Annotated in this window: 49 protein-coding genes, 1 tRNA gene, 3 pseudogenes and 1 riboswitch (1 of these 54 cut by a window edge); of the genes and pseudogenes, 18 read left to right on the top strand and 35 right to left on the bottom strand. The window is 37.3% G+C overall.

Annotated features, from left to right (window positions below; genetic code table 11):
• Positions 1-93: 93 nt before the first annotated feature.
• From AC0IWE_RS18135 to AC0IWE_RS18115, 5 genes and pseudogenes are all read left to right on the top strand, one after another.
• The gene (locus tag AC0IWE_RS18135; protein WP_055906864.1) at positions 94-858 is read left to right on the top strand and encodes an SDR family NAD(P)-dependent oxidoreductase; all 765 of its coding nucleotides are present in this window, start codon (positions 94-96) and stop codon (positions 856-858) included.
• 32 nt (positions 859-890) lie between these two features.
• A pseudogene (locus AC0IWE_RS18130) lies at positions 891-1,746 on the top strand (fumarylacetoacetate hydrolase family protein).
• Position 1,747: 1 nt separating this feature from the next.
• Positions 1,748-2,077, top strand: a complete 330-nt coding sequence (locus AC0IWE_RS18125; protein WP_471794159.1) for an L-rhamnose mutarotase — start codon at positions 1,748-1,750, stop codon at positions 2,075-2,077.
• Positions 2,078-2,088: 11 nt separating this feature from the next.
• Positions 2,089-2,910: an amidohydrolase family protein gene (locus AC0IWE_RS18120; protein ID WP_471794158.1), complete on the top strand. Its 822-nt coding sequence runs from the start codon at positions 2,089-2,091 to the stop codon at positions 2,908-2,910.
• Between the two features lie 406 nt (positions 2,911-3,316).
• Complete coding sequence (locus tag AC0IWE_RS18115) at positions 3,317-4,486, top strand: alpha-hydroxy acid oxidase (RefSeq protein ID WP_471794157.1); 1,170 nt, start codon at positions 3,317-3,319, stop codon at positions 4,484-4,486.
• Positions 4,487-4,564: 78 nt separating this feature from the next.
• On the opposite strand, the gene AC0IWE_RS18110 is transcribed toward AC0IWE_RS18115, so the two are convergent.
• Positions 4,565-5,728 carry an aldose epimerase family protein gene (locus tag AC0IWE_RS18110; RefSeq protein WP_471794156.1) on the bottom strand — a complete coding sequence of 388 codons (1,164 nt, stop codon included), beginning with the start codon at positions 5,726-5,728 and terminating at the stop codon, positions 4,565-4,567.
• Positions 5,729-5,922: 194 nt separating this feature from the next.
• Between AC0IWE_RS18110 and AC0IWE_RS18105 the strand changes: the two genes are divergently transcribed.
• The 8 genes from AC0IWE_RS18105 (at position 5,923) to AC0IWE_RS18070 (ending at position 13,109) form a co-directional block, all read left to right on the top strand.
• On the top strand, positions 5,923-6,594 hold the full coding sequence (locus tag AC0IWE_RS18105) for an HAD family hydrolase (RefSeq protein WP_471794155.1): 672 nt from the start codon (positions 5,923-5,925) through the stop codon (positions 6,592-6,594).
• Between the two features lies 1 nt (position 6,595).
• Positions 6,596-7,294 carry an NUDIX hydrolase gene (locus tag AC0IWE_RS18100; RefSeq protein WP_055906887.1) on the top strand — a complete coding sequence of 233 codons (699 nt, stop codon included), beginning with the start codon at positions 6,596-6,598 and terminating at the stop codon, positions 7,292-7,294.
• Positions 7,295-7,485: 191 nt separating this feature from the next.
• Positions 7,486-7,561, top strand: a tRNA-Lys gene (locus AC0IWE_RS18095).
• A gap of 117 nt (positions 7,562-7,678) precedes the next feature.
• Entirely contained in the window at positions 7,679-10,471 is a 2,793-nt protein-coding gene (locus AC0IWE_RS18090; protein WP_471794154.1) for an N-6 DNA methylase, read from the top strand.
• Positions 10,472-10,504: 33 nt separating this feature from the next.
• A complete protein-coding gene (locus AC0IWE_RS18085; protein ID WP_471794153.1) occupies positions 10,505-10,795 on the top strand; it encodes a hypothetical protein in 291 nt (96 codons plus the stop codon).
• 43 nt (positions 10,796-10,838) lie between these two features.
• The gene (locus tag AC0IWE_RS18080; protein ID WP_471794152.1) at positions 10,839-11,894 is read left to right on the top strand and encodes a restriction endonuclease subunit S domain-containing protein; all 1,056 of its coding nucleotides are present in this window, start codon (positions 10,839-10,841) and stop codon (positions 11,892-11,894) included.
• A 195-nt stretch (positions 11,895-12,089) separates the two neighbouring features.
• A complete protein-coding gene (locus AC0IWE_RS18075; protein ID WP_471794151.1) occupies positions 12,090-12,431 on the top strand; it encodes a hypothetical protein in 342 nt (113 codons plus the stop codon).
• 522 nt (positions 12,432-12,953) lie between these two features.
• A complete protein-coding gene (locus tag AC0IWE_RS18070; RefSeq protein ID WP_471794150.1) occupies positions 12,954-13,109 on the top strand; it encodes a hypothetical protein in 156 nt (51 codons plus the stop codon).
• Between the two features lie 347 nt (positions 13,110-13,456).
• Here the strand turns inward: AC0IWE_RS18070 and AC0IWE_RS18065 are convergent, their stop codons facing one another.
• The 13 genes and pseudogenes from AC0IWE_RS18065 to AC0IWE_RS18005 all read right to left on the bottom strand — a co-directional run bounded on the left by AC0IWE_RS18065 (position 13,457) and on the right by AC0IWE_RS18005 (position 31,057).
• Entirely contained in the window at positions 13,457-13,894 is a 438-nt protein-coding gene (locus AC0IWE_RS18065) for a GH36 C-terminal domain-containing protein (RefSeq protein WP_471794149.1), read from the bottom strand.
• Positions 13,872-15,668: an alpha-galactosidase gene (locus tag AC0IWE_RS18060; RefSeq protein ID WP_471794148.1), complete on the bottom strand. Its 1,797-nt coding sequence runs from the start codon at positions 15,666-15,668 to the stop codon at positions 13,872-13,874. The genes AC0IWE_RS18065 and AC0IWE_RS18060 overlap by 23 nt, the downstream gene beginning before the upstream one ends.
• Positions 15,669-15,715: 47 nt before the next feature.
• A complete protein-coding gene (locus tag AC0IWE_RS18055; protein ID WP_471794147.1) occupies positions 15,716-17,758 on the bottom strand; it encodes an alpha-amylase family protein in 2,043 nt (680 codons plus the stop codon).
• Positions 17,759-17,766: 8 nt separating this feature from the next.
• Positions 17,767-20,100: a glycoside hydrolase family 95 protein gene (locus AC0IWE_RS18050; RefSeq protein ID WP_471794146.1), complete on the bottom strand. Its 2,334-nt coding sequence runs from the start codon at positions 20,098-20,100 to the stop codon at positions 17,767-17,769.
• 255 nt (positions 20,101-20,355) lie between these two features.
• Positions 20,356-21,576, bottom strand: coding sequence for a DUF4998 domain-containing protein (locus tag AC0IWE_RS18045; protein WP_471794145.1), 1,221 nt, complete (start codon positions 21,574-21,576; stop codon positions 20,356-20,358).
• A 28-nt stretch (positions 21,577-21,604) separates the two neighbouring features.
• Positions 21,605-21,706: pseudogene (locus AC0IWE_RS18040) on the bottom strand (DUF5000 domain-containing lipoprotein); the annotation flags it as partial.
• A 43-nt stretch (positions 21,707-21,749) separates the two neighbouring features.
• A complete protein-coding gene (locus AC0IWE_RS18035; protein WP_471794144.1) occupies positions 21,750-22,841 on the bottom strand; it encodes a DUF4959 domain-containing protein in 1,092 nt (363 codons plus the stop codon).
• 18 nt (positions 22,842-22,859) lie between these two features.
• Complete coding sequence (locus AC0IWE_RS18030; protein ID WP_471794143.1) at positions 22,860-24,791, bottom strand: RagB/SusD family nutrient uptake outer membrane protein; 1,932 nt, start codon at positions 24,789-24,791, stop codon at positions 22,860-22,862.
• Positions 24,791-26,839 carry a SusC/RagA family TonB-linked outer membrane protein gene (locus AC0IWE_RS18025; RefSeq protein WP_471794142.1) on the bottom strand — a complete coding sequence of 683 codons (2,049 nt, stop codon included), beginning with the start codon at positions 26,837-26,839 and terminating at the stop codon, positions 24,791-24,793. Before AC0IWE_RS18025 ends, AC0IWE_RS18030 begins: the two co-directional genes overlap by 1 nt.
• Positions 26,840-26,870: 31 nt before the next feature.
• A complete protein-coding gene (locus AC0IWE_RS18020) occupies positions 26,871-27,065 on the bottom strand; it encodes a hypothetical protein (protein WP_471794141.1) in 195 nt (64 codons plus the stop codon).
• Complete coding sequence (locus AC0IWE_RS18015; protein ID WP_471794140.1) at positions 27,040-27,984, bottom strand: TonB-dependent receptor plug domain-containing protein; 945 nt, start codon at positions 27,982-27,984, stop codon at positions 27,040-27,042. Before AC0IWE_RS18015 ends, AC0IWE_RS18020 begins: the two co-directional genes overlap by 26 nt.
• 449 nt (positions 27,985-28,433) lie before the next feature.
• A complete protein-coding gene (locus AC0IWE_RS18010; RefSeq protein ID WP_471794233.1) occupies positions 28,434-29,819 on the bottom strand; it encodes a solute:sodium symporter family transporter in 1,386 nt (461 codons plus the stop codon).
• A gap of 215 nt (positions 29,820-30,034) precedes the next feature.
• Positions 30,035-31,057 (bottom strand): GntR family transcriptional regulator, encoded by a 1,023-nt coding sequence (locus AC0IWE_RS18005; RefSeq protein WP_471794139.1) that lies wholly within the window; start codon positions 31,055-31,057, stop codon positions 30,035-30,037.
• A gap of 333 nt (positions 31,058-31,390) precedes the next feature.
• On the opposite strand from AC0IWE_RS18005, the gene AC0IWE_RS18000 reads away from it, so the two are divergent.
• Complete coding sequence (locus AC0IWE_RS18000) at positions 31,391-31,591, top strand: hypothetical protein (RefSeq protein WP_055909822.1); 201 nt, start codon at positions 31,391-31,393, stop codon at positions 31,589-31,591.
• A gap of 361 nt (positions 31,592-31,952) precedes the next feature.
• On the opposite strand, the gene AC0IWE_RS17995 is transcribed toward AC0IWE_RS18000, so the two are convergent.
• The 6 genes and pseudogenes from AC0IWE_RS17995 to AC0IWE_RS17970 all read right to left on the bottom strand — a co-directional run.
• A complete protein-coding gene (locus AC0IWE_RS17995) occupies positions 31,953-33,389 on the bottom strand; it encodes a SusD/RagB family nutrient-binding outer membrane lipoprotein (protein WP_055909825.1) in 1,437 nt (478 codons plus the stop codon).
• 11 nt (positions 33,390-33,400) lie between these two features.
• On the bottom strand, positions 33,401-35,176 hold the full coding sequence (locus AC0IWE_RS17990) for a TonB-dependent receptor domain-containing protein (RefSeq protein ID WP_471794138.1): 1,776 nt from the start codon (positions 35,174-35,176) through the stop codon (positions 33,401-33,403).
• On the bottom strand, positions 35,121-35,324 hold the full coding sequence (locus tag AC0IWE_RS17985) for a hypothetical protein (RefSeq protein ID WP_471794137.1): 204 nt from the start codon (positions 35,322-35,324) through the stop codon (positions 35,121-35,123). The genes AC0IWE_RS17990 and AC0IWE_RS17985 overlap by 56 nt, the downstream gene beginning before the upstream one ends.
• On the bottom strand, positions 35,321-35,704 hold the full coding sequence (locus AC0IWE_RS17980) for a hypothetical protein (protein ID WP_471794136.1): 384 nt from the start codon (positions 35,702-35,704) through the stop codon (positions 35,321-35,323). The genes AC0IWE_RS17985 and AC0IWE_RS17980 overlap by 4 nt, the downstream gene beginning before the upstream one ends.
• Positions 35,705-35,771: 67 nt before the next feature.
• The gene (locus AC0IWE_RS17975) at positions 35,772-36,326 is read right to left on the bottom strand and encodes a TonB-dependent receptor plug domain-containing protein (protein ID WP_471794135.1); all 555 of its coding nucleotides are present in this window, start codon (positions 36,324-36,326) and stop codon (positions 35,772-35,774) included.
• Between the two features lie 21 nt (positions 36,327-36,347).
• Positions 36,348-36,479, bottom strand: a pseudogene (locus tag AC0IWE_RS17970) (carboxypeptidase-like regulatory domain-containing protein); the annotation flags it as partial.
• 450 nt (positions 36,480-36,929) lie between these two features.
• Positions 36,930-37,036: riboswitch (SAM riboswitch) on the bottom strand.
• A gap of 136 nt (positions 37,037-37,172) precedes the next feature.
• On the opposite strand from AC0IWE_RS17970, the gene AC0IWE_RS17965 reads away from it, so the two are divergent.
• Entirely contained in the window at positions 37,173-38,444 is a 1,272-nt protein-coding gene (locus tag AC0IWE_RS17965; protein WP_471794134.1) for a peroxiredoxin family protein, read from the top strand.
• Positions 38,445-39,128: 684 nt separating this feature from the next.
• Here AC0IWE_RS17965 and AC0IWE_RS17960 read toward each other — a convergent pair.
• The 12 genes from AC0IWE_RS17960 to AC0IWE_RS17905 form a co-directional block, all read right to left on the bottom strand.
• Positions 39,129-39,950: a PDZ domain-containing protein gene (locus AC0IWE_RS17960; RefSeq protein ID WP_471794133.1), complete on the bottom strand. Its 822-nt coding sequence runs from the start codon at positions 39,948-39,950 to the stop codon at positions 39,129-39,131.
• A complete protein-coding gene (locus AC0IWE_RS17955; protein ID WP_471794132.1) occupies positions 39,916-40,797 on the bottom strand; it encodes a S1C family serine protease in 882 nt (293 codons plus the stop codon). Before AC0IWE_RS17955 ends, AC0IWE_RS17960 begins: the two co-directional genes overlap by 35 nt.
• Position 40,798: 1 nt before the next feature.
• The gene (locus tag AC0IWE_RS17950) at positions 40,799-41,386 is read right to left on the bottom strand and encodes a TlpA family protein disulfide reductase (RefSeq protein ID WP_471794131.1); all 588 of its coding nucleotides are present in this window, start codon (positions 41,384-41,386) and stop codon (positions 40,799-40,801) included.
• 64 nt (positions 41,387-41,450) lie between these two features.
• Complete coding sequence (locus tag AC0IWE_RS17945) at positions 41,451-43,319, bottom strand: protein-disulfide reductase DsbD domain-containing protein (protein ID WP_471794130.1); 1,869 nt, start codon at positions 43,317-43,319, stop codon at positions 41,451-41,453.
• Positions 43,320-43,340: 21 nt separating this feature from the next.
• The gene (locus AC0IWE_RS17940; protein ID WP_471794129.1) at positions 43,341-44,474 is read right to left on the bottom strand and encodes a redoxin domain-containing protein; all 1,134 of its coding nucleotides are present in this window, start codon (positions 44,472-44,474) and stop codon (positions 43,341-43,343) included.
• Positions 44,475-44,538: 64 nt separating this feature from the next.
• Complete coding sequence (locus AC0IWE_RS17935; protein WP_471794128.1) at positions 44,539-45,960, bottom strand: PKD-like family lipoprotein; 1,422 nt, start codon at positions 45,958-45,960, stop codon at positions 44,539-44,541.
• A gap of 10 nt (positions 45,961-45,970) precedes the next feature.
• Positions 45,971-46,780 (bottom strand): DUF4843 domain-containing protein, encoded by an 810-nt coding sequence (locus tag AC0IWE_RS17930; protein ID WP_471794127.1) that lies wholly within the window; start codon positions 46,778-46,780, stop codon positions 45,971-45,973.
• Positions 46,781-46,808: 28 nt separating this feature from the next.
• Complete coding sequence (locus AC0IWE_RS17925; RefSeq protein ID WP_471794126.1) at positions 46,809-48,299, bottom strand: RagB/SusD family nutrient uptake outer membrane protein; 1,491 nt, start codon at positions 48,297-48,299, stop codon at positions 46,809-46,811.
• Between the two features lie 32 nt (positions 48,300-48,331).
• On the bottom strand, positions 48,332-51,664 hold the full coding sequence (locus tag AC0IWE_RS17920; protein WP_471794125.1) for a SusC/RagA family TonB-linked outer membrane protein: 3,333 nt from the start codon (positions 51,662-51,664) through the stop codon (positions 48,332-48,334).
• A 275-nt stretch (positions 51,665-51,939) separates the two neighbouring features.
• Positions 51,940-53,058 carry a FecR family protein gene (locus AC0IWE_RS17915; RefSeq protein ID WP_471794124.1) on the bottom strand — a complete coding sequence of 373 codons (1,119 nt, stop codon included), beginning with the start codon at positions 53,056-53,058 and terminating at the stop codon, positions 51,940-51,942.
• A gap of 147 nt (positions 53,059-53,205) precedes the next feature.
• The gene (locus AC0IWE_RS17910; protein WP_471794123.1) at positions 53,206-53,790 is read right to left on the bottom strand and encodes an RNA polymerase sigma-70 factor; all 585 of its coding nucleotides are present in this window, start codon (positions 53,788-53,790) and stop codon (positions 53,206-53,208) included.
• A gap of 640 nt (positions 53,791-54,430) precedes the next feature.
• Positions 54,431-54,640: a cold-shock protein gene (locus AC0IWE_RS17905; protein WP_471794122.1), complete on the bottom strand. Its 210-nt coding sequence runs from the start codon at positions 54,638-54,640 to the stop codon at positions 54,431-54,433.
• Positions 54,641-54,763: 123 nt separating this feature from the next.
• Between AC0IWE_RS17905 and AC0IWE_RS17900 the strand changes: the two genes are divergently transcribed.
• From AC0IWE_RS17900 to AC0IWE_RS17890, 3 genes are all read left to right on the top strand, one after another.
• Positions 54,764-55,489, top strand: coding sequence for a LytR/AlgR family response regulator transcription factor (locus AC0IWE_RS17900; protein WP_471794121.1), 726 nt, complete (start codon positions 54,764-54,766; stop codon positions 55,487-55,489).
• Between the two features lie 243 nt (positions 55,490-55,732).
• Positions 55,733-56,521, top strand: coding sequence for a histidine kinase (locus AC0IWE_RS17895; RefSeq protein ID WP_471794120.1), 789 nt, complete (start codon positions 55,733-55,735; stop codon positions 56,519-56,521).
• Positions 56,505-56,867 (top strand): hypothetical protein, encoded by a 363-nt coding sequence (locus AC0IWE_RS17890; RefSeq protein ID WP_471794119.1) that lies wholly within the window; start codon positions 56,505-56,507, stop codon positions 56,865-56,867. Before AC0IWE_RS17895 ends, AC0IWE_RS17890 begins: the two co-directional genes overlap by 17 nt.
• A 16-nt stretch (positions 56,868-56,883) precedes the next feature.
• Here AC0IWE_RS17890 and AC0IWE_RS17885 read toward each other — a convergent pair whose 3' ends face one another.
• The 3 genes from AC0IWE_RS17885 to AC0IWE_RS17875 all read right to left on the bottom strand — a co-directional run.
• Positions 56,884-57,162: a hypothetical protein gene (locus AC0IWE_RS17885; RefSeq protein WP_471794118.1), complete on the bottom strand. Its 279-nt coding sequence runs from the start codon at positions 57,160-57,162 to the stop codon at positions 56,884-56,886.
• Positions 57,163-57,178: 16 nt separating this feature from the next.
• Complete coding sequence (locus AC0IWE_RS17880) at positions 57,179-57,355, bottom strand: hypothetical protein (RefSeq protein ID WP_471794117.1); 177 nt, start codon at positions 57,353-57,355, stop codon at positions 57,179-57,181.
• A gap of 73 nt (positions 57,356-57,428) precedes the next feature.
• Positions 57,429-57,671 carry the 3' portion of a LytR/AlgR family response regulator transcription factor gene (locus tag AC0IWE_RS17875; protein WP_471794116.1) on the bottom strand. Its footprint extends 75 nt past the window's final position, so only the last 243 of its 318 coding nucleotides appear in the window; its start codon lies beyond the right edge, outside the window; it ends in the stop codon at positions 57,429-57,431.

Genomic DNA, 57,671 nt, shown 5'->3' with positions numbered 1-57,671 from the left:
TTAATATTTAGGCAAGAAGATAAAATTTTTAATCAACATTATTTATTTTATTTGTATCCTATTCTAATCAATTATAATTTTATAAGCATATACATGTTTTCACTAAAAAACAAAAAAGCCGTTGTTACCGGTGGCGGCAGCGGCATTGGAAAAGCCATAGCAACCATTTTAGCCAAACAAGGTGCTGAGGTTCACATTATAGAGCTGGGTACTGAACATGCGCAGGCTACCATCGATGAAATTAAAACCAATGGTGGCGAAGCCTTTAGTTACGGTTGTGATGTTGCTGATCACAATGCTGTACATGAAGTTTTTAAACAAATTGGCCAGATTAATATCCTGATTAACAATGCAGGTATTGCACATATCGGCAAGGCAGATACTACTGATGAAGCTGATTTTGACCGGGTAATGCGTGTTAATGTAAAAGGCGTTTACAATTGCCTGCATGCAGCCATTCCGCAGATCCGTTTAGCTGGTGGAGGTGTAATTATCAATATGGCATCAATTGCTGCGTTAATTGGCTTGCCAGATCGTTTTGTTTATAGTGCTGCAAAAGGTGCGGTAAAAGCAATTACGATGAGTGTGGCTAAAGATTATATTGGCGAAAACATCAGGTGTAACTCCATTTCACCAGCACGGGTTCATACGCCTTTTGTGGATGGATTTTTACAGAAAAACTATCCGGATAATATCCCCGAAATGTTCGAAAAACTTTCTAAAACACAACCTATTGGCAGAATGGCAAAACCAGAAGAAGTTGGTGCCCTTGCTTTATACCTATGCAGCGATGAAGCCTCTTTTATTACAGGCTGCGATTACCCGATTGACGGTGGATTTACTACCTTAAACAATTAATAATATTTTCAAATACAATAAAGCATTTTACAATGAAATTAATACGATTTGGCGAAGCCGGAGCTGAAAAACCTGGAGTAATTATTAATGATAACTATTTTGATGTTTCTGCTTTGGTTAATGATTATAACGAAGAATTTTTTGGTGGTGATGGCTTGGAGAAATTAAAGACCGCTATCCAAACCGCTGATTTACCTCAGGTTGATAAAGGTGTGCGCCTTGGTCCGGCTTTGGCCCGTCCTTCAAAAATTATTTGTGTGGGCTTAAACTATAAAGATCACGCAGCAGAAACCAATGCCTCCTATCCCATCAGAACCAATTTTGTTCTTTAAAGCTACTTCAGCTATTGTTGGGCCAAATGATGACTTAATTATCCCAAAAAATAGTAAAAAAACCGACTGGGAAGTAGAATTGGCAATTGTGATTGGCAAAAAAGCGAGTTATGTTGCTGAAGAAAATGCATTAGATCATATTGCGGGTTATGTTTTGCATAATGATTATAGTGAGCGCGAGTTCCAGATTGAAAGGAACGGACAATGGGTTAAAGGAAAAAGCTGCGATACTTTTGCTCCTATCGGACCATTTATTGCTACCCAGGATGAAATTGCCGATGTACACAATCTTCGCCTTTGGTTAACTGTAAATGGCAAGACTTTGCAGGATGGCAATACCTCGAACCTGATTTTCAATGTGCCATTTATGATTTCTTACATCAGTCAGTTTATGACACTTTTACCTGGCGATGTAATTACCACAGGAACACCGGCTGGTGTAGGTTTAGGTCAGAAACCCGAGCCATGGTATTTAAAAGCTGGTGATGTGGTTGAATTGGGTATAGACGGTTTAGGCTCTAGTAAGCAAAACGTTAAAGCTTATAGTGAAAACTAAAATGGAAAGATACTGCTTAACACTCGATCTTGTAAATGATGAAAAGCTTATAGAAGAGTATAAGCAGTATCATAAAGCGGTTTGGCCTGAAATTAAAGAAAGCATCAGCTCATCGGGTATTGAAAACTTAGAAATATATCTGCTTGGCAATCGGCTGTTTATGATTATGGAGGTGAATGAAAGCTTTTCTTTTGAACAAAAATCGAAAGCAGACTTAGCTAACCCAAAAGTGCTGGAATGGGAAAATTTAATGTGGAAATACCAGCAGGCATTACCTGGTTCGAAGCCTGGAGAAAAATGGATTTTAATGGATCAGATATTTAAACTTTAACCTCTTTATATATGATTGATACACACGTACATTTCTGGAATTTTGATCCCGTTAGAGACAGCTGGATAAGCGAGGAAATGATGGCCATCCGCAAGGATTTTTCTCCAAAAAACCTATTGAGGACGTTTAACGAACTTCAAATTACAGGTTGTATTGCTGTGCAGGCCAATCAATCCGAAGAAGAAAATCAGTTTTTACTCCGACTGGCTGAGCAAAATGAAATTATAAAGGGCATTGTGGGCTGGATAGATCTGCTTAATCCTGATTTGGAAGAACGTTTAACTTATTGGGGTAATTTTAAAACCATTAAAGGCTGGCGACATGTTCTGCAAGCTGAAAACAGTGATTTTATCCTGAACAAAAAGTTCATTGCAGGCATTAATTTGCTGAAAAAATACAATTACACCTACGATTTATTGTGTTACCACGATCAATTGACAGATATTATTAAAATGGTTGATCAAATCCCTGATCAGCCATTTGTACTGGATCACTGCGGTAAACCTGATGTTAAAAATCAGGATTTACAAACCTGGTCGGCAAATATTAAAACCTTGGCTTCAAACCCAAATGTAAGCTGCAAAGTTTCTGGCTTACTAGCAGAAGCAGACTGGAAAAATTGGAAAGAAAAAGAACTTTTTAATTGTTTCGACTCAATTTTTGAGCATTTCGGTGTTGAAAGAGTAATGTATGGCAGCGATTGGCCGGTAATGTTAATCAGCCGCCCATATGAAGATTGGTTTAATTTAGTTACTAAATACGCAGCACAGTTTTCTGCAGTTGAAAGGAAATTAATTTTCACTGATAATGCTAAAGCTTTTTATCAGGTTTAATACGCTTGATTCTTATAATTGCCGTTATCCTGAACTTGTTTCAGGATCTGTTATTTTTAGTAAATAGGAATAGCATGAAAGATGTTAAAAAAAGTTCTGCATGACGAACCTCACCTGCTTGGACGCTTTAGAAAAAGCGTGTAAGCAATGAAATAAGTATGAGGAACGCAAGAAACTAATGCCCTGTGAGCCGTATGTAACCAGAATTAAACTGGAAATAACATCGTTAGCATATCGTATTTTACGATTTGTAAGCACAATTATTCCTAGCGAGGGTAAGAATGATTAATGATAGCCAACATAAAACGATAATTGCAAAATAGCAGATAGAGCAGGATGGAAAACATAATATAAAACATTAGTTTTCGCTTTTTAAAATAGAATCTGACCAATACAATATTTAAATATGAGTAAAAAGATTACATTCCCTTACAACCCTCAATTTCCTTCTGTAGCCGACTTAAGAAGCAAAGCAAAATCGAGAATTCCAAAATTTGCTTTTGATTACCTGGAGGGCGGTTGTAATGAGGGACTTAATTTATCGCGGAACGAGAGCGATTTCGATAATATTTACCTTAAACCGAATTACTTACGCGTTGGTGGAGATATTGATATGTCGGTCGAGTTGTTTGGCCGTCGTTACAGTGCTCCGTTTGGGATATCTCCTATCGGCTTGCAGGGTTTGATGTGGCCTAATGCACCCGAAATTTTAGCAAAAGCTGCCGCTAAAGCCGATGTTCCTTATACTTTAAGCACCGTATCTACCAGTAGTATCGAACGAATTGCCGAAGTATCCGAAGGGAAAGCATGGTTTCAATTGTACCATCCTACTGAAAATAGTTTGAGAGATGATATTTTAAATCGCTTAAAAGCTGTTGAATGCCCTGTATTGGTTGTTCTGGTAGATGTACCTGCATTTGGTTTGCGGTATAAAGAAATTAAGAGTGGTTTATCTATTCCACCAAAAATGTCAATCAACAATATTTTGCAGGCTTTTGCCCGCCCGCTGTGGGGCATTAAAACTCTGCAACACGGAATTCCATCATTTGCAACCTTAAAGCCTTATATGGAAAAAGGCCTTGACATGTCGCAACTTGGGCAGTTTATGAACAAAACATTTACCGGCAAGGTTGATATTGAGAAGGTTGCAGCCATTCGTGATCTCTGGAAAGGGCCACTAGTACTGAAAGGAATCACAACTGACGAAGATATGCAGGCTGCTATCCAGATCGGTGCGGATGGTGTAATTGTTTCCAATCATGGTGGCAGACAAATTGATGCAGGTGAATCTTCAATCAATTCACTGATTAAATTGGCAAACAATCCACTTTATAAATCAAAATTAAAGATCATGTTAGATGGTGGTATCCGTTCGGGTGTTGATTTAGCAAGAGCGCATGCCGTTGGATCTGAATTTAACTTTATGGGCCGGCCATTTATGTATGGAGTTGGTGCGCTGGGTAACGAGGGTGGCGAGCATACCATTAATATGTTTAAAACTCATCTATACCAGATTATGCAACAATTAACCATTGAGAAAATTACTCAGTTTCCTGATCGGTTGTTAAACCCTTAAAATTGAATTTTAAAACAGAATAAACAAAAAAGCAAGACCAAAAGTCTTGCTTTTTTTGTAGTAATACGGATATTCAACTTATTTAATTGATGCTTTAGAAAACTTATAAGTTGTACTTGTTTTATAAGTTTCGCCTGGTTTAAGCACAGTTGATGCAAAATTTGGATGATTTGGTGCATCAGGAAAATGCTGTGTTTCTAAACAGAAAGCTGAACGATGAGGATATGCTTTTTTACCTTTACCATCCTTATCTGCACCGGTTAAAAAGTTTCCGCTGTAAAACTGTAAACCCGGTTCTACCGTGTAAACCTCGAGGATAATACCCGTAACCGGGCTTTTTACGGTAGCTACAGGTGTTTTGCCATCGTGATGGGTTAATACAAAATTATGATCGTAGCCTTTGCCAAATTTTAACTGCTGATCATTTTCTCCGATGGATTTTCCGATGGTTTTAGCTTTGTTAAAATCAAATGCTGTTCCAGCTACAGGTGTTAATTTCCCGGTTGGGATTAAAGTAGAATCTACAGGTGTATAAGCATTGGCATCAATACTTAATTCATGATCAAGGATTGTGCTGTTTCCTTCTCCATTTAGGTTAAAATAAGCATGGTTGGTTAAATTTACAACGGTTGTTTTATCAGTTGTTGCTAAATAATCAATCTGCAAAGCATTATCATCGGTTAGGGTATAGGTTACCTTAACATCAAGTTTTCCAGGGTAACCCGCTTCGCCATCACTAGAAACGTAATTAAGCTCCAGTTTTTGACTATCCACCTGTTTGGCTTCCCAAACTTTCGAGAAAAAGCCATCCGTGCCACCATGTAAGGTATTTACGCCATCGTTAAGCTGCAAAGTATATTCTTTTCCTTCCAAAGTAAATTTGCCTTTGCCAATTCGGTTTCCATATCTCCCGATTAATGCACCAAAAAACGGCTCTCCTTTTTTGCGGTAAGCACCTATGCTATCGTATCCTAAAACAACATCAGTTAACTTATTATCTTTATCAGGCACTAAAAGTGATACTACCCTCCCACCATAATTAGTGATGGAAACGGAAGCCCCTTGTTTGTTTTTTAAGGTGTATAGCTTAACACTTTTTCCATCAAGGGTTGTGCTGTATTTAAACGTATCGGTTTGCGCAGTGGTTTGTGCTCCCTTATCAGATTTAGGATTACAGGAAGAAAAAGCAATGGCTAAACATAATGTAGCGAAAGGCAAGGCCTTAAAGAATATTTTTTTCATGGATTAAAATTTGAGGAAGCAAACCTGAACCTGCATTCATTTACAGGATACACGCGACTTCATATTGATTTATTTTTGGTTAAAGCTAAAGTAGCAAAAAATTATTAACGTCAAAGTAACGATTATAACTATTATTCTTATATTATTAGTGATGATTCTAAACAGTAAAAAAAATCACATATTTTAGCAGTAATATGCATCATTTTAATTTTAAGCCTAAAGCCTTTCTTTTTGATTTAAATGGCACCATGATTAATGATATGGAGTACCATACTATGGCCTGGTACGGTATTATGACGGAAGATTTGGGTGCCAAGCTCGATTACGAAAGTGTAAAAAAAGAAATGTATGGTAAAAACCATGAGGTTTTGGAACGCGTTTTTGGGAAAAATAAATTTACCGCCGAAGAGATAGTACGGCTTTCTACCGATAAGGAAAAACGTTATCAGCAAGGTTATATGCCCCACCTGGCACTTATTAATGGCTTAGACCTGTTTCTGGAGCGTTCGAAAAATGCCAATATTAAAATGGCAATCGGCTCTGCGGCCCCACCTTTTAACATCGATTTTGTAATAGATGGACTCAATATCCGCCACTATATGAATGCCATCGTAAGTGCGGATGATGTTGAAACCAGTAAACCAGACCCTGAAACATTTTTGAAGGCAGCGGCGGCTTTAAATATTGAACCCGCAGACTGTTTGGTGTTTGAAGATGCACCTAAAGGTGTAGAATCGGCCTTAAACGCAGGCATGCAATGCATTGTTTTAACAACTACGCACACCATCGAAGAATTTGATGGTTATCCAAATATCTTAGGTTACATTACAGATTATACTGACGCTAAATTAAATACGCTTTTTTAACATGGGAAAATATTTAAATCAAAAACCTGTTCTTGTTGCAGTAGACTGCATTATTTTTGGCTATGACGGAGAACAGCTAAAACTTTTGGTGATTAAAAGGGCCATTGAGCCAATTAAAGATCAATGGAGTTTAATGGGTGGTTTTATTGGCGAGCAGGAAGACCTCGACGGTGCTGCAAAAAGAATTTTATTGGAATTGACAGGTTTACATGATGTTTATCTGGAACAACTTCATGCCTATGGTCGCCCAGACCGTGACCCTATTGAACGTACGGTTTCAGTGGTTTATTTTGCCCTGATTGATATTAACAAATACAGCAAACAAATTAACGATCAATACCATGCGGAGTGGTTTAAGCTGAAAGAAGTTCCTGAATTGATTTTTGACCATAACATAATGGTGAAAGCGGCAATGGATAAAATCCGTTATCAGGCTGCCCTCCACCCTGTTTTATTCGAACTTTTGCCTAAACGCTTCACAATACCACAACTTCAGGCTTTATATGAGCAGGTTTACGACTCACCAATAGATAACCGGAATTTTATACGCAAGATTACCGCAAGTGGATTATTGATAAAACAGACTGAAAAAGATAAATCAAGTTCGAGAAGAGGAGCCTTTTATTTTAAACTTGATAAGAATAAACACAAAGCTCAGTTTCAATCTTTCCTTAATTTTATCCCTAAAGCAAGCAAATAGCGCTCATTTATATGAATTTTATAGGTTAAGAAAAAATATTTTAAAATTATTTAATGACCTATAAAATTTAAAATCAGCAAGTTATAAGTAAGTATTTTAACCACAGCAAAAAACAGCTCAAACATTTTAAAAAATTATTTGCAAGAAAAAGATAAATATCTATATTTGCACCTCCTTAAACAAAGGGAAACGATTCCGTAGCTCAGCTGGTAGAGCATTACACTTTTAATGTAGTGGTCCTGGGTTCGAATCCCAGCGGGATCACCAGAGTAAAATTAAAGCCTTGTAATTCAATAGATTACAGGGCTTTTTTTATTTTACTGTCATTATTACTGTCAATTTTGTTTTACTCTCTTAAATGTTATTTTTACAAAAAAAAATGTAATGAAGGATTGGAAACAAATTATTGAACAAAAACTACATAATCGAAAAAACATTGTTGCTAAAATCAACATTGATAAAGCAACCGTTCAATATTCCGAGAAGATAAAGAATAACAGAATTTTAAAATCCTTGACAGGCAACGAAGAAGTTGTAAGAGCATTTCTTGTTGATCGCCTAGTAAATGAGCTTGACTATAAACCTGAAAATATAGAAATTGAAAAAGAATATTCGGTAAAAGCTGGACATGGAAAATTATCTCCGCGTATCGACATTATCGTCAAAGACGATGAAGGTAATCCTTTCTTTTTCATAGAAGCGAAAGCCCCCGAAAAGTTTGAGAAAGGCAAAGAAGATATTGAAGGGCAACTTTTTTCTTTAGCACATGCAGAAGAAAAAGACTATAAAAACAAATTAAAATATCTGGTATACTATACAGCCGATCTACAAGATGAAGGTTTTTTAGATAAAGCGATTATCATTGATTTTGAAAAATATCGAAACTATGCCGATTGGGAAAATGACGGGTTTATTTCCATCGGAATTGAGCTAACGGCTGGTTATGGAGAGCCCAAGAAACAGCCGCTTGTTAAAGGGGATGAAAAACATGATTTAAGAACAAAAATCAATCGTGAAGAAATTGAAGGCTTAGGCAGAAACTTACATAATGTACTTTGGGGAGGAGGTGGAACAAACGATAGTGAAATTTTCTATTCACTTGTAAATATCATTCTTGCTAAAATTCAGGATGAATACGAAAAGGAGGACGGACAAGAATATGATTTTCAAATTTATCAATACGGCAGTCACGTTGAAGCATCTGAAAGAGTTTATGACCGAATAAACCAACTTTATAAAAGAGCTTTAAAAGAACAGCTTAATGTATCAGAACAACAAAAAATTGATGATGACAATGTAGTCAACAGAAACAAGTTTCCCTTAAACAAACTAATTTATACCGTTCAATCCTTAGAAAATTTTTCATTTTTGGAAGGACGTAGTTCATTAGACGGAAAAGATATATTAGGTGATTTCTTTGAAAGCATTACAAGAGATGGTTTCAAACAAAATAAAGGACAGTTTTTTACTCCTACCCCAATTGTTAACTTTTTACTTTATGCGTTGCAACTTGACAAATTAGCGATTGACCGACTGAACAGGGAAAGGGAATTACCGCTTATTATTGATCCTTCAGCAGGAAGTGGAACCTATTTAGTTGAAGCTATGAAGTTAATAACCAAAGAAGTTAAATACAAACAATTTAATAAAGTTAAAACTAGTAAAGATGTAAAATGGCGTTTTGAAGAATTGTTCAAGCCAGATTACCAAGAAAATAAATGGGCTAGAAACTATTTATATGGTTCTGAAATAAATTTTGATTTAGGTACAGCCTCAAAAGTAAATATGATTCTACATGGTGATGGTTCAACCAACATTTTTGTTAAAGATGGCTTATTACCTTTCCGCTTTTATGTGAAAGAAACATCCCCTAACTATTTAGAAACTGCAAATTCAGAAACACTTTACAACGGCAAGGATGTAAACGCAAAATTTGATGTTGCAATAAGTAACCCACCTTTTAGTGTTGATTTGGATACGCAAACACAAAGGGAGGTAAAAAACGCATTTGTATTTGGCGACAAAAAAAACTCTGAAAATTTATTTATTGAACGCTACTACCAACTTTTAAAAGAAGGGGGTCGTTTAGGTGTTGTGTTGCCAGAAAGCGTTTTTGACACGACTGAAAATAAATACATTCGATTATTCCTTTTTAAGTATTTTGTTATTAAGGCTATAGTGAGTTTACCGCAGGTAACGTTTGAACCTTACACCTCAACTAAAACAAGCTTACTTTTTGCCCAAAAGAAAACAAAAAACCAAGTAGAACAATGGAATGAGCTATGGGACAAGTATGGAAGTGAATGGGCAAAACTTAAAACTCGTGTGGTTCGCTATTACGACTATTTTGTGAATGAAGCCAAGCTCAGTAAAAAATTTGCTTGGGTAAGAGAACTCACAACCGACCTAAACAAACTTTTAGAGAAAGAAGATAATGATGCAGTTGAAGTCATTAACAAGGAAGATTTAAAGCATATAAAAGCTAACATCACACGTTTCTTGAAAGACTACATCACTTCTGAAGATGAAGTTCTCAATCCAAAAGAACTTTTAAACAAATACAGTGAAGAAATTGAAGTTCTTTCAAAATTTGAAAAGGAAACCTCTGTATTTGGCTTTTACAATGCTTGGTGGGTATTTGGTGAAGTAGCCAAAGAAATGGATTATGATATTTTTATGGCAGAAGCTGAAAATGTTGGCTACAAACGTACTAAAAGAGGCGAAAACCCAATGCCAAACGACCTTTACGATATTGAATATGCTCCCAACACAATTGATACAAAACAAACCTTGGAAGGCTACGAACTTGACACTAAAATTTTAAGAGAGCAGTTGAGTGAACTAAAAACGGAACTCGGAATAGTTAATGAAAAGATCGACGGCAAAGAAACCGATGTATTAAAAAAGAAAGCGGAAAAACTCAATGCCGACATTGAAGCACAAAACATAAAAATTAACCAGGCTGAAATCGAAAAAAATCAAGTATTTGATATTTTCAAAAAATACTACGAAGCGGACAAACTCCGACCAGAATATACAGAAAGAACAGATAGCGAACTTATTAGTCACTTTAAAAATGGTGTGCTCTCACGTTATAAAAGTGATGATGTTGTGCTTCGCACATCTGAATCATTAACCATATTAGATAACATTAGAAAAGATGTGTTATGGGATTAATATTCAGAACAAAATTATCATCGCTTAAACAAGATGATACAAACAAGAATTGACACTAAATTTCATTCTTTTATAAATGAAACAGGGTTTGATATTTTTAAAACTAAAAGTTCAAACTTAATTACACTTAAAAATATTCTCAAACCCTCTTATCAACTGTTTGAATTTGAAGAAGGTGAAAATTACCTAGGTGTTCCAACAGGGCGAGAATTCACAAACGAATTTGGAGATATCACTAGTACCCAAATTATTACAAAGGATGAACACCCTAATAGATTAAGATATAAGGCTGATGAAAGTTGCATTTTAATTTCGAGTCTTTAAAGGAGCAAGAACACCAGCTTTAAATTTTGATTTTGATTTATCAATGTATGTATTCTCTAACGGTTTTTATATCTTCCAAGTAAACGAAAAGTGGAACCGCAAATTTGTTCTGTATTTACTAAGATCAAATCGGCTTAAATCTGTTCTTGATAAGAATTTATATCGTGGCATTGGTATTTCTTCATATAAACAAGATGATTTTCTTAAAATTTTAATTCCAGACATTAGCAAATCCATTCAAGATAAAATAGTTAGTGAAATACAACCTCTTGAAAAAGAAATCAATGCCCTAAAAAAATCAAAACTTCAAACTGCAGAAATACTCAATAAAGCTTTTACTGACTATTTTAGAATTGAACTAAAGGCAGTAGATGAATTAGATAAAAATATATATATAAACAGTTCATTAGCTAATATTGGGTTATTAAATTCAGGATTAAGAAGCGGACTGAGATGGAGCAAAATGCAATATATCCAAACTCATCTTTACCAAGAAATTGATTGCATTCATACTCTTGGACGTTTTATTAAATCTATAAAGAATGGTTGGAGTCCGTTATCCGTGGATGGTGGAGAAGGAATTCCAATTTTAGGACAGGAGAATTTTAACTTTGATGGTATTCTTAAAATCGAACCTTCAAAAGCTACAGAAGAAACTAGAAATAATATTGAAGACTTTTTTGTAAAGAAAGGAGACTTTTTTGTTAGTAGAGGAAACACAGTTGATTTAGTTGCTCTTGCTTCAATTGTTAATATAGATGTTGAAGAAGATATTTTATTCCCAGACTTATACATCCGCTTAGAGTTAGATGTCGCCTCAATAAATAAAGAATATCTAAGTTATATTTTCAACTCGTTTATTGGTCGTTTGTATTTCAAGTATGTAGCGAAAGGCAAAAATCAAACAATGGTAAAAGTATCGTCGACTGAACTTTTGAACTTTAGACTACCTATTCCGCCTATAAAAGAACAAGAAAATTTGGTTATGTTAATAAAAACACAACTGGACGAACAACAATTAATTGATAAACAAGTTGAAGAAAAACAACATGAGCTTAATAAAATAATTGAAGAGGCTATAACGAGAAATGTAGTTTAAATATTTTCAGGTACTTAAATAGAAGTAATATCTCAGCATATTAGGTTAAAATAAAGTATACCAATTTTACACTAGTTTGTTAAATGTTTGATAGTTAGCATGTGGAAAACTTAATGGCAAATCCCTATTGTTTATTTTTTGTAATTTTTATATTTACATCTACATTGTTACATAAATAATCAAATTATTATTACTATGGGAGATTTACTAAAACAGATTAAGTTAGATAGATGGTATGGAGTTACTCTTTATCTAGGTATCTTAAGTTGTATTGCGCCTTTTTTTGAAGGTGGTGAATTTTTGAATTCAAAACATTTGTTCGGGTTGGGTATAGGTTTAATCCTTGTAAGTTTGTCAAATTTTATAGCTAATTGCCACATGCACCAATTTATGCACGGTGGTTTTATGCGTTGGGAAGAAATTGTTCATACTCCTTTGACAAAGATAATGTTAGCAGTAGGGTTTCTGATTTCTATGATATTTTTATTGCTTTTGATAAAAAGGGTTAATTTAATATATGAGTTGGGTTATTTTTAACCCACTAGCTTGTGGTAATAGGAGAATAATAAAGTTCTAAGAAGCCGAGGAACTCTAAAATCTCCCTATTATACACATATGAAAACTAAATATTTCGTTAGGAATGGAATGTATATCAATCATTGAGGACTTGATATATACACTTCATCACACTGTAGCTGGAGTATTAGATAATTTATCCATGGCTAATGATTATAGTGGATTGATAGTTGGAAACATTATAAATTGAACTTGAAACGCCAAAAATAGATTAACGAATTACATTATTAAAAAAAATAAATAATTAGAGAAAGTTAGGGTTAGTTCGTTGGAGTTCGCCTATAACATACTCCAACGTGTCCCAACTATGGGACTAACTTTACCAAATTCTATTTGCTTTGCTTTACTTCCTCTGTAAACTTCAATATGGCATTTATGTCAATGATATAAATTTGCACTTTCATTTTAAAGCGTTTTAAGCAATTTTACTAATTTAAACGTGTAATTAGCGTGAATATAGTAAATCGTTGCTCTAGTGAATTAATGAGCTTATTTAAAGAATATGATACCAAATCAATTATGCACTATCCTGTTCAGGCGCGCTTTACAACCAATAATATTGCAATTGCACCAAGCAACACCACAATTTCGCAAGGAGATATTAATTATGTGAAAACGTATTATCCTGGAAGAGGTTAAATATTGAAACAACACAATTTATTTAAGAGATGCTAAATTTTATTTAGCATCTCTTTGCGTATTGATCCAATAATAAATTGAGTAAAGAAATATGAAAAATGCTTCGTGCCTAACAATGTCGACCGCTCCAACATAGCCGAGAAATTAACGTAATAGATTTCCCCATTTCACTGCGTTCCAGTCGAGATGACGACGCTTTTTATTAAAATCTATCAATGGTTGCCTAGCCGAAGGGCTTAACTAAATCGTTCTTCGGAAAGTCTTCCAGCTTAGAAAGTTATCTCTAAAACAATTACTAGCATGAAAAATTGCTTCATCGTCCTCCTGGCAATGACAATCGCTCAATTTTACTTCACTTCCTCAAACTTCAACACTACACTGGTCCTATCCGTGTTTAAAATTGGGTTAAAGCCTATATTCATTAAGAAATCTCCTGTATAAGTTCTACTGCCATCAATTGGCGATTTCGTTCCTGGAAAAAGATTAATCTCTTTAATCTGATATTTTTTATTGGCATCCAAACCGTTTAATTTAACCGGATATTTGCTACTTTCACCATAGCGGTAATTCACTTGGTAATTAAAAATTACACCTTCGGTTTTCTCTTCGTTAACATACAACATTGATGCTACACTCCCAGAACGTGGATCGGCTAAACGGTACTGATTGCCCTGCCAGATGATTGCTTTCACATCGTTGTAATTTTTAATGGCTTCCTGACAAAACTGAAGTTCTTTTTCGGGTAATTTACTCACTACAATATCAAAACCCAGCTTTCCCATCATGGCTACATCTGTTCGGAACTTGATAGATTGTTTGCCCCAATCGGTAACATGGTTTGAACTGACTCACGGCAGGATAGAAATAAGAATATTCCCATTGCATAAAAATCCTTTCTAAGGGATCGGTATTATCGCTCGGCCAAAACTCTGTAAAATACTGTAAAGCACCATAATCTACCCGGCCGCCACCACCAGAACACAACATCATTGGTACGGTTGGGTATTTTGCACGAATGCGTTGTAATACACTATACAATCCCCTTACATAATCGATATAAAAATGCGACTGGTTTTTTAAATGTGCAGAGTAGGCATTGTAAATTACCGCGTTACAATCCCATTTTATATAAGCCAACTTAGGGTTTTTGGTAAACAGACCATCAACCACGCCAAAAACAAAATCTTGTACTTTGGGGTTCGAAAGATCAAGTTCCAATTGGTTTCTGAAATAGTGTTCTGGTCGGTTAGGTTGTTTTACTACCCAATCTGGATGCTTCTCATACAATTCGCTTTTTGGGCTTACCATTTCAGGTTCAATCCAGATACCGAACTTAGTACCAACATTATCGGCTTCCTTTACCAGTGAAGAGATGCCGTTTGGCAATTTCTTTTTGTTTTCCTGCCAGTCGCCCAGGGCCGCATGGTCGTCGTTTCTTGGATATTTATTTCCAAACCATCCGTCGTCGAGCAAAAATAAATCAACCCCTAATTTTTTAGTATCTTTTAATAAATCAGCGAGTTTCTGTTCGTTAAAGTCGAAATAAGTAGCTTCCCAATTGTTCAGGAGTGTTAATCTACTGCCCTTACCATCGAGTATTTTATAGTTACGTGCCCAGTTTTGTAATTTTCTACTGGCATCTCCTTTACCCTGGTTGGAAAAAGTATATAAAAATGCTGGTGTGGTAAACAGTTCACCAGGCTTTAAGCTGTAAGGTGAAGCATAATTGTTCATTCCCGCAATAATGCGCAGGTTATTTTGATAATCAAGCTCCAGGTCGATTTTAAAATTTCCGCTCCATTCCAAAGCGCCATACAACACATTACCTTCATTTTCTTCTGCAGGTTTATCAAGCGAAATCATAAAAACCGATGGCTGGAAAAGATTGGCCCTTGTACCAAGTTTACTATCCAATGTTTTAATGCCATGTGTAAGTTCACTTTGTTCAGGCTGCATTTCTTTTGCCCAATCACCATGGTACTGGTTAAGCCAAAAATGTGGCGATTTAAGGTGCAAATTTGCTGACGCATACTTATTTAAAGTCACTATGCCTTTTTCGCTGTGTTTAATTTCTGTCCACTGTTCAATTACATCCTGCTTATAAAAGGACTTGTAAAATAATGTTACCTCAAAATTGTAGGCAGGATCTTTCAACCTGATTTTTAACAGGCTTACATTATCATCAATGGCAGTAACAGTATGATCAACGTAACTTAAATCGAGTGAATTATTGCCATCTGCATGTGTAACACTTATGGCAGGTTCCACCAGGTTTCTCGATCCCGAAGGGGTGTAGGCAGCATTAAGTTGCTCACTGTAATCGTCTGTCTGCTTATATTGACCGCTAACCTGGCTATATTCTTCTTTATTGGCTAGTTTTTTACCAAAGAAAATAGTTTTAAGATCTTTTTTTGCATCTGCCTGTAAAACCAACGCATTATGAGCGGTTTCAATAGGAATTATGGTTTGCGCATTAACAGTTGCGAGGGTAAAAAGTGAAACGGCGATTGCCACTGCGCCATGCTTAAAATAATAGGTAAGTTGATGTAATCTGTTCATTTCTTTCAATAGTAATTCAATAATGTTTTATAGATATTTGGTTGATTTTAGGGCTTAAGTTTTATTTTAAAAATAACAGCATCTTTGGCTTTTAGGTTAATTACCTGGTTATTTTTAAGCTGATTAGTTTCTTTGATTAAAAGGTTTTCTGAAAGGTAAACTTCTGTTGCATTTAAGCCTAATCTCGAAAAATCGATTTTGTAACCTTTCGTTTCATTTTCGTAATTAAAAATAGCGAGGTATTTTACACCGCTAATATCTTTTATAAAAAGTTGCGAAGCAGATTTACCGCTATTACCTTCAACGGGAACAAATGCCTTTCCATTTTTCAAAACATCTAAAATTTCGCTGTTGTTCAGCAAACGCTCTGCGGTGTTGGTCCATTTGCCCTTGCGCGAAAAATCATCCCCGGTAATGCAGGTTCCGGTAACAATGGCCGATAAAAACCTTGCTGTATTTTCACCTTCAGATTGATCGCCAAAAACCACATGGTCGGCATCAATATAATCGTAAAGGTAAGTTTGCCACCAGCCGTTACTTACGCTATTTAATGTGTATTCGGTATCTTTTATTGATTTAAATGCATCACAGGCAATTCTGCGTACATGAACATAACGTCCTGAAGCCAAACTTGGCGATATGGCTGCGTATACCAGCATTTTATCATCCAGCTGTTTGAGCAGAAATTCCATACCAGCTTTGTAAGCCTGCATACCTGTTGTAATTTTGGGATCGTAAAAACGGTCTGATTCTATTGCGGCATGACCTAAAAAATCAATCTTGATCATTTCGAAACCACATTCCTTAAACTTATTAATTACGGTTTTAATGCGCTGTTGGGTACCAGGATGTGTGGGATCCAATGCCCGGGCACCATCAAGATCGTGGTATGCGCCACCAACTTTTGTCCACATGCCCTCAAAAGTATAAAAACTGCCATCTGCTACACGTTTTCCACCCGCAGCAAAGCCCCAATCAACAAAAGGTGCCCAGTATATACCGGGTTTTAATCCTTTAGTCTTTGCATGGTCGGCAAAGGATTTAAGTTTTGAGTAATCGCCATGTAAACCTCCAGTTAAAAGATTGTCCCAATACGAATCCAGGTCGATATATGCCACATCACCATTTCTGAAGGCCTTCAAACTATCAGCAAAAAAATCTGTTACCTGGTTCGCCTTTTCTAGGGTTATCTTCTCTTGCATGGCACCCCAGCTGTTCCAGCCTACAGGTGTGCCCGCCTTCCATTTAAAAACAATTGGTGGTTCAGCTATACGGTTTGCTTTCGCATAAGTTTCCATTCCCTCGCGCCAGTCAGCAAAAACACCAAAAAACACCTTTGGCGAACTAATTGCATTCCCTTTTAAATAACCATGTTCAATTTTATCGCGGGTAATTTTTTCATCGGTAAACCCGGAAATGGCTTGCAGACTTATATTTTTATCCTTATCCATAGCCGTAATGATGCCAGTTTTCCAATTCTGATGTTCTACTGATCCAATTACAATACCTTTTCTAGATAAATCATGGTATAAAGCTGTAACTTCTGCACTTTGATTGCTTGTATTACTTTTCAGCGGGCTGGTATTGTACGAAATAAAGGTATCGTTATCAAAGGGTACAAATAAACTTGTGGGTGTATCCAAAGTGTCGTCATCAATCAGCGATCCACTTAAAGGTACCATGTGGTTACTCGATAAATCAGCTCCTTTTAATGTAATTTCGATCAGAAAATAATCAGCATTGCTATAAGTATAAAATATTTGAAGCATATCGGGTAAACCTTTCTGCTTTAAATGAAAACTATATTTAAAACCTTCTCCAAATCCATCTTTAATTGAAGATTTGGTATAGCTAATTTGTTTGTATTCTTTCGAGCTCACTATCTTTTGATTGATATTTGCCTGAGAAAAACCGTTTAACAACAGGCTTTTGCTTCCATTGTACACATTAAAAGTACCGGTTTGCAGGTTATAATCTATTTTTCCGGCTTTGCCATAATTTATTACCGTTGCAAAAGCCGGATTGATTAGAAAGAGCAATATGCTTAATGTTAAAAGCGACTTATGCCTGAATAAAAATTTAAAAATCATGTTCAGTTTTAAAGTTTAACCGATGTGATGGTGGTCAGTTTTCCGTTTATTTTAACTTTTACCTTTTGGGGTAATGCCGAAGCTATTTTATAAGAGGTGATTTTACCATTTTTCCAGTTCATATCCACTGTAAAATTGCCTCTGGCTTTTAATCCCTTTATTTCGCCAAATGTTTTCCAAGCATCAGGTACGGCAGGGAGCAATTCGATAAAACCATCATGACTCTGGATCAGCATTTCGGCAATGGCCGCGGTGGCACCAAAGTTTCCGTCAATCTGAAATGGTGGTCCGGCTGATAACATGTTCGGATAAACACCGCCACCGGCTCCATAATTGATATCGGTGCGTAAAGTAGGTTTTAAAATCTCTCTAAAAAGTTTAAATGCACGGTTACCATCCTGTAATCTTGCCCAAAATATCTGTTTATAGGCAATAGACCAACTTGGGCCGTCATCTCCTCTTACTTCGAGTGTTTTTTTAGCGGCTTCGGCCAATGCCGGCGTTGATGTTGGTGTAATTAATCCGGCCGGATAAACGCCATATAAGTGTGAAATGTGGCGGTGCTGAGGATCAGTTTCCTTATAATCTTCCAACCACTCTTGTATACGGCCATCTTTACTAATTACACCCACAGGTGGAATAGATTTTAGTTTTTCTTGTAACGATGCACTGAATGCTGCATCTACCTTAAGCAGTTTTGCTGCGGTAATAACGTTATTAAAAAGCTCCCTCACAATTTGGTTATCAATGGTTGGTCCCATTGAAATGCTTGCTGTTTTTCCGTTTGGTAAATAGAAGCTATTTTCGGGCGATACCGATGGAGAGGTAACCAACCAGCCCGTTTTCGGATCTTTAACCAATGCACTCTGGTAAAATGCTGCCGATCCTTTTAAAATTGGGTAAATGCTTTTAAGGTATTTTAAATCGCGACTGTAAGCAAAATGATCCCAAAGGTTGCTGCATAACCAACCCGAACCTGCATTTGAAGCACCCCATGATGCACTTTCTCCGGGCTCTGTAAATCCCCAAACATTTGTAATTACATGTGCAATCCACCCATCAGCATTGTAATAAGCTTTCGCTGTTTTTGCGCCATTTGCAGTTAAATTTCGTACCAATTCTGCCAGTGGAAGATTAAGTTCAGAAAGATTAGCAGGCTCAATAGCGAAGTGGTTCATCTGTACGTTAACATCCAGGTGGTAATCTCCGTTCCATGGTGTGTTGATCTGATTTGCCCATAAACCCTGAAGATTTGGAGGTAAAAGCCCAACCCGGGTGCTACTGATGCTTAAATACCGGCCAAACTGGAAAAATAATGCGCTAAGCGATACATCATTTTTGTAATCTTTATAATAGCGTTCTAACCTAACATCTGTAGGCAGTTTTGCTGCATCACCTTCACCCAAATTAATTTTTAAGCGGTTAAATAACTTACCGAAGTTTGCACGATGATTGGCCAGTTCAGTTGCAAAAGCTTTCTTCTTTGCTGCCTGAAGTACATTTTTTACGTTTGATTCGAAATCAGAATGGATAAAATCAGTTTCAGCGGCAACATAAATGATAATTTCGGTTGCATCTTTAATTTTAAGTATGTTGCCCTGGCTCGTAACCGTGCCATCTTTAAGTGTTGTGCTCACCCGGCTCATGTACTTCATGCCTTTTCCATCGGTTCCGTTATCTAACTGACCGAACATCAACAATTCATTGCCCTGGCTGGCAAGTGTTGCCTTTTCGGGTCTGTTAATGGAAATGTTGCAATTTAGTTTTTTAGGTTGATCGGATGTTATGCGGATAATAGCAACATCATCATCAAAACTGCAAAAATATTCCCGCTTATATTTCACACCGTTGAGCGTAAATTCAGTAACAGCTACTGCCTGATCGAGTGATAAAGTCCTTTTATAGGCTTCAGGTTTTGTTTCCTTAACTCCAGGATATTCGTACTCAAGCTGCAAATTGCCCAAAGTTTGATATTTACCCCAGTTTGCCCCTCCTGAGCCCTGCCCTTTGCACACAAAATTGCGGTTAACCAATTCTTGGGCTTCATCATTTTTGCTTTCAAGAATGAGTTGTCTGATTTTTGGCAAACTCTTATAGGCTTCATAATTATTGGCATCCTGTTTTCCTCCACTCCACAAGGTAATGTTGTTAAGCACTATGTTTTCTTTATCGACGCCTCCATCAGGCGTCATGCCGAGTTTACCGTTGCCTAAAGGAAGGGTTTCTTCCCATATTTTGGCAGGTTTATCGTACCAAAGCAATAGCGGCTTTTGTTGCGCCATTGCATAGTTAGCCGTTAAAAAGAAGAATAGTGAAGTAATGATCAGTAACTTTCGATGCATATTTTAATTTGTGTGTTATTGTAATTTGTAATGGATTAAGTTAATAAAAATCCTCTTGCTGAATTCATTTCAGCATCTATTATATATCGTACACTCAGAAATAAATTCAGGGTAACTACAATTAATTAATCCCTTTCTACTAAAGCAATCGTCATTTCGACCGTAGTGAAACGAGGAAGAGAAATTTATTAAGACAGCTCTCTCCTAATTTAACATCCGGACTCCGTTACAGTCGAAATGACGACGCTTGTGTTGTTACTGTTTGTTCCAGAACCTGATTTCACTCATATTGCTATAATTTCCATCTCCAGTTGTTACATGTTTAATCCTAATGCGAATATAACGAATCGGTTTACCTGCATTATCTAACTCAGCAGTAAAAGCATTTTTCCCGTCATCCGTTCTGGTTACATCTTTTAATAAAGTCCATCCTTTGCTTATTGCTTGTGCAGGCCAGCCATTATCACTTGCCGATAATGTTGTGGTGGCGTTGCTTAAATCGGCTGTGCCCCAAACTTCGAAGCGATCGGGATTATTACAGCAATCTCTTCCGGTTTCTTCTATACGCGATAAATTAGTATAAATTTTACCTAAATCGAAGGTAATTACATGTGGCATACCGCTGTTACCTGCACTGTGAAAAATATTAGGATAACTCTGCGGACCAACACTTCCATCCCAAAGCTTGCTGATGCTTGTGCCAGACTCATAAGTTTGTGCATCGCCAGGCAAACGTACTTCTGCAAAAAGCGAACGGTCGCAAAGTACATAAGTAAAAATTTGAGGAAAGGTAGAAAAATCGCTTACGGCAAACACATCTAATGATCCCTTACCTGGAATATAAGATGATTTGTACAATATACTTGTTCCTGCTTTATAATCGGTTAGCGTAAGAGCTGTATCTGCAGGCAAAAGTATTTTATCTATGGTAGCACCCGTGGTATTGGTATAGCGAACAATGGTATTTACATTAATGGTATCTGGCGTTTTAAAATTTAACTGTACAGATCCGTTTCCATTTAGAATATAGGGATTTGTTGCGTTATATGGCCTGTTTAATAGCCCTGATTGGTATAATGGGCCATATACCCTAACGTTTCTGGCTTCAATCGGGATCGATTTATGGCCTTGTGCGTCGTAAGAATATACGGTAAAAGTATATGTATATTCTTTTAAGTTGGGAATGGTTACTTTAATGGTATCTAAAGGATTGTGGCTACCAGAATTTACCACTACTGAATCGGCATTATTGTTCCAGTAAACCACATATTTGCTGATGCTTGGATCTGGACTTGGATTCCACCATAAAGCTGTTCTTAAATTACCTGGTTTTGTTACAATATTGGCTACGCGACCAGGATAAACAATCTCGCCATCTTTTAAATAGTCTTTAAAGGCAAGGTCATCTTTTGTGCAGCTGATGATTATTGTTATCAGCAACAATAGCAGCCCACTAATTTTATATATATTTTTCATAACTGAAATTTATCTTTTGTATTCATTATTACCGTGGATCGCCATAAAATGCCATTTCCATTGCGTGAGCAAAAGTACCGTTAGACCATGTTGTGCTTACAGACAAACGGATATAACGCGCTTTAGGGGCGGTAAGCGGAAAGTTGAAACTTACACCTGCCTTTACAAAATCATTATCTGCGGTGGTGTGTGCTACAGGAGTCTAAGCCCGAAGGTGGATTTGGAAAATTATAATTGCCCATGTTAACCCAATCTCCGATTACCGTACCAACAGGTGCTGATAATGGCAGTTGCGCATCTCGTGGGTTGGATAAATCAGATCCCCAAATTGAGAATACTTTTGGGTTTCCATGTCCGTAGGCATATTTATCTCCACCATCTGGCCTCTCCCATAAAATAAATCGGCTTAATTTTGCACTGATGCCTAAGCCAAAGGTGGCTATTGCAGGCATTGCACCACCTGGCGCAGTGTGCCATCCGTTCGAGTTGCCATCTGTTTTACCATCCCATAAATAAGGAAGATCCCAGCCATATGCAATCTCACCATCCGAAGGAAGTTTATATTGAAAGAACTTATTCCGATCAAGTATGGTTTCAAAAAATGGTGTGATCGTTTTGTACGTTGTATCGGAGATATTTCCAAAATTATCGGTAACATAATAGCCGATTTTCTTTGGAATTGGTGCATAACCTCTTACCGAATAGGATATTGTATCGGTTTTACCATAGTGCTGATCAATCACATCAGATACATTGGCATCATTTACACCTAAAACAATAACCCCTAAATTGTTTTTTAATGGATTAAAGCCGGTAATTTTTATCCCGCCAAAATCTGCCTCAGCGTTAATGGTTGGTTTGGCTAACAAATATGGTGGTGTATCAGGATTTACCTTTACCACAACAGGATCTGATTTAACCTCTGCCCTGCTTACCGCATACAAAGTAACCTCGTAACCTTGCTTTTTCGCAAAACCATCTACCATAATCGAGTCAGAATAATAACTCGATTTTGTTTCTCTGGTGGTTACGCCATTTATTTTGTAACGGGCCAGTACATACAACAGATTTTTGGAGTTTGGCAATGCATAGGTAATGTATGCGCCACCGTTAAAATTTTCAACTTTAATATTGGATACTACACCTGGTTTCGTCATATCTGAAGAAGCAGGATCGTTATAGGTTTCCATCTTTTTGCAGGCAGCAATGCTCAATGCCATGGAAATTATAAGGACTAAGTAAATACTATTTTTAATATTCTTCATGTCTTTAAATATTTTAAACTACCAGTAAGGGTTTTGAACTAAATTTGGGTTAACCACCAAATCGTAGCTTTTAATTGGCCACAAATAATCTTTTAAGCCAAAAACCGGAATAAACTGCGTTGTTGGACGATAATAGTTAATTGCTTCGGCATTATTAATGCTCCAACCTTGAATCGGGTTGTTCAATACCGCCTGAAGCTCTTTCCATCTTCTTAAATCCCAGCCACTCTGGCCTTCAAAGCACAATTCAATCCGTCTTTCCTGGTGAATAATCTGCCTTAAACCATCTTTGGTACTAAATTTATTGGGGTTTCTTGAAAAGTTGGTCCATGAGGCCTGTACACCTTGTAAACCAGCCCTTTGTCTAACCTTATCAATATAAGTGAATACTTCTGCTGTTGGTCCGTTTACTTCATTTAACGCTTCAGCGTAAAGGAGATATAATCCCGCTAATCTAATCAATGGCAAACGGAAGGCAGAAGGCTGAAAACCATCATCATAAACTGAAGCATAGCTTACCAATTTTTTAGGCCAGTAACCTGTAATGTTTAATCTGATGTTATCACTTGGTGCTGCAAAACCGTTACCTCTTGCTGATACATAGTATAAAGGATTTGAAGGATCATCCTGATTGTTTCGTCCATTTCCAAACCAAATTCCACCATCGAAAGCAACATCTGCGTAAAAACGGGTTTCTCTTGCAAAATGACCTTTTATCGTTTCATATCCTTGTTGTATATAGTATCTACTGGCATTATCGCCAGCTTTTATAGTATTTCTACCTGCATAATCCCATGTTTTATCTTCTGTAATTGGCACACCATTTACGGTATAAAACAGCTCTTGCGTACTTATTGGAGCAGAAAATGTTGAAGGATTCGAAAAATTATTTACTGCTGATTTAGCTGTAAGTCTTGGTGTTGCAAATCCCTGGTAATTAAATTCGGGATTTGATGCCCAGATGATTTCTGAGTTTAACTCCCATCTTTCTGCTACAGCATTTTGGACATCAAGCTGTCTTTTTATTGAATCAGATAATTTGCCAACGGTTGATGGTGAAGTGAAAGTATATAACTTAATTCCCTGTGCTTCTGCTGCAGTAATGGCAACTTTGGCAGCATCAGCGGCTTTCTTCCATTTTTGTGCATCATAAGCAGATGGAAAAAGACTTATTCCTTCTTTATCTTTAAAGCTTATATAATCAGGATTACCGTTAAAAAGTGGACTAGCTGCTGTTGCCAACACATCTGCCTTTACCGAAAGTGCAATTACGCTGGTTACTCTCCCCAACTCTGTAGCCTGGCTGGTAATTGTTGCTGGTAAATCAGGAATTGCTTCGTCTAAAAGCGATACGATATAATCAACCGATTCATTAATTGTAGCACGTTTGATTCTTACCTCATCAGTAGTGCTGTTTATAGCTAAATTGTTTTTAATCAGCGGTATTGGACCATACATTTTAAACAGAACGTAATGATAATAGGCTTTTAAAAACTTAGTTTCGGCGGTCCAGCGCTTTTTTTCTGTTGCACCTAAATCAATTGGCTTGTCAATATTCTCCAGCATGATATTACAAATCCTGATGGAACGCCAAAGGCTATAGCTTCCTTCTTCGCCATCCCAGGTATTTAAACCTGGTTTTGCAGCTGTCTGAGTTCCGCGCAGCAAATTAAAGCCGGTTCTGTTAAATCCTTGGAAATTATCAAGGGTATTGGAATATATCAATTCTGATGATGTGGTAAAACTTGGATTTGAAGCTACATCGTTCATCCTTTGTAAATAGGCATAACATGAGTAAAGGTAATTTTCTGCTTCATTTCTATTCCTAAAAGCATAGTCAAGCGTACCAATATCATCAGGGGTTACATCCAGGTATTTTTTACAGGATACAGTGCTGCAAAGGATTAAAACAATGCAGCTGTATTTGAAATATTTTTTTATCGTTTTCATTATAACGTTACGTTAAGACCAACATTGAATACCTTTTGTATCGGATAGGCAAAGCCGTTTCCACCTTGTTCGGGATCCCACATTTTAAACGGACTCCAGGTTAGGAGATTCAGTCCATTGAAGTAAATCCGGCAGGAATTAAGCTTAATTTTTGATGAAATTCGCTGAGGGAGGGTATAGCCAAACTCCACTGATTTTAACCTCATCAACCGCCCGTTTCTCATCCACCAGGTACTGGTTTGTGCATTGTTTTCTAAATCGGCACTGTTTACAGCCAATCTAGGATAAAGGGCATAAAGATTTTGGTTTTCTGGCGACCAGTGATTATCGGCAAAATCTTTAAGCAATTGGGTATTTCCTATAATGTATTGCTGGTTACTGGGAACAAATGGACTTACCCGTGTTGGATCGATAAAGAAAGTCATTCTATCCTGACCAGTAAAAAAGGCAGAAAGATCGAAACCTTTGTATGATGAACTAAATCCAAAACCGTATACTACTTCCGGAGATTGAGGAAAACCTATATAAGCCTTATCTGCCTCATCAATTCTACCATCATTATTTAAATCTCGGTATTTAATATCGCCGGCACGAGGAGCCTTACCATTTGCAGAAAAGATTTGTGTGGGTGAATTTTGTACTTCTTTATCATCAACAAACAAACGTTCGGCAATGTAACCATAGTTCCTGCTAATGGGCTGCCCTGTAGTATATCTATAAGATTCTGCCCATTGCGGTTCTTCATAATTAATGTATTTATTTTTAGCAAAAGTTAAGTTAGAGCGTACAGCGAAAGAAAACACATTTACATTAAACTTATAATCTAATGATAAATCAATACCTCGCGATCTAGCCTCCCCAACATTTGCTCCCACACTGGCTTCTAAACCAAGTGTAGTTGGCAGATTTGCACGGCTCATGTAAATATCATAACGATAGTTATTGTATACCTCTGCAATTAAATTCAGGTTTTTGAACAGTGTAGCTTCCAAAGCTAAATTGGTTTGTTGTGATGTTTCCCACGTAACATCCTTATTTTCATAATTGTTAATAAATACCCCACTGCGGTTAGAGCCACCATTGAAACCAAACTGAGCATAATTTCCGCCACCGTTTAAATTCACATCAGAGATATAAAAGAAACGTTGTGCTCCAATAGCATCGTTACCCACAATACCATAACTACCTCTTAATTTTAAGCGATTAACTACATTGGAAATTCCACCCTTCCAGAATTCTTCATTAGAAAGCACCCATCCTGCACCAATGGTTGGAAAAAAACCAAACCGATGATCTTCCGAAAACCTTTCAGATCCGTTATAGCCAAAATTGGTTTCAACAAAATAACGGCTCTTGTACGAATAAGTTAAGCGTCCGGCTAAACCCAGGTTTCGGTAGGGAAGCGAATTTTGTAATGAACTTGCATTACTAAACACAGTTTGTTGTGCGGTACCGATTACTGTGCCACTTACATTATGGTTGCCAAAAGCCTTATCATAATTTAATGATGCCTGTGCATACAGGAAAGTATTGATATTGGTATTGCCGGGGTTATAAGACAGGTATTCTTGTGCAATATTGGGTGCACCATCAGTTACAGATGAATTAAGCCAATTTAAAACATAGGTATTGCTTTGTTTATCATAGGAACCAATATTATAGTAAAAAGGTGAATAGGCTCTTTGCGAATCAAAATAAGAATACCGGTTTGTGCTAAAAATAGATTTGAATGAAAGACCTTCTGTAAAGAAATCTAATTTTTGGTTAACTTCAAACTGCGCAGACATGCGAGATTCGGATGAATTCTTGTGGCCGCGTAACATAGCAGCATAGGGATTATTATCCAGAATACTGTTAACTCCCGCTCCACCTCTATTTCCGAATAAAATATGCTGAGCATTCTGATTGGCCGCATCAGCTGGATAAAATGCGGGAAATGAAACAGGACTTGTATGTACAGCGATATTGTATAAATCGGTAGAAAATCCACCATCTGTAGCCAAAGGTCCGTTATACTCACTGAAATTACCGGATAAACGCACCACCATTTCTGTTGTTTTGCTTAAATCTATATTAATGTTAGACCTGAAGTTGATAATTGCGGAACTTCACATTATTATCGTTGTTATTCCGCTCATCTTCTTTAAGTATACCATTATCAAGGTTATAAGAGCCTGCAATATAATAACGGGCTACGCCACCGCCTCCGCTAATACCAAGATTAGCCCTTTGCGTACTCGTGCGTTTTTTAAAACAGCATATCAAGCCAATCAACCGCTGGGTAAACATATTCGTTATAACCAGGGCTTTTATTAATCGTTGCCTGGGTATTGATAATCTGATTAGGCGTAAACATAGGATCCATTCCTCTTCCAATAGTGGCTTCATTAAAAAGCCTCATGTAAGTAATTGGATCTGCAAGTTGTAAACTCTGAACTGACTGAGATGCAGAATTCTCCAAACGGAAACTAATTTTCGCCTTCCCTTCTTTACCTGATTTAGTTGCAACCAAAATTACGCCGTTTGCTCCCCTTGCGCCATATAATGCTGTAGCACTTGCATCTTTAAGGATAGAAAAACTTTCAATATCATCTACCTGAAGCCTTGCAAGGTCAGAACTGGTTAGTTCAACGTTATCAATTAAAATTAGCGGATCTTGTTTATAACCAAAAGTAGTTACCCCGCGGATAAAGAACTGCGAATTATCTTGTCCCGGCTGTCCGCTACGCTGGTAACCGATTACACCTGCAATCTGCCCCGAAAGTGCATTGGTTAAATTACTTGAAGGGATTTTAAGGTTACCTACTTTTACTGTAGTAACCGAGCCTACTAAAGCTTCTTTGCGTTGCTTTTGGCCAAGGGCGGTAATAACAACCTCTTCAGAAAGCATGTTTTCTTCTGCCAATTTAATGTTTAGTACGTTAGCTGTACCCACAGTAGCTCTTTGTTCGCGATAACCCACGTATGAAAACCGAAGAATTTCTCCCGGAGCTACATCAAGTACATATTTACCATTATTATCGGTTTGGGTACCCACATTAACCTTGTTCACTACTGCCACGGTTACACCCGGAAGCCCTACTCCCAAAGTATCCGTAACTTTACCTGTAATGGTTTTCTTTCCCACCTGGGAATAACCTTTTACAGGCATAAAAATCAGGAAAAATACAAGTACCGAACCTGCCGATACCAATGCATTTTTTCAGCCTGCCAGACACCGAAAGGTGCCTAAAAAACAAAAATAATTGCTTCATTTGCCAATTAGCTTTTAAATGATGAATTAAAAAATTGTAGGTAGATGTGAATAGACAGGAATTAATCTCTTTTAAGATTTTGTAACTCTGTTCGCCATCTTTTTGCAATCGAAGCAAAGATTTGCATTGCTGCACATGTAGTAAAATTTCTCATAATTTTGGATTATTTGGTTAATAGAAAATATGCTCAGGATTGAAGAACAGTTACTTAAACATCTTATTTGCCCTATGCCCTTTTTTTAAGGAGAAACAAAATGGTTAAAGAAAGATCACAAATTGTAATTTTTGACCTATCCTATCCTATCCTATTATTTTCTGATACAATGATAAACAAAATAATTAATAATCCAAGTTTCTTAAATAAAACGTTTAAGAATAATCAATCAGCTTAGGCCAGTATGTAGCTCGAAAAAATGAAAAAGACGAGTGCCATGAGCGAAATTAATACTGCATGGTAATAATGCCTGCTGCGCCATGGAATTATTTCTATTTTATTATCCAGAACGAGTTTGTAAGGACTTTGATTGGGATGCATTTTGGAAATAATCAACATTAATGCGATGGTGATTAAGAAAATAATGGCAAGTGTGTGCAGGTAATGAAGGTGAATGGTAAATACCCATTCGCTTAATACGTAACAGGTGATAAAGAAAATCATTCCGATTTTAGCAGCTATGGGGGGCATTTTTTTGGTAATAAACCCTAAAAAAATGATTGTAAAAATTGGCAGACTAAATATTGCGCTTATTTTTTGCAGGTACTCGTAAAAACCATGTTTAGAGAAAATTATAAATGGCGCAAAAACCATTGCAAAAAGTGAAACCGCAATTTGAAACAACCGCCCTGTACGCAATAAACTTTTATCTGAAAGGGTTTGGCCTTGTTTTTCTTTAAAGGGTTTGTATAAATTTAAAAGAAATAAAGTACTCGAACTGTTTAACCCGGCATTAAAAGTGGTAATGGCAGCACCAAAAAGCACACAGGCCGATAAACCGGTTAAAACCGGAGGCAACACATCTTTAATCAGCAGCGGAAATACCTGGTTGGTATTGCTTAAAACGGGGTACAAATGTACAGCGATTAAACCCGGTATATTAATCAGTAACGGACATAGCAATTTGGCAAAACAGGTTAACGCAATTCCTTTCTGCCCCTCTTCCAAACTTTTGGCCGCCAGCACCTGCTGAATAATGTACTGCTCCATCCCCCAGTAATATAGATTAACAATCAGCATTCCTGTAAACAAGGTCGAAAATGGTACGGCATCACTGCTACTCCCAATTGAGTTAAGGTGTTCTTTTTTGGTAGAGAGTACGGCAGAAAGTCCGCCAAAGAAATCGCCATTTCCCAAATAACGCAATCCATAATAAGGCAGGGCTATAATTAAAATGAGCATACCGGCACTCAGCACAGTATCAGAAATGGTAATAGCTTTAAAACCACCTAAAATGGTATAAACCGAACCGATTAAACCCATTACCCATACAAATATCCATATACTTTCCCAATACGACAGGTGAAAACCCGAAAGGTTAATCAGGTTACTAAAAGCAACAGCCCCACCATAAAGTACCGATGGAAGCAGGTTTATGATGTAACTAAAAAGAAATACGACCGATACGAGCGTTTTGGTTTGCTTGTCGTAACGTTTCTCTAAAAAATCGGGAATTGTGCGGATGCCTGTTTTGAAATAAATAGGAATAAAAAATTCGGATACAATGATCATGGCCAGAATAGAGGAGATTCCCCACCCTATTACCGACATGTTATTGATGTAAACCGATTCGTTTTCGCCGATAAACTGATTGGCGCTGATGTTGCTAAAAAAAGTGAAGCACCAATGATAATAAAGCCGTTTGTTCGGTTGGCGAAAAAAAAGCCTGTGACGGTGGTGCGCTGTGTTTTCCTTGTTTTAAAATAGGATATTGTTGCGGCAAGTACCGTAAACAAAATAAAGCTAATGATTGCTGTAGTACCCACGCGATGGTGTTAAAGAGAATTTCTTCTGATAAGTTTATTTTCCATTACATGTTTTATAGGCTTCAGGTTGAGCACAAATTCGGCTGCTAAACGACCCATTTCGGCAAAATCAATCGAAAATGTGGTAATTCCATCAAAAATGATCTCTTTTACGTTATCATCGTTATGAGAGAGAATGCCTAAATCTTTGCCCACTTTCAATCCTTTCACCTTGGTATCTTTAAGCATTTCCCAAAGTTCGAGGTTGTGAATGGTAAAATAAACCTTTCCGCGCTCAATGCTGCCCGGTTCATAACTGTTTTTAATTACCCCGTTAATTTTAAATTCTTTCACAAAACGTTTAAAAGAAAGCAGTACTTCATTCGGTTCGGCCGACGATGGTTTGAAGAAGAAAACAAACTGAGAAAATTCTTTGATCCTGGAGGGAAGCTGTAAAAAAGCGTTGTATGATGCTTTCTTAAATTCTTGAACGATGTACGAATACTCGCCTTTAAGTGCTATGTACCGATCTACGATGAGCAACTTTTCTTTAGGTAACTGTTCCAATACCACTTTGGCAGCCTCACTTTCTATCGGGGCTACAACATACAGGCCGTACTGCCCTTTATTGCTGTTGATGATCGATTCGAAAACACTAAAATTGTTGTGGTGGAAATATACATCAACCTGGATGTTTTCGCCTAAATGATCACGAAAATTCTGGTAAAAAGTCTCCTGGAAAGTATCAAATGCATAAATTAACAAACAAACTTTAAGGTGTTGCTCGGTATCGTCAGTAGCTACAAAATAACCCATCCTATTTTTCGACTCCAAAATCCCCCTGCTAATCAGCTCCTTATAGGCCTTACCGATGGTTTCTTTAGCGAAACCGGTTTCTCTCATCATTTCGTTTACCGAGGGCAAAATATCGCCCTTGGCAATTAACTTATGGTTTAAGCCATTAATGATTCCCTGTACAAGCTGTTCGTGCTTCGAGAAAGAATTTATGATGCTCAACTCTTTGATTTCATTGAACAGCTTTTCCTTATTCATGCAGCAATATTTGGTTTAATCGATTTTATAGGAGGTTAATTAGGCCGAAATATATAAATTTAATCATGATTATGTATGTAATATTTATCATGCAAGCCGATCTTGCAAGGCTGATTTATAAAATGATCATTAATTTTTAAATAGTAATTTACAATTTAATGCTGCTATAACCAACGCCATGGTATTTGCCGATTATTTTAAATGTAGCCTATATAATGCTATTCTGATGGCTATTAATTGCCAATAAGATAAAACTTTGTAACAACGGGGCTTCAAAATCATCTAAAACTTTTAGTGATTTTGAAATGTTAATTATAAAAAAAAGAAAAGAACATGGGAATTTTAAAAACAGCAATTATTGGCGCTGCAGTATATGCAGGCGTTAAATATATCACCAAGAAAGATCCAATCACTGGACAATCAATCGTAGATGAATTATTGGATAAAGCACCGCAATGGGCTGATAAAGCAAAAGGATATACTGAAGACTTAAAAAATAGGGCGAGCAATGCTGCTGAAGATTTAGCGAGATGAATACCTCGAAAAAAAGAGGAATCTCCAGATGTGAGGTATCTCTTTCTTTGAAGATTAAATAAAAAAAGCGTTCCGATTTAATTTTGGAACGCTTTTTTTATTGGAATTCTACTTTTACCTCTCATTGATAAAATCTATCCATCAATCGTTATTTTATCCAAAGCAAAGCGGAGAAATCTTATAATAAACCCTTCAACACTACATTATTTTCAGTTTGCAGTGGTAAAGCTATCGCCATTGCGAGGAGAAACGTAGAAGCAATCATAAAACGATCGCTACTAGCCAGCGCATTAAGATTGCCTCGTTCTTCGCAATGATGTAAACCTGTTTATTAAAGATTTTCATGTTACTTACCATTTAATTAAAAAGCATCAAACCAAAGTTTGGTGGTTAATAAATCTGGTCCTTGGTTGCTCACTGCATTTTTATAATTCTGACCGTTTAACGATTGCTCGGTACCTGGATAAATAAAACGTACCGGAATTTTACCGTTCAACACTGTATTTACAGAAGCCGTTAACTGCGGATAATCCAATCTTCTTTGTTCTGCCCAGGCTTCTAAACCCTGACCAAATAAAGCAATCCATTTTTGCTCACCGATAGATTTTTTGTAGTTACCAGCATCGTATTGTACTGCTGCTTGGTTAAGGTAAGCATCTACAGGGCTTCCTGTTATGCCATACTGGTTAAACGAAGCTATAATGGCCTGTTTGTATAAGTCTGCTGCATTTTCTGAAGTAAAACCGCGTGCTGCTGCTTCTGCCCTATCGAAAAGCACTTCGGCATAACTTATAATTACTGCTGGCGCAAGTGGGTTTAAAAAATAAGCACCTGGTTTTGAAGAGTTTGCCAAACCAATCGCACTCGCTTCAGAGTTGGTAGAGCCATTCGGTATACCAACATATCCTTGTGGCGCATTTTCCGTTTTACTAGCATAAACTGGCAATCGTGGATCATTTAAACCAATAAGTTTATCAACAATGGTTTTACTGATCCTGTAATCATTACGGGTTTCGAATGATGCAGCCACCGGATTTTGTTGTGGTGAAGCCTGGTAAACTAGTTTTGCATTAAAAACATTACTATTGATATAGCTTCCTCCTTCGGCATTAATCTCGTCGATAACTGCTTTGGATTTTGCAGGTTCCTTATCTGCAATACGCAGTGCAATTCGCAAACGTAATGAGTTGGCAAATTCTTTCCAGTGTGTAATGTTTCCACCGTAAAGGATATCGCCAGAAATTTTTGGAGCACCTGAAGTAGCGTTCAATACACTTTGTGCAGATTTCAAATCATTTAAGATATTGAAGTACACATCCCTTTGTTTATCATAAACAGGCGTAACAAACTGTTTAATCTTGCCGGCCTGGGTATAAGGGATATCGCCATAAGCATCAGTAAGCAATAAAAACACCCATGATCTAAGCACAAGTGCCACACCTTTATAATTCGGGTTCGCCTGTGCATCGCCCAGCTCAATTACTTTATTTAAACCTGCTATACTCTGCGCATATCCTGTAGCCCATAAGGCGGTAAAACTGCTGTTCGAATAGATAAACCGATCTTCTTCTGTATATTGAACTTTAGCCCAATGTTGTACGAAAAGCAAACTCGAATTAAGATTATTGGTAGTTCCCCAGTAAGTATCTGACGTGTTTTTGATGGCTCCCGTTAATAAATAATCTGGTGATGGAATTTCCGGAGCATTCGGATTGATATTTACTTCATCAAGCTCCTTATTGCAAGATGCAAATGCAATAGCTAAAATGGCGAGTATATATAGTTTTTTATTTTTCATGATCGAAATATTTAAAATTTAACATTTAAGTTGATGCCGTAACTGCGTGTGCTGGGATTAGATAAACTCTCTAAACCCTGACCGTTACCAGTATTAAAAGCCACTTCTGGATCGATATCTACTGTATTGCGGTGGATGATCCACAGGTTACGGCCAACAAGCGATACTGAAACGCCTTGTAAACTTAGCGGACGAAGCCATTTGGCGGGCAGGTTATAACTTAACTTCACCTCACGAAGTTTAACATAAGAAGCATCGAATATGCTTGATTCATCAATATTTCTGAATGATTTATAATATTGTTGAGCGGGCAATATCTTTTCGTTGCGCTTACCATCAGCTGTTACGCCATCAAAAATAACCCCATCATCATAAACAGTAACCCCCGCTGGTGCTGTTCCATTTACCCTAACTGTTCCATTCTCTTTCTTGTTATCCGGATAATAATAAGATATACCACCATATTCTGCCGCCCTGCCAGGCAATGTAGAAGCCAATACACCTGTATAGGTACCAGTTGAGTAAGTACCATTGTAGATAGAACCACCAATGCTTGCATCAACCAAAACACCTAAGCTTAAACCTTTATAAGTAAAAGTATTGTATACTCCACCAATCCAATCTGGTGTATATTTTCCAAGTACCTGTTTATTAGGATTTGTAGCAGGTGCACCTGTAGCATTAACAATAATGTTTCCGTTTCCATCCCTTAAAAAGGCTGTTCCGAAAAGCGAACCATAAGGCTGCCCAACAGTAGCAATTACCTGCGCTGTGCTTGATGCCACAACATAGTTGGTTAATAATTTTTCGGCATCCAATTCTATTACCCTGCTTCTGTTTGCTGCAAAGTTGAAATCAATATCCCATGTAAAAGCTTTTTTTATTGGTGTAATACCCAACTGTGCTTCGATCCCTTTATTGTTAATTTTTCCGGCATTAAGTAGTTTTGAACTGAAACCTGTACTCTGACTTACATCGGCCGCCAAAATTTGATTGTAACTATTTGTATTATAAGCACTTAAATCGAAACGTAACCTTTTGTTAAAAAACACAGCTTCAACACCCAGTTCGGTAGAAGTTGTAGTTTCTGGTTTTAAATTGGGATTTAAATCTATCGATCCAGGGCTTAACTGAGGGTTAGCACTTACAATATCAGGGTATAACTTAAGTAATTCCGGATCGATATTAAATGGCGCACCAAATGCATAGGTATTAATCAATCGGTAAGGATCTGCATCTTTACCCACTTTAGACCAACCTCCACGGATTTTTAAATAATTAAGGGCTTCACTTTTGATATCAAAAGCTTCGGTAGCTACAAAACTTCCGTTAAACGATGGGTAAAAGTAAGATCTGTTCTGTGCAGGTAAAGTAGATGACCAATCGTTACGGGCGGTGATGTTGGCAAAAAGGTAATTTCTAAATCCTATCTGCCCGGATGCATAAACGCTATACGATTTTAAGCGCGATAAATTATTTGAAGAAATTAAAGGATCGCGTGAGTTCTTAAGCGTGTACAATCCGGCAATGGCCAATTTAGGCGCACTCTGATCGTTTTGTTCAATGGATTGTTTACGGATGTTACCACCACCCAACAATTCCAGACTAAAATCTTCATTTAGCTGTTTGTTGAAGTTTAATGTTGCATCGGTATTATTTTCATTCACCGCAAACGCACTTTCTGTGTAGGAGCCGAATGGCGTTCCATTGGTACCATAAGCAATTCTTACTTTACGCCTGTCGGGTATAATAATCGGTACCCGATCGGAAATTAAAATCAAGGCCATCGATAATTTTATAATTCAGTGCCAAGCTTCCAATAATCCGGTTACGGTTTTGCGAAACAGTATTCTCATAAGCCACCCAATATGGATTGCTATAGTAACTGTTGTTCCAGTTAAACGTTTTTCCATTTTCGTCTAAATAGTTTTTCAACTGGTTAATATCAACCTGCCTGCCAAACCACGTAAACTGCAACATCGTACTTGTTGATCGTGACGACCTGTGCCAGGTAAATTATCTGAATTGAGTTTGCTATAATTGGCATTAGCCGTTAAAGTAAGCTTTGGTGTTATTTTTAGAGATGTATTTAATACAAATGAATTTTTGCCCTGACCTGAGCTTGGCACTATGCCTACCTGTTTAAGGTTATTGTACGAAATCCGGTAATCGTATTTTTCTCCTGCATCAGCAACTGATACACCATTGTTTAATGAATATCCGGTTTGAAAAAAGTCGCGTACATTATCCGGGTGTGCAACAAATGGAACAGCAACTCCTTTAGAAAAGAATTGAGGAATTAATCTTCCATCCAATTTTGGCCCCCAGCTTTCATCTACCCCATCGTTAATGCCTTTGCCCGCACCATCTACATAGCTGAATTTACCTTCGGATCCCTGACCAAATGCATTTTGATAAACAGGGGAGCGTTAATAAGGTTTCTAACACAGCATTTGAGTTTATGGCAATCCCCAATCCTTTTTTTGATTTTCCGGTTTTGGTTTTAATTAAAATCACCCCTGCAGCAGCCCTTGAGCCATATAAAGCAGCCGCGTTGGGGCCCTTTAAAACACTGATCGATTCTATATCTTCCGGGTTAATATCCGAGATGGTATTGGCATAATCTCTTGCCCCGGCAGAATTTAACTGCGAATTATCTACAGGAATCCCATCCACCACGAATAAAGGTTGGTTGTTACCTGCAATTGAAGTTTCACCTCTGATTACCACCCGCGAAGAACCCATGCTGCCCTGACTGTTGGTTACCCTTACACCGGCAATTTTACCTGCCAATGCATTCACCAGGTTAGATTCTTTCGCTTCAGCCAAATCCTGTCCTTTAAGTTCCTGAACCGCATAACCTAAAGATTTCTTTTGTCGCGAAATACCCAACGCAGTTACCACTACCTCATCAAGTGCATTATCGCTCGATTGCAATACAACCGAAATCGGTCCATTTTTGCTGATTTGTATTTCCTGGGTTTTAAAACCAATGTAAGAGAATACTAAAGTACCTTTATCGGGTGCATTTATAGAAAAAGCGCCCTTACCATCAGTAATTGATGTTTGCTTGGTCTCCTTTAAAAGAATGGATACACCGGGAAGTGTTTCTCCATCTGCCGATTTTACCGTACCGGAAACCGTTGCATTTTGAGCGGATAGCTGCTGTGCTATAAAAGAGCAGCAGAATAAACGCTGTTGATTTAATAAATTTAAGCATGTGTGTAGTTAATAATTAGTAAAAGGGATAATAATTTGGGCAAAACGATTCCACCACGATTAAACCGTGTTAATTTTCATATTACTAAAGGATTGGTTAGCCTAGAAAAAGCCTGTTAACCTGGTAGCAGTGCTAACAGGGCTTACACATTCGGGTATATGTGCAAGGATTTAAATAATTTAATTTTTGCTCGTCTGTTTTTTCCATTTGGATGATTTTATTTATAACATTTTTACTAATCAAGAATGCAGCAGAGCAAAAAAAAGCACCTCTTAAATCAGAAGTGCCCCATATATTTTGATAAGGATATGCAAACAACTGACTTAACTATCCCAGATTCATCCGGGATGGATTTAGCACCATTTCTAACAAATAGCTGGTTGCTAAGGCTTCATAGGGCCATTCCCTCCGCCTTTCTTGATAAGTATTTTAAAATAACTGCAGCAAAGGTATAACTAATTCCATTTATCCTATAGTTTTTGTAGATTTTTATTGAAATATTTTTTCTTTGCTCAATATACCCGTATATTTGTCTACTAATTTAGTCGATTAAAACAGTCCTAATGAATTCGAAAATTATTTTATCAGCCTTATTGGCCATATCAACATCACTTACATACGCTCAGGGAAATACTGCTTTAGCAAATAGCCAAAAGCTAAAAACCAGCGCAAAAGCAACTAAAGCCTTTGTAGCATTGGGTAACTGGCGCGGAATAGCCAAAGTAAAGGAAGGATTAGAAATTCCATTCAACTTTGAGATTAATGAAAAAGGCGGTCAGCAGAAATTATATTTTCGCAATGCTGAAGAAAGTTTCGAAGGTGGCGTAGTAACGCAAACTACAGATTCTCTTTTTGTTAAACTTGATCAATTTGATAACGAACTGGCCTTTGCGATTGATGGTGACCAGCTAAATGGTACATTACGAAAACAGGATAAAACAGGTAAACCTTTAACAATTGTTGCTCAACGCAAAAACTTCCGTTTTAATTCCAATAATAAACCCGCCACAGCAGATTATTCTGGCAGTTACCATGTAGTTTTTAAATCGCCTAATGGCAAAGAGGAAAAAACTGTAGGGCTATTTAAGCAAACAGGCAATAAACTTACAGGTACTTTTCTTCGTGTAACCGGCGATTCGCGATTTCTTGAAGGCATAGTAGAAGGAAATGAATTTCAGCTATCCAGCTTTATTGGTTCTTCACCAGCTTATTACAAAGGAACTTTCCAACCTGATGGTACTTTAACAGGCGAGATTTTAGGTGCAAGAGGAAGTCAGCCATTTACAGGAACTAAAAATAAGGATGCTGCCCTACCTGATCCTTATAAACTTACTTACCTTAAAAAGGGTTATAAAACACTCGATTTCAGTTTCCCTGATGTAAATGGTAAAAAGATTTCACTAAAGGATGAAAAATACAAAAATAAAGTTGTGATATTAACCATAACAGGGAGCTGGTGCCCTAACTGTGTAGATGAAGCTACTTTTATTGCACCATGGTATAAAGAAAACAAAAAACGGGGTGTTGAAATTATTGCCTTGCATTACGAACGCTCTACCGAGCCTGAATACGCTAAAAAAGTAATGAACCGCTTCCGCGAACGCTTTGGTATTGAGTACGATCAGGTACTTGCCGGTACTGCTGATAAACAGGTGGTATCTGAATCTTTGCCAGCCCTCGATTCTTTTCTCTCTTTCCCAACCACAATCATTATTGATAAACAAGGTAATGTAGCACAGATACATACCGGTTTTAATGGCCCTGCAACAGGGAAATTTTATGATGAGTTTGTGAAAGAATTTAATACGGAGATTGATACGCTGTTGAAGAAATAATATAATAAATGGTCGGTGGGACACCGACCATTAGAGAAAGTTTTCTTCCTATGGTCGAATTGACGAGTAAACGAGTATTTTATCCCGTTCCGTCATCCTCGCGCAGGCGGGGATCTTACAACAAAAGCATTATAGGGCATTAAGATTCCCAATCAAGTCAGGAATGACGACTTATTTTAGTCGCCATTTTATCCTGTTCCGTCATCCTCGCGCAGGCGGGAATCTTAAAACACAAGCATTATAGCGCATTAAGATTCCCAATCAAGTCAGGAATGACGATTAATTTTCAATCGTCATTTCGAGCGAAGCACCGCGTAGCCGAGAAATCTTTGAACTATGTCTAAAGATTTCACTACCACGGTCAAATGATCAATAAACGAGTATTTTATCCCGCTCCGTCATCCTCGCGCAGGCGGGGATCTTACAACAAAAGCATTAAAGGGCATTAAGATTCCCAATCTAGTGGGAATGACAATTAATTTTCAATCGTCATTTCGAGCGAAGCACCGCGTAGCCGAGAAATCTTTGAACTATGTCTAAAGATTTCACCACCACGGTCAAAATGATCAATAAACGAGTATTTTATCCCGTTCCGTCATCCTCGCGCAGGCGGGGACCCTACAAAACAAGCATTATATAGCATTAAAATTCCCAATCAGGTTCTGCAATTCCTTCACAAAATCCCTATTGAACAACCTTCGCAATAAAATCAACAATTGTTTTTTTAGACACCACAACTGTGGTTGTTCTGCTAAACCTTGCGATATTGACTCCATAAAAATTACCTTGCCAATCGAAAACCGGAGAACCACATTGGTTTGGTTTAATGGCTGCATCATGGGTAAAAATAGCATTAAAACCATCTCTCCTCACAGATTTACCCCCTTCAAATTTTTCTGCCGGATGATTGAAAACCGATTGGCCCCGGCCATCCAGCCTAACAGTTTTATGCATTTTACCTGTATCATTTTTCCATTCAAAAGTAACTTCATCATCTGCCCAAAATTTAGACATTTCAGGTGCAAATTCCTTTGCGGTAGTTACAATGTTTCCGTTAATGCTGATCAGTTCATCTCCAACTTTTATACCTGCTTTTTCTGCCGGACTTCCATCTTTAATTAATGAGAATTGAGCTGGACTAGAATTGTACACCACCATTGCACCTAAATACGGCTGACTATTTATTTTTGGCAAATTAAAAAGCGAACTACCTAAAATACTTCGCATCAGCTTGCCATCATAGTTAATGGTAAAAAGGAATGTACCCATTTCTATCTTAACAGAATCAGCCAAGTTTAATTCGATACCACCAGCCACTTTTTGTTCCATTTCCAGTAAAACGAGGTCATTTTCCTGATCTTTCTTAATTGTTTTTAGTATCACAGCAACTCCGTTTATAAAACAATGCGGATTTTCACCAATTAAAGTGTTTTTAGCTAAAACAAATTGCTTTTTGGCTCCAGCCGTAGTTTTAACATTCAATAATGTGCCCGTCCTCCTGTTCAATCCCTTTTAATTTACTTTTTATTAAAAACGTACTATTAGTGATTTTGGGTGAATCGAAATCCGGGTGCAACGCTTTCTGTTTGGTATCTTTTTGAAGCACCTTTGCTAAAGGATCAACGTCAACACTATCTTTTTTATCCGGAAATGCAGTGTAAAATACCTCTTGGTTTAAGGCTGTCCAATAACGGCGATAAAGATCAACAGGGATTTCGAAATTCATATCTTCTGAAACATCAATGGCACTGTGCAAACCAATTACCCGGCCATAATAATCAAATAACGGTCCACCAGAATCGCCGGGTTCCATTTTACAGGTTGAGTGGATAAAGCCATATTCGTTTTTTACTTCGGCAACTTCCCCTAACCTTAAAGTTGGCTTAGTTTGATCCAAACTTTCAGGATATGAAATGCTGATACAAGGTTCATTTTTGACCAAGCTTGCCGAGTAACCCATTTCTGCAAAGGGATAAACACCCTTATCTGTTATTTTCATCATGCCTACATCAGGTATGCCAGGCGTATTTTTATTGTCGATTTTACCTAAAGCCAGCGCAATACATTCGCGCCCATCAGGAAAAAACACTTTATAGTTTTTTCCAGGTAAAATGGTATGTGCGGCTGTTAAAATATAGCCATCGGCACTTACCACCACCCCACTAAACTGGCCGCTGGTTCTTTGGTTCTGTTGCACATCGAAACCCCACATCCTCACACTTGCCGGGTACGCTTTTTTTAGGGCTTCGGTTATGGTATGCTCAAATTTAGCAACTTGTTTCTTCTGAGCGCTGGCATTAAAAGTAATCAATAGCAATACGCTTAATGCGAGTGCCCTTATGTTGTTTTTCATTTTACTTATGATTTTTAGCCAGGCTGATCCTTTCAGAAATTTCTTTAAGTGCAGCGGCATCTGTTCCGGTAAAGCCGGTAAGTTTAAATACAATATTCCCTTGGCCATTTATTACAAATTTTGCGGGAATGGCATTAACGCCATAATCTTCAACAGCAGTATTATGCCCCAAACCATCTTTAAGATCCATTAGCACCTGAAATTTAAAACCAGACGTTTCTATGTATTTTTTTACATTTTCAAGCGGAGTTTTGGTCGTTTCCCAGGTATGGATAAACAGAAACCTCACTGAGGGATCATTTTTATAGGCATTAACAGCCAATTGCATGGCTGGAAAAGATTTTTTGCATGGCACGCACCATGTAGACCAAAAATCGAGTACAACTACCTTCCCTTTCAAATCTTTTAGTGATACGGCATTTCCATCCAGGTCTTTTAAAGTGAAACCAGGTGCTGGCTCCGCAATCATTTCTGATAAAAGCTTATTTCGTAAGGAATCGGATTTATTTACCGGGCTTTGTGCCAATGCTGAAAAACATACAAACAGGCACAGCGAGGCTAAAAAGCAAAGCTTTAATGAGAATTTCATATTTGATTAAGGAATTTAAAAACGGCAAGGCCATTTTACCGGCCATGCCGAGCGCATAGGTAGATTAAATAATTATTTCCAATATTTTTTCTTTCGGTGGATAACATTTGGTCTCATCACATACCTGGTAATACAAACCACATTTAATTTTAGTACCGGCTTTTGCCTTGCTGTAATCCACCATTATCCTAAAGTCTGCCTTTCCTTCAAAAATAAACATACCTTCATTACCAGGGTATGGCACAGCTGCTGTTGTTTTCCATTCGTGATCGGCTACTGCACCTTCAGGGAGTTCGAGTCTGGTTTCGGTAACTACAAAAGGATTATCTTTTGCTACATAAGCATAGATATGCCAGCCTTTTAAAATTTTGGCCTCGATAAGCAAACTATCTTTTTTATCGCCATTACCTGGGATAAACTTTGCAGAAACAGCCACAGGATCAGCCGTTGTGGGTTCTGCACTCAAAATTTCTTTTGGTAAGTGATAACTTTGCAGCTGGTTTTGAGTAACATTTTTGCCGAATGTGTTTACCATAAATTTAAAGCCACCTGCTTCGGTATAAAACAGATTGTTGCGGTTTTGATCAAGCCATTTTCGCCAATCTGCTGCCTTATTAAATTTTTCTACAGTATAACGCTCCAAAAGGCGTTGGGCCATTGCAACATCTGTATTGGATTCGAGCAGGCTTACGCATTTATCCAAAAGGGCAACTTTTCGGTTGGAAATCCCCAACTTTTGTGCATCGCGATCCAATTGCAGGCTGTACACACCCGAAGGATAAAAATATTCATAATTTTGGCGGTAATACTTGTGGTATTGATTGATATTAGTACCATAAAGGTTGAATAAACTATCGCCAGCAAAACCTTTTACATAATCTTCGAACGATTGCGTATCGTTGGTAATCGGCATTTTTAAAAACATTTCGTTGCCATGGCCAATGTCTTCGCCTTTTGCCTTTTTATCTTTTAATTCCTGTTGCATTTTCAGCATCCGAAGATTACCTTCCTTTCGGGATACTATAGCCTGATTGTAAAGGTCTTTGTTCAGGCGGTATACCAATTCATCAATCCCACTCCTGGTTTCAATCTGTACCTTTTTAACAATAGCTGATAAATGATCGAACTTTTTAATATAACAGATGCTGTTTACAAAAACATCCTTCGCTTCATCCGTCATATAATCAGGCGAACCTGCAAAACCCCACATAAAATAATTTCCCTGGCGACCCAATGCTACGGCTTCAGCATTTTTAAGGCAAACCCCACCCGAAATTGATTCAGCATCAGGAGAATCGTTAAAGCCTTCGCCGTGCGAAACCATCCCGATTAAATAAGGCTCTTTGGATGAAAAACCCTGCTTTACCACCTGCCACATATCCATTTGCTTTGGCGTTGCGGCAGCCTGGTGCCCATTAAAAAAAGAACCGGGAGTTGTTTTTTTTACTAAAGTTAACTTAACTGCGTTTGGCGTATTAAAAATAGGGTGACTGGTTTTAATGTTCAACGCTTCATTATCCAGACACTGGCAATACCAATCAAATTTTAAACCTAAGGGCAAACCTACATTCGGTGCCATGGCATGCATCAAAACCATCGGACGGTTAAAATTTGCAGGCAGCGCAACCGGACCAGCATCCATTAAGGTAACATCAACCGTATCAGACATTTCTACCTTATAATCAGCCACATCTACCACGCTTACTTCAGTAAACCGTTGCTCAAGAAAAGCTTTAAAATCTGCCATTCTTGTTTTGTAAACTTTATCTACTATACCTGGTGTGGTAGAATAGTAAACCACATTTTTGGGCATAGGTTTATCAGGATTATACCCAACGTACAAAACCTTTAAAGCAATTTTATCACGACGTTTTCCGCTGGCAAATGTGAGCAGCGAAATTAACATGAGGCATACCGTTAGTATCTTTTTCATCTTTACTTGTTTGGCCTTGATTTAATTAAATATTTCTGCCAGTTTCTTGTTTAAAGGTTCGCCACGTAGGCCATTGCCAATAATTTTACCCTGGGCATCAACCAAAAAACTTGCAGGAACTGCACGTACACCATATAAACGGCCCACTTCATTGTTCCAGCCTTTTAAATCTGATACGTGGATCCAGTCTAAACCATCCTTTTCAATGGCTTCAAGCCAACGTTCTTTTACATTATCAAGGGAAACTGAAATAATTTCGAAGCCTTTATCTTTATAAGTCTGATATTGCTTAACCAGATTTGGGTTTTCTGCCCTGCATGGACTGCACCAGCTTGCCCAAAACTCTACCAATACTACTTTACCTTTTAAACTGGCCAATGAAACTGGTTTGCCTATAACATTATTTTGTGTAAAAAGTGGTGCTGCATTTCCAATTGCCGTAATGCCACTTGCGGCAATGCGCTGCGCCAGTTCTTTTCCCATGTCAGTTTCGCGATATTCTTTATTTAAGGCATTAAACAGCGGCTGAACTTTAGCTACATCAACCTTAGTTCCGGCAGCTTCTGATAGCGCTACTAATGAGAAAAATGAAGTTGGGTGTTCTTTTGCAAACAAAAACTGTTTATCGGTTCTGTTCTGAATGTTTTTTCTATAGCGCATATCTACTGCTTTCGTGTAAGCGGTATCTTTTTGCTGTTCGGGTGTGCCACGGTTAAAATCGATGTTTACAGCTTTGGTAAGTGCCATAATGGTACCTCCAATTGCTTTGTTGTAAGCATCGTATTCCTGGTAAACTTTTGAACCTGTAAAAACGGCATTATCCAGCGAATCTTTAGAAGTAATGGTCACCTGTTCTTTTCCAAAATAAAAATAAATCACATCGCCTGTATAAACGGCCTTTCCTTTGCCACCACCAGTATGATCTAACGCCATACGCGCATAGGCATTGCCAGTAATATGGCCCGAAAATTTAAAGTTGCCATTTACCAGTGCTACAGAATCTTCATGGCTTACACCATTATCCATGTAATCGATATAGGCTTTGGCAGGAGAACCCAAAGTGCCTATTTTGCCTGTTAAGCTAAAATTAGGTGTTTGCGCCCACAGCAAAACCGGGAACAATAACGCCAATAGTGATAATTTTATAGTTTTCATCTAAATGTTTTTATAAGTTGAGTAAATTCATGCCTAAGGGTTAAGGTACTAAGGCATGAAATAGTTATTTTCTGATTGCGATATCTACTGGATTACCTGGAATTCCTTCTATTTTTTTAAGGAGAACACCATTCATGCCGGTACTTATGTTTAGAAAAGAAACGGTTTGTTCTGTTCCTACCATCAGTGTTTCTTCATCGTCAGAAAGTTTTAGCATCGTAATTGTTTTGCCGCTAAAGCTAGTGGTGAGTTCTCTTAACTCTTCATTTACAGGGTTGTAACGGTAAAGCTTACTACCATTGGCAATATAGATTACGCCATTTTTAGCACCGCTCCATTTTGTATTTTCATTAATCAAATCTTGGCGTACAAAAGCACGTTTGTGTTGAGGCGTAAAAGTGAATGGCCCGTTAAACTGAACATTAAATTTTAATTCATAAATTTTCCCGTCTGTTCCCTTGCAATAGGCAAAACAATCTGCATTATTAAGCTGCTCTAAATGAATAAGATCCATACCTACATTTGTTGGATCGAAAGCACTTGTAGTAGTAACTGAATATTGGGTACCAAAATATACTGGCGCACCATAAAGGTTGATCCGTACAAATTGCTTTTTGTTTTTGTCGAAACCGATAAAATAAGTAGCCGATTGCGTAAAACTCATCACAAAAGATGGCGCAAGTTCATAATCACCATCAGCTGGCAAAGCGAACATTCCATACGTTGCGGCCTGGTCCCATGTGCTGGTTGTACCACCGTAAAATTTACCATTTACTACGCCCATCATTACGCCCTGAGGATGTGAGATGAATGAACCAACCTCTAAATTATCTGGTTGAGTGAAAAAATTATCTTTAAGTGTATTTGGATATTTAGGATCTTCCAGCATCGTATTTGGTTCGAGCCTGATTCCGCCATTTTTTGTAATTATCCAATAACCCAATAAGGTACCACCGGTAAATGTATTTCCGAGCAGAAATAAATTTGTGGGGTTTGCAGGTAAATCTTTTCCGTGTATTGCCTTGTACAAACGTGCCTGCACGCTGCCATCAGGTTTTACAAATGAAAACTGTGTAATTCCATTTTCTACACTTAATACCGAGGTTCCATTGGCAAATTCAGTACCGCCGTCTATAAAAAACTTATGGAAATATTTCATTCCGTTTGCTTTATTTAAGATGGTAAGTCGCGCAGCATACCTTTTGGCTTGTAAACCGAAAATTATCCTTAAAGCGGGGCCGTTGTAAATTACATCGGTACCTTCAATTACACTAATTCTCCATTGTAATTCAACATTAGCTGCATCTGCCCCTTCTATTTTTGGCTTAATAATCAAACTATCACCTACACTTGCCGTATAAACAGAATCTAGATTAGCAAGTTTCGGCTCTAAAGGCAAATTGATATCATAATTGCCTAGGTCTTTATGACATGCGGCTAGAGAAACCACACCAATTATTAACAAGATTAATTTTCTAATATTCATGTTTTTATAATTAAATAACCTCATTACCATTTTCATCTATAAAATAATATTTGCCATTCTGCATATTTTTTCTCAGCAATGTTTTCTTAGCCGGATTTTTCTTATTGTAGAAATAGTAGCTGTCGGTATTACCAGCGGTTACCGCTTCTATCACATAACCTTTTGCTTCATTTTTAGTTACCCAATTGAATGGATTATTGAGCATAGTGGTTAATAAGCCTATATAATAAAGGTTCTTCGGCGCATCAAGTCCGTCAGTAGTGAGAGAGGTTTGCCCGGTTACCAGAATAAACAACTCATGCTTGGTTCTTGAATAAGGAGGAAGTGGCCAGGTATCCCACCAGCCTGGTTTTTCCAGTTTTGAGGAGAATACAACCTTTGCCCTGATTAGAAAAGGGTTTTCGATACCAAGATCCGCTGTAGCAGTTAATTTGATCAGTATGGAAACCGATCTGTTTTCGAGTTCCTTATCCTTGTTGTAAATCACCACAGGAATGTATCCTAATCCATTATTTGGACGAATGGAATACTGAGCTTTAAGGGGTTCATAATGAAGTCCGGCGGTTGCAGTTGAAGAATCAGCATCTACCCTTGCACTAAATTTTCGCTCAACATCTGTTCTGATTCCTGATAAACGCACCGGTAGCCAAACAGTATCCTGGGCAAGCGTTGGATTATAAGCGAAAGTTTTTACAATACTGTCCTTATCCCCGTTGTAAATATCAAAATAAACGTTAGCATTGTGATTAAAGCGCATTTCTTCTGCTTTCTTGCATGATGCAAGGCAAATGATTGCGAATATTAATATGTATATTTTCATAATTTGCTATTTATAGAATTTCAAATTGTTATCTGCCGCCATAAACAATCTCATCATTAGGAAGAGGAAGTACAAAAATGTTATCAGAAGCAGGTATAATGGTTCCTGTTTGCCCTACTATACCTCTGTTAAGACGTTTGTACATATAAAACAACTGCCCTTCTGCCAACCATTCTTTACGCGCATCCTTTAACAGCTCTTTTATTAAATCTTCCTCACTATTTATGTTTAAAGGATCTCCTATTTGCCTAGCTTCACGCACTTGGGTAAGGTAATTAACCGCAGTTGTGGGATTACTTGCATACGAACATTCTGCTGCGATATAATACATTTCACTCAGCCTTATTGCAGGTGCCATCAGGTAATGTAGGTTTGCAGTTGCTTCGGCACTTAATGGGTTCCTCCGGTATTTTACGATATCGTAAGACCTTGACGATTGATTGGAAGTGGCAGATAACCAGTATTTATAGCGCGAATCGCTTGCTCCGGCTGTTGCCTTTTCGTAAATATAATCTGCAGCATCTTCAATCAAATAAAAGCCCCTGGTGCCACTTTGAAACCAATTGTCTTTAATTTCTTTTGCTGCACCTGGTATATACCAACCAAAAACCAGCTCTTTGTATAGAATACGGTCTTTCTTCGAATCTTCAAACGCCTCAAAATCACTTTTTGCTGTCCAAGGGAATTTTTTCGAATCAATCACCTCTTTTGCGTTTAACAGGGCTTTAACTTTATCGTTTTTGTAAAGGTAAACCCTTGCAAGTGTTCCACATACCGCATAATAATTTAAACGATGCCTTCTGTTCTGTAAGAAAAGACTTGGGTTTTTTTCCTCTGTATTTTTTAAGGAGTCGGTAACCAATGGGTAGTTTACAATATAATTGGCATTCCGGATCGGATCGGCAATGAGCAGTTGTTTAGCCGCTTCTAAATCTTTAATAATAAGATCCATCGTTTCAGCCACGGTAGAAACCGGCGTAATCTCTTTTGTGTACTTATTGGCATACGGAACTCCTTTTGCTGAAGGATTTCTTAAATAAGAAGGTGCAAAAAGGCGCAATAAATCAAAATGTAAATATGCTCTTAACGCAAGTGCTTCACCTTTGACAATGGAATAATTTGCACCGCTAAAAATGTTCTTTTTAGCATCTACGTTCTCAAGGATGAGGTTACAGTTTACAATTGCATTGTATAAACCAGCCCATATTTTATCTTTCCGCTTGATAAATTCGCCGTGTTTATAATTGTATAACGAGGTTTGTCTGTAATCCTGTCCGTCATCACGCATTGAAAAATTTTGAGCAAGCACCTCTGTGGTACCGAACGTAAGTTCTTTACCATAAAGATCCGATTCTGTACTTCGGTTATATACTCCGTTTATGGCTTCCATAAAACCACTTTCTGTACTGAATAAAATCGGAGCAGCAATCTCTGATTCGGGCTCTACCTCCAGCCATTTCTTGCAGGAACCAAATAATCCGGTTATTAAGATGAGGCAGATTAACAATCTAATTTTCATGTTTTTATATTTTAAATCTGTTAAATAATCGCTTAAAAAGCTGCTCTAACAGAAAAGGTTAAACTCCTGGTAAATGGATAATTAATTCCCCTTTCTTCTTTTACTGACGACCAGCGCACTACATCGTTGGCGGTGATTTGAAACATGAGACTCGACATCGATAATTTGGATGCGATTTTTTTACTCATATCATAAGAAAGGTTTACAGATTGAAGGTTGATCATATTATCTGGCTGTATAAACCTCGAGCTTACATCGGTTTCGCCATTATCTGCTATGTTTTTATAAAAAGAAAGGTCACCAGACTCCTTCCATTTTTCTTCGAAAACACGTTTATCAACATTATATCTGGGATCAGCATTTTCAACACGTTCTACCAGCGTTAAGTTATATTTATCGCCACCAAAATACGTTTGAAACTGTACGTACAAACTAAATCTTTTGTAGTTAACCGTTCCGCCAAAGTAGCCGCTAACTTTAGGGTTCGGATCACCAATTACCACATAATCTCTCTTATCGTAATCGTAGGTAAGCGTACCATCTTTTTTAAGGTAAAGTTCACGTCCGTTTTCAGGATCAATACCTAACGAACGCACACCGTAAATGGCGTTAAAAGGTTGCCCTTCGCTAAACCTAAGCAATGGAATACCCCTGTAGCCACCATCACCAGGTTTTAAAGATTGTAATTCATCAGCCCGGTCATTGTATTTTTTTAAGGCATTGGAAATTCTAACCACCTTGTTTCTGTTTGAAACCATACTTGCGTTAAGGTTTACCGACCAATCTTTACTTCTCACCGCATCTATTACCAAGCCCAACTCAGCTCCTTTATTCTCCATATCACCAAGGTTCTCTTTATATGATAAAAATCCTGTAGATGGTGGTAAGGTTATATCAGCTAAAATATCTTTGGTAAACTTTTTATATATTCTTGGGGTAATCATAATACGATCTTTAAACAAGCCGATATCAATACCAATATCCGTCATCCGTGTTTTTTGCCATCCAAGGTTTTCATTTCCATAGCTGTTTACTCCGGCACCAATACCCGACGAATACCAATTTCCGGTATTGTACTTGTAAATGGTTTTTGATAAGTATGGATCAAACTCTACCGAACCAGTAAGCCCCGTTGATGCCTTTATTCTAAGTTGACTAATTACGCTGTTTCCCTGTAAAAATTCTTCCTGATGGATATTCCATCCTAACCCAAACGACCAAAAAGGAGCAAGTTTATTGTTAACACCAAATTTTGAAGAGCCATCGATACGAACCGTTCCATCCATAAGGTACCGGTTTTTGTAAGCGTAGTTCATCGTAAAGAAAGAACCGAAAAGTCGTGCCTTTTCAAGCCTGCTCTGTGGTTTTCCATCTTCGGCATAACCTTTTGCAAAACCTATACTGGTAAAACGATCATTTGCAAATCCAATGGCCGTAAATTCCTTCTGGTCACGCAGTTCTGTACGGGCATTTACACCTACCAATGCGTTAAAATAACTGCCTCCAATTTGCTTTAACCAGGTTAAGCGGACATTACTGTCCCAATAGGTTTCTTTCATTTCCCTATTTGTGTATTCACCTTTTTCATCAATTTTATCGGTAGTATAGAGGTAATATTTGTTGGCCTGTGGGGAGGTAAATACATCGTCAGAATTTGATTTAACCGTTACGCTCATCTGCCCCCTCAACCGAAGGTTTTTTGCAATTTCAATATCTGCAGAAAGGTTATCAATAATTTCGGTGTACTTAGATTTATTAAAACTGCTTAAACCAGCATCAAATAAAGGGTTAAAAACATATTCCTTTGATCGGTCTTGTTTTTCATATACATCCGAAATCCGCATGGCCATACCATTGGCATCCTGCAAAGGGTAATAAGGATTCATTCGTACATAGTTAGAAAAATCACCATAAGGAGATTCTGTTGCACCAACCTGTGTTACAGATAATTCATTTCTGAACTGAATTTTATTCATATTATACTGAAAACCCATTCCACCAGAGTATTGATCACGCTCCGAGCCTTTCATTGCGCCAGGTCTGTTTTGGTAGCGAAGGTTTACATTGTACCGGAATGCCTGCGAACCACCATCAAGATTTACAGCATGTTTGTGCCCGATTGTATTACGGAGTGGTTGCGATAACCAATAACTATTTACGCCACCAACAACATTGGCTTTTTTGTGGTAATAAATTTCATCAAGCTGATCTTGAGAAACCTGTTGTTTTGAAGAACTATATAATCCTGCTAAAACCTCATAATCTAATTTTTCAGCAGCATTTAATACCTGATAATCAGTAAGATCTGCTGCCGTCAGGTTCAATTCATAATTGTATTCTATTCTTAAATTTCCTTCTAAAGGTGTTTTAGTGGTAATTACAATTACGCCATTAGCCGCACGCGACCCATAAATTGCTGTTGCAGCCGCATCTTTTAATGAGGTAACTGAGGCAATCCTATTCACATCCAAATCAAATACTTTTTCTACGCTTACTTCATAACCATCAAGCATAAAAACAGGCATATTTGCCCTTCCCTGAATTTCATCCCTTCTCAATACCTGGCCATCACCACTTGGTAGTGCTGATGCTCCCCTAACATTGATGGATGGAATTCTGTTCGGGTTAGATCCGGCAAGGTTATTATCTATCAGTTTAAAAGAGGGATCGAATGTTCCAATACTTTGAAGTAAATTTTGTGGATTTACCCTTCTAAGCTGATCTCCTGATATAGTAATCGCATTACCGGTGTAATTATCCTTTTTAATGGTTTGATAACCCGTAACCACCACATCGTTCATCTGTGTTAATTTAGGGCTAAGCTTAATGTTAAACGTTTTACCGCTTATGGCTTTTTCTTCTGATACATCGTAACCTACATAACTAAAAACCAAAATACTGCCTTCATCAACATTCACCTTAAACTCGCCCTTATCGTTTGTAAGGCCAACACTTGCTCCATTTTTAACAGAAACATTTACACCAGGAATTGTTTCGCCAGTGGCTTTATCAGTAACTACACCCTTTACTTCAACTTTTACGGCTGCACGTACTGCAACAGCTGGTAAATTTTCCTTGCCGCTAATTACGATGGTTTTGTTTACGATATTGTAACTCAGGTTCTGATCCTTTAAAGTGGTATTAAGTGCTTCCACCAACGAAGCCTTAATCAACTCAACAGTAACATCAGGTTTATCTTCCAAAACCTGGCCTTTGTAGAAAAAGAAATAACCCGTTTGCTTTTTAATCTCTTTAAAAACCTTTTTTAACGAAGTTTTTCTCCGGGATATGGTAACGGTTTGAGAAAAAGTGGCTGCCGACACATGTAAGGCACCAACAAGTAATAAGATTGTAGTCAATTTCATGACCAATAAAAATTTAATCTTTACCCTCCGCACTTCGCATGCGGGGTTGTAAAGGGTAGTTAATTTCATACCTTTGTAATGAATGAGGTTAAAAAATAGCAGCTGGGTTCGAAGCAAGCTGCTTGTCCAAATTTCTACCGGAAGCGTTGTCGCGCTTTCGGTTTGTATTAAAGGTATAATGCTAAATTTCTGGTAGTTTTTTCATCATAAAGTTTAGTTAGTTTGTAAATTGGTTGGTTGATTTTCTTGGCTGTTTATAGAAAAGCCCTTCTTATTTAATTTCCTGATACCGTAAGTACTTTGCCCTTTACCTCAATATGCACGTGGTTAAGCTCCAATATTTTAAAAACCTCGGCCAGGTTGCTATTCCTTGGTATCTCTCCCACATATTTTTCAGGCGCAATTTTGCCCTGGTAAACCACATCTACATCATACCAGCGTGAAATCTGACGCATAACACTCTGTAAATCATCATTATCGAACGAAAAAATATTATTTTTCCAGGCCATTTCCTTATCTGTATCCACTTGTGCATTAAGCGTTAACTTTGCGCTGTTTGGAAAAAATTGCGATTGCTCTCCAGGATGTAAATTTACTATACCTGTAGCCGCACTCACTTTTACCGCACCTTCTAATAAGGTAGTTTTTATGGTCGATTCATCCCCATAAGCATTAATATTGAAATGTGTACCTAAAACTTCTACTGTTTGTGCATCTGTTTTAACCCTGAAAGGACGTGTATGATCTTTTGAAACCTCAAAATATGCTTCACCACTTAACGATACCACCCTTTCGTTTTTAGCAAAGACATAAGGATATGTAAGTTTTGTGGCAGCATTAAGCCATACCTTTGTACCATCAGGCAAGGTTACCTCGTATTGCCCGCCACGAGGTGTGCTAATTGTATTTACCCCCGCAGTGGATGCGTTAGGATTTTCTTTAATAATGTATTCGAGCTGACCATTTTTAGCCTTACGGATAATGATACCATTCTGATTGGCAATCTGACCATTTTTGGCATCGTCCAAATCAACAACAGTACCATCTGCCAGTGTTAACATAGCTTTTTGACCGCCAGGCTGAATATCTTTCAGTTCCGTTTTGGCCACTAAAGGCGCATCCTTATGCTGAATGAAATAAAAAGTTCCAATAGCAAAGCATAAAACAATACTTGCTGCAATGGCAACATTTTTAAACGTAATTAATTTTACTGCCTTAGGGCGTGGATTTAAACTATTCCAAACTTCTGCTTTACTGGTTTCAATAGTTGTATGTGCCGGAGCAACAGCTTCATCAGGCAGTTGGAGATACCAATCTTCTACCAGAGCAATTTCTTCTGCTGTACAGTTGCCCGCAAGATATTTATCTAAAAGCTTTTTTGCGTTTTTCTCCATTAAAAAAGAAATCTAGTTTGGTTGATTAGTGTATATACGGCGAAGCCATTACGCTGGGGGTAGGCGAAAATCATTTTTATTTATAAATAATCTGATTTTACTCTTTTTTGTAGAAAAAAACAGCACTATAATAAGGAAGTATTATAGCTATCGATATGTTTTAAATAGTAAAGCAACGTAAACAACCAGTCCTAACCTGGTTTTAAGAATTCTCAGTGCATTTTTAACCTGAGTTTTAACAGTTAAATCCGAAAGCCCTAACTGAATGGCAATTTCTTTATGCGATTTATTCTCTTTTCTACTTAAAATAAATATTTCGCGCATTTTTGGCGGTAAAGCATCAATTTCTTTCTCAATTAATAAAGCCATTTGTTTTTCACGAACAAGATAATCCGTCAAAACATGGTCCTGATCGATATAATCCTGTAAAGAATCCACATATTTATTTTCGACCTTTTGATGGGCAAACACATCTAAAACCCTATTGCGGACGGCAGTATATAAATAGGCGGATAAATTACCGTCGGGTGCCACCTGCATGCGTTTTACCCAAAGCGACTCGAATAACTGATGGAGCACATCCTTTGCTTCTTCTTCGTCGTTTAACCGTTTACTGGCATGAATAAAAAGAAGCCCATAAAAGCGGTTGTAGATTTCGGTAAATGCAAGTTCATCACCTTGAGTTAACAAGAATGCCAATTCGCTGTCAGAATATGAACTGTAAATACGCATAGGAATAACACAAAGATAATATAAATACAATCGGTTTCATTGCGTTATTTGAGGCTTATCTTACTTATATCTTGATATTTGCAAATTTCAATAAGAAATATGTAGAATATCCGGTGAAATAATTAAGTTCTACAGTTATTAGTGCTTTTGTAATTGGAATAAGTCTATAAATAACTAAACACAACATTAGTATGATAAATTTACAGCACCAGTGTTGCGTAATTCGTATTTAATTTATCCAAAAAATCAGGAATTTAAACATTTAATGAAAAATCAAAGATATTAATGCAAAAGAAATATCCTCAACTGTTAAAGCTGCGTTTATTCTTTATAAAACCATAATGAAGCCGAGCGGCAAATACTCAAAGAATGTCCCATTGGCTTTTGAATTTTGGCCAATATCCATATCTAAAAGGAGAGCATCAATTTAGATAGGAAAGCACATTAATTAGGTATTGATAGGTAGATGTTGAGCGAGCATTATTTATGTTAAGCTTTGCCGAACAAAGGTTTCGGTTAGATTTAATTTGTTTATCTGTAAAACCGAAAGCGAATATCGCTTGCAAAGAACATTTTAAGAAATTGGTTACACAGATCGGTATATTTTCGTTATAAATCGGTTAAAATACCAGTTAGTAACTTAATTTAGCACCACAATATTGGTAGCCTGACAGCCAATATTACCTCTTTTAAGGTTAAAACGCACTTTTGTACCCACCAATAATGATGGTTTAAAAATTCCTTTCAGCTGTTGATTGTCGGCATAAACCATCTCTGCACCACTTTCAAGCTCTATAAACCCGAAGCCGCGTACGGGGTTATACCATTTAATAATTCCTGTATATTTCATAAGACATTTTTTTACATTAATTTAGCCAGGAAAATGAAATTTTGAAACTAATGAGGATAAAACGTACTATTTTCGTTATGAAAAGGTGTAATTTCGTTATGGATGCAAAAGAACGATTAGGAGATGATTAAGTGTATAGCCATTGATGACCAGTTAAGTTCTATAGCGGGACTTGAAAAATACATTGAAGAAACGCCAAATATGAGACTTGTAGGAAGCTATACAGACCCATTAACTGCATTAAGAGAATTGCAAAAAATAGAAACTGTAGATGTGATTTTTATGGATGTGCAGATGCCTCAAATTTCTGGTTTGGAGCTGGCAAGAGCAGTGAGATCAAAAACCCGAAAGCTGATATTTACAACTTCGCACCAGGAATATGCTTTTGAAGCATTTGAAGCTGAAGGAGATGCCTACCTGCTAAAGCCTTATGGTTATGCAAAGTTTGCACTAACCCTTAACAGGCTTTTTGGCGAAGAAATGGAAAATGCTGAAGAGGATACCTTTTTTCTGGTAAAAAATAAAGCAGAAGACCATAAGGCGGTATTGGTGCGTTATGCGGACATTATCGCTTTTGAAAGTTTTCATAACTACATCAAAATCCACACAAAAGATAAAGTAATTATTGCTTACCTGAGTTTAAAAGATGTAAAAGAACAGCTTAGCATTAAAAAGGGATTTATACAATTACACAGGGCCTATATTATTGCAATTGAACACATTACACATATAGATGGAACAAGAATAACATTATCAAACCAGACTACATTTTCTGTAGGGGATATTTATCACAACGATTTTCGTGATTTTATCTCAGAAAAACTCATTATCAGCAGCCGTAAAAAATAGCGGCTGCTGATAGTAATATTATTTGCAATGCTTTAGATTATAAATACCAGTTAGTGAAGTTGTGGAGGTACCTGTAGGATCAGATGTTGTGGGATCTGATTTGATATCGAAATAAACATTTTTTTTAAATACAAATAGTGTTCTTTTAACAATCTTCTTAGCTCTCATATCATTTTTTTATGAAAACTAGAAGTGTAGAGGTGCTGTAACGTTATTGATTACATATATAGTAAAGAAGTCTTTATGGATAGTTTAAACGCGAGTAAAAGCTCATTAGCAAACTGGCTAAGTAAATATAAAATACACCTGATTGCATGGTGTGTATTTATATTTTGGGAAACAATTATGGTTTTTGCTTTTGCTGGAGCTGTAGGAACGTTTAGTAATTACGCTATACATTATTCATTTAATATCTTTCTATTTTACGCACATACATGGTTGTTAGAAAAGGTAACAGCTTTCCCCAACAGTTCCTTATGGAAAATCCTACCTATTGTTGCACTTGAAATATGCATTTATATTGGATTGATTTTTGGAATTGACCACTTACTATATGTATATACTAATATATTAACAGGGACTCTTCCAACACTTACGGTTAGAATCTTTAAACTCCTTTATAGAAGTACATATTTTATGCTCTTTTCAACTGGTTACTTCTTCATAAAACGTTACTTAAACGAAAGAGTTGAAAAAGAACGTGTTGAAAAACAGCGTTTTAAAATGCTTATTGATAAAGAAAGAACCGATAAAGAACTTTTAATGTCTAAAAATGCTTTTTTAAAAGCACAGATCAATCCCCATCTTTTGTTTAACACCTTAGAATTTATTCACCAAAAAATAAGACAATATGATCCTGAGGATGCCCAGGTTATGGTTTATTTATCGGATATGATGCGTTTTGCCGCCAATACAGAGCATAATGATGGTTATATAAAATTAAGTGATGAGATAGCACAATGCCAAAACCTTATAAAGCTTCATCAAGCCCACCCAAGGTCAGGTTTTTATAGAAATGGCTTCCTCACCTGATGTACTGGATATCAAATTTATTCCATTGGTATTGTTAACGCTTCTGGAAAACATGTTTAAACATGGTAATTTGTTTGATAGTGATAATAAAGCTACTATCGATCTGTATATGGATAACGATACCTTAAAAATTGAAAGCAGGAATTTGCCTGCATCGGTAAAAAGCAAAGTGGGTTTTGGATCAGGTTTAGATAATATCAGAACAAGATTGAATTATACCTATGGTAACCATGCAGAAATGAATGCTTATGTTGATGAAGATGGTTTTTATACTTTAACAATAGCAATTAAGGAAAAAGCTTTACAGGAAGCATTCCCTACCAATATGGAAGCATTAACTTATTAATTCATTTTAAAAATAATTATACAAACCTGTCAATTGCAGGGGCTTTTGTTACCTCATAAAAACTTGATTTATTGAAGGAAGATACTTTGAAAACAATCTCTTCTTCCCTTCTGGCCAGCGCATGTATTCCTGGAATAAACCGTTGCTTAAAGCGTTTAATGCAAATATTTTCCTTGCAAATAACTTCATAGTTGTTTTTGCTTTTAACGGTTACTTCCAAAACGTAATCCAGCCATTGTTTTTTAACTAAGCCGGGTAACCAACTAAACTGCTGCTTGCTGATTAAGTTACCCATACCGTTTATTGCCGCTTCAGAAACTTTTTGCGTTGCCCGCTATCTGCACCCAACAATTATCTACCCGATCAATAATACCAAGTACATTACTGCCGGAGAGCACCAGCCATGGATCTTCCATGCTGGCACGGATTAACTGATATAATGTATCTGCTAAACCTTCCTGTTTAAATACGTAATTAAGTTCGATCATAAGTTTTTGTATCAGTTCGATATCGGGAGATTGTTGATGCGTACAAGTGTTTCGATAGTGCTGGCGAAACGTTTCATAGATATTGGTTTGCCAAGATAACATTCGAAGCTAGAATTAGCGTTCTAACCTCATGCTCTAAGTTTGATGAAGCATAAATCACAAACCGGGCCTTATCCCTTAAATGTTTTGATAATTCGGTACCTGCCATTCCATCCATATCAATATCCAGAAAAAGAAAATCGATCATTTCTCCTTTCCCTATTGTATTTAAAGCATCTAGCGGATTATTAAATATACTGGTGACCTTTAAAAAGTC

It is taken from the genome of Pedobacter sp. AC402, assembly GCF_979252805.1.
This window is presented reverse-complemented; position numbering and strand designations above follow the sequence as displayed.

Bases quoted from the DNA above. Each gene is read 5' to 3' on its own strand.
- AC0IWE_RS18135 (WP_055906864.1), top strand. From the start codon at position 94: ATGTTTTCACTAAAAAACAAAAAAGCCGTTGTTACCGGTGGCGGCAGC.
- AC0IWE_RS18125 (WP_471794159.1), top strand. From the start codon at position 1,748: ATGGAAAGATACTGCTTAACACTCGATCTTGTAAATGATGAAAAGCTT.
- AC0IWE_RS18120 (WP_471794158.1), top strand. From the start codon at position 2,089: ATGATTGATACACACGTACATTTCTGGAATTTTGATCCCGTTAGAGAC.
- AC0IWE_RS18115 (WP_471794157.1), top strand. From the start codon at position 3,317: ATGAGTAAAAAGATTACATTCCCTTACAACCCTCAATTTCCTTCTGTA.
- AC0IWE_RS18110 (WP_471794156.1), bottom strand. From the start codon at position 5,728: ATGAAAAAAATATTCTTTAAGGCCTTGCCTTTCGCTACATTATGTTTA.
- AC0IWE_RS18105 (WP_471794155.1), top strand. From the start codon at position 5,923: ATGCATCATTTTAATTTTAAGCCTAAAGCCTTTCTTTTTGATTTAAAT.
- AC0IWE_RS18100 (WP_055906887.1), top strand. From the start codon at position 6,596: ATGGGAAAATATTTAAATCAAAAACCTGTTCTTGTTGCAGTAGACTGC.
- AC0IWE_RS18090 (WP_471794154.1), top strand. From the start codon at position 7,679: ATGAAGGATTGGAAACAAATTATTGAACAAAAACTACATAATCGAAAA.
- AC0IWE_RS18085 (WP_471794153.1), top strand. From the start codon at position 10,505: ATGATACAAACAAGAATTGACACTAAATTTCATTCTTTTATAAATGAA.
- AC0IWE_RS18080 (WP_471794152.1), top strand. From the start codon at position 10,839: ATGTATGTATTCTCTAACGGTTTTTATATCTTCCAAGTAAACGAAAAG.
- AC0IWE_RS18075 (WP_471794151.1), top strand. From the start codon at position 12,090: ATGGGAGATTTACTAAAACAGATTAAGTTAGATAGATGGTATGGAGTT.
- AC0IWE_RS18070 (WP_471794150.1), top strand. From the start codon at position 12,954: ATGAGCTTATTTAAAGAATATGATACCAAATCAATTATGCACTATCCT.
- AC0IWE_RS18065 (WP_471794149.1), bottom strand. From the start codon at position 13,894: ATGATGGGAAAGCTGGGTTTTGATATTGTAGTGAGTAAATTACCCGAA.
- AC0IWE_RS18060 (WP_471794148.1), bottom strand. From the start codon at position 15,668: ATGAACAGATTACATCAACTTACCTATTATTTTAAGCATGGCGCAGTG.
- AC0IWE_RS18055 (WP_471794147.1), bottom strand. From the start codon at position 17,758: ATGATTTTTAAATTTTTATTCAGGCATAAGTCGCTTTTAACATTAAGC.
- AC0IWE_RS18050 (WP_471794146.1), bottom strand. From the start codon at position 20,100: ATGCATCGAAAGTTACTGATCATTACTTCACTATTCTTCTTTTTAACG.
- AC0IWE_RS18045 (WP_471794145.1), bottom strand. From the start codon at position 21,576: ATGAAAAATATATATAAAATTAGTGGGCTGCTATTGTTGCTGATAACA.
- AC0IWE_RS18035 (WP_471794144.1), bottom strand. From the start codon at position 22,841: ATGAAGAATATTAAAAATAGTATTTACTTAGTCCTTATAATTTCCATG.
- AC0IWE_RS18030 (WP_471794143.1), bottom strand. From the start codon at position 24,791: ATGAAAACGATAAAAAAATATTTCAAATACAGCTGCATTGTTTTAATC.
- AC0IWE_RS18025 (WP_471794142.1), bottom strand. From the start codon at position 26,839: ATGGTGGTGCGTTTATCCGGTAATTTCAGTGAGTATAACGGACCTTTG.
- AC0IWE_RS18005 (WP_471794139.1), bottom strand. From the start codon at position 31,057: ATGAATAAGGAAAAGCTGTTCAATGAAATCAAAGAGTTGAGCATCATA.
- AC0IWE_RS18000 (WP_055909822.1), top strand. From the start codon at position 31,391: ATGGGAATTTTAAAAACAGCAATTATTGGCGCTGCAGTATATGCAGGC.
- AC0IWE_RS17995 (WP_055909825.1), bottom strand. From the start codon at position 33,389: ATGAAAAATAAAAAACTATATATACTCGCCATTTTAGCTATTGCATTT.
- AC0IWE_RS17990 (WP_471794138.1), bottom strand. From the start codon at position 35,176: ATGGCCTTGATTTTAATTTCCGATCGGGTACCGATTATTATACCCGAC.
- AC0IWE_RS17965 (WP_471794134.1), top strand. From the start codon at position 37,173: ATGAATTCGAAAATTATTTTATCAGCCTTATTGGCCATATCAACATCA.
- AC0IWE_RS17955 (WP_471794132.1), bottom strand. From the start codon at position 40,797: ATGAAAAACAACATAAGGGCACTCGCATTAAGCGTATTGCTATTGATT.
- AC0IWE_RS17950 (WP_471794131.1), bottom strand. From the start codon at position 41,386: ATGAAATTCTCATTAAAGCTTTGCTTTTTAGCCTCGCTGTGCCTGTTT.
- AC0IWE_RS17945 (WP_471794130.1), bottom strand. From the start codon at position 43,319: ATGAAAAAGATACTAACGGTATGCCTCATGTTAATTTCGCTGCTCACA.
- AC0IWE_RS17940 (WP_471794129.1), bottom strand. From the start codon at position 44,474: ATGAAAACTATAAAATTATCACTATTGGCGTTATTGTTCCCGGTTTTG.
- AC0IWE_RS17935 (WP_471794128.1), bottom strand. From the start codon at position 45,960: ATGAATATTAGAAAATTAATCTTGTTAATAATTGGTGTGGTTTCTCTA.
- AC0IWE_RS17930 (WP_471794127.1), bottom strand. From the start codon at position 46,780: ATGAAAATATACATATTAATATTCGCAATCATTTGCCTTGCATCATGC.
- AC0IWE_RS17925 (WP_471794126.1), bottom strand. From the start codon at position 48,299: ATGAAAATTAGATTGTTAATCTGCCTCATCTTAATAACCGGATTATTT.
- AC0IWE_RS17920 (WP_471794125.1), bottom strand. From the start codon at position 51,664: ATGAAATTGACTACAATCTTATTACTTGTTGGTGCCTTACATGTGTCG.
- AC0IWE_RS17915 (WP_471794124.1), bottom strand. From the start codon at position 53,058: ATGGAGAAAAACGCAAAAAAGCTTTTAGATAAATATCTTGCGGGCAAC.
- AC0IWE_RS17910 (WP_471794123.1), bottom strand. From the start codon at position 53,790: ATGCGTATTTACAGTTCATATTCTGACAGCGAATTGGCATTCTTGTTA.
- AC0IWE_RS17905 (WP_471794122.1), bottom strand. From the start codon at position 54,640: ATGAAATATACAGGAATTATTAAATGGTATAACCCCGTACGCGGCTTC.
- AC0IWE_RS17900 (WP_471794121.1), top strand. From the start codon at position 54,764: ATGATTAAGTGTATAGCCATTGATGACCAGTTAAGTTCTATAGCGGGA.
- AC0IWE_RS17895 (WP_471794120.1), top strand. From the start codon at position 55,733: ATGGATAGTTTAAACGCGAGTAAAAGCTCATTAGCAAACTGGCTAAGT.
- AC0IWE_RS17890 (WP_471794119.1), top strand. From the start codon at position 56,505: ATGGCTTCCTCACCTGATGTACTGGATATCAAATTTATTCCATTGGTA.
- AC0IWE_RS17885 (WP_471794118.1), bottom strand. From the start codon at position 57,162: ATGGGTAACTTAATCAGCAAGCAGCAGTTTAGTTGGTTACCCGGCTTA.
- AC0IWE_RS17880 (WP_471794117.1), bottom strand. From the start codon at position 57,355: ATGATCGAACTTAATTACGTATTTAAACAGGAAGGTTTAGCAGATACA.